Source organism: Aeromonas sp. S13(2024) (assembly GCF_041402405.1).
GTDB lineage: Bacteria > Pseudomonadota > Gammaproteobacteria > Enterobacterales > Aeromonadaceae > Aeromonas > Aeromonas veronii.
Genome location: NZ_JBGLRA010000001.1, coordinates 691,530 through 749,200, shown reverse-complemented (window position 1 = coordinate 749,200; position 57,671 = coordinate 691,530). Strand labels below are relative to the sequence as shown.

The following is a 57,671-nucleotide window of genomic DNA, read 5'->3' as shown; positions in this document are numbered from 1 at the left end:
GAATGCCTCTGATAACAACGCTATAGAGCCTTGTTTCTGGCTGGCCCTACGGACACTTGCCAATAACGGTAATCGAACAAAAAAACGAGAAAAATCAAGATAGATAGCCAATTAAAATGACATAATTGACTATAGTTCAATCGAACGTTTGAAAAACGTGACCACTTCACATGGGCCCAGCGCAATGACCACTGAACGGGAACCGTTGATCCGCTCACTGTTTGATGAGTACATCGAGCTGTATTCATCACGGGATGATCGGCTCACCACGCGGTTTAGCGACAATTTCAGCGGTTTTGCCGGCAGCAGTGATGTTCTGGTTACCGATAGGGATGAGTGGATACGGATAACCCGCCGCGATTTTGCCCAGATCCCGGACAGGATCCGCCTGGAAACACTCGATGTAACCCTGCAAGATCTGGCCGCGGATGTTGTGGCGGTCACCGCCTTCTTCCATATCCATCTACCGAAATCAGAACCTATCCTCTCCCGCAGAACCGCCAGGCTGGTATTGATTTTTCGACACGAAGCCATGGCGTGGAAAATTGCTCACAGCAGTATCTCCATCCCTTACGGTCTGGCTCGCGAGAACGAAATCTATCCGATGACCAGTCTGGAGGAGCGCCAACATGAGCTGGAGCTCATTATCGAGCTCAGAACCAAAGAGCTGGCGGAAGCGAACCGGAAACTGGAAGCGCTCAGCAATACCGACGGGCTCACCAACATTGGCAACCGTCGTCTGTTCGACAACTCATTGAACCAGGCCTGGGAGCGCTGTATTCAGACAGAGATGCCGATTGCGCTCATCATGCTCGACATCGATCATTTCAAGCAGTTCAACGACCTCTATGGCCACGTTGCCGGTGACGAGTGCCTTCGATTGCTGGCCCATACCCTGGCGCAATCCGGGCGCCGCTCGGGGGAGTTGGTGGCTCGCTACGGCGGAGAGGAATTTGTCATCCTGTTGCCACATGTCGAGCGTCAATCCGCCTATGAAATTGCCCAACATATCCAGCGGCTGATTTTTGCACTCGCGCAGCCACACGCACAAAATGCCACCGGTCTGGTGACCGTTAGCATGGGTGTTGCCTGCCTCAGACCATCGAGTCACTGGCAGCCGTCTGAACTGGTCAAACTGGCTGATACTGCACTCTACACCGCCAAATCATCCGGCCGTAACTGCATCAGAGTGGCGGAGTCACCCAGCCTTCCGCAACCAGTCTGCCCATAAGTCCCTCATACACCCCCATCCTCCCCACGGGGAACCACTGTGCGCTAACCATGCACGGCAAGGCTCAACGCATCCCATCGCAACATACCTTCCCACTGATCCAGTGTGCTTTGGTAGGTATCCGCCGCGTTGTAATGGACCATGGCATGCAGGCGGGCATGATGGCCAAGTCGCTTGACCACGTCGGGCATGGCATTGAGGCTGACCAGCACCCGCGCCAGATCGCCGGGATCGTTTGGCTGATATTTACGGCAATTCACGTCATCCGTAAGGTGTCGGTCCCACCAGGCGCCATCGGCCGGGATCACTACACATAATCCTGCCGCCATGGCCTCCAGAATGGAGAGACCAAAGGGTTCCTGATGACTAGTGGAGACAAAAATGCCGCATTGAGATCGGATCTCGTCAAGATTGGCGGGGTTGGCATACCAGTGCGTGTCTGGCAGCTGTGGCTGAGGCTGGCTGCAGGGTTGCAGCGTGCCCTTGGGCTGCAGATAGCACACCATCAGCTCGGGGCGAACATCAGGGATCATTTGATGGGCGGCCAGCATGGTCTCCAGCCCCTTCCAGCGCAGCAACGAAGCCGCCCACAAAATGCGGGGACCACCCAGGGTCGCTTTGGGCCAATCAATCTCACTCAAGCCGTTGGTAAATGGCTGCCAGTGTGACGGGAACTCGGTCTCGCCAAGCCGGGCCAGCAATGCCGCCAGGGAGCTGCGGGTTGATTCGAGATAAAACACAAAACTCGCCCGTTGCAAAGCTCTAGCAGAGAGCCCCGAGCCCCCCACAGGGCCATGGATCAGCTGAACCACCCGGCACCGCAACCAGCGGGCCGCCCAGTAACAGCAGAGATCCACTCCCGGCCCGGACGCCGCCACCAGGCACTTCACCTCCCCCAAGCGCAACACCAGCCAGAGGATGAGCAGGGTCTGCCACCCCTGTTTGAGCAGATAGCCGATGCCGGACTCACGCCCCTTCAATATGTGGGGCAACCAAAGGGGATGATGCTGACAACGGGGCCAGGAGTCGGGATCCTGGGTCAGCACATGGCATGTGAGCCCGGGCATCCGTTTGGCCAACTCATCGAGCAGCACTTCGGTCGCAACCTTTGAGCCCCCGCGAAACGGGATGGGATCCACAACGATGACCTTTCCGAACACCGGCTCAGTTTGCATGCTCATCTTGCTGCTCCCTTACTCTGGTACCTTGCGGCGGCCAAACCCCAACTGCACTTTTTGCGCCACTCTTGCCATCCCACTCGCCAGCATATTGCGACCTCTGGCAAGGAGGCGTTGCCCCGCCCAATGCATGAGTGGTCGGAAGGGTGTGGGGGCCGTGGCGTGCCAACGACCAGCCAGCGCGGCGTCCCACACCGCCGTGACCCCGTCGACATAGCGCGCCACCGTGAACAACTGTGCGGCACGCAACTGAGCGGCCCGCCCCATTTCACATCGGCGCTGCGGATTGCTCAATTGCCGCCAGTGATCAGCCATCTCGGCCCAATCCCCCGGGGTTGCCAGCAAGCCGGTCACCCCCTCCTCCACTACTTCGGGGATGCCGCCCACCCGATAGGCACTGACCGGGAGCCCCAACATGCCCGCCTCCGCCAACGTCAGACCAAACACCTCCTCACGGGCTCCGGAGACCAGCAGATCCACCCCGCCTCGCAAGATAGCGGCACTGTCCGGCCGCTCGCCGAGAAAGTGGACACGCTCGGCCACCCCGAGCTCGACAGCCAACGCCATCAATGCTTCCCGCTCCGGGCCGCTGCCAATGATCAGCAACTGAGCCTCCTCCCCCGATGCCATCAGGGCAGCCAGCGAGCGGATCAGCAGATCAATCCCCTTGCGTTTGATCAATGAGCCGACGGTTGCGATGATCATATCCCCCGGGCGCAAGCCCAGCATGCCGACGACCGGCCAGTGAGCACCGTCATTCAGGCGAGCAGCATCGACCCCGTTGGGTACCCGGATCAACCGATCGGCCACGCAGCCATCCTGGCGCCAACCGGTCAACACCGGCTCGCTCACCCCGATCAGCACGCTTGCCTGATGAACCCGCAGGCTGAACCTGTCTCTTGGCTGGTAACGGGCATGGAGGTGGCACACCAGCGGTACCTGCAACGCCCGACAGACCCCCGCCAGCCACTGACAAGGGGCCGCGCTGTTGGCGTGCACCAGCCCAATCTGCCGCTCGGTGATGAGCTCTCTGGCTCGCCCGGAGAGGCGCCGATGGGCTGCAAGATCAAAACGGGGCGCCTGCCATCCCAGCAGCAGGCTGAACGGCTCGACCATGGTTTCTACCCCGAGGGTGGCCGCCTCTGCCGCCAGCGTCGGACTATTGCACCAGAGCAGGGGCGTAAACCGGCTGCGATCGAGGTGGGCCAACAGATCCAGCAGGCAGCGTTCGCTGCCGCGGATCCAGTCCTCTCCGTAGTGAACCAGCAAAACAGGGGTTGCGTTCATCCTCTTGCTCCCGTTGGTGGCACTGCCGGCAACCGGGTTGCCTCCTGATGATCCTCAGCGGTGGCCTTTACCTCTGTGGCCGCATGCTGCACGTACTTGATGGCGGCGACGGCCAGCGCCAACTCCAGATAGATGGGCCAGGTAAACCCTTGGGTCAGGAAGGAGCCCGAAATCACAAACCCCACCATGCTGGCCATCACCCCCTGCATCGCCGTGATCACTGCAGGAGGCATGCCAGCAAGCTGGCAACGCCAGCCACTGCGCAGGATCACCGTCACCATGCCGATAAACAGCGCCAGCCCGACAAAACCGGTTTCAGCCAGCACCCCGAACCAGGTGGAGTGCACCGCATGATTGAGCCCGTCCCAATGGGGGCTGTAGAAGAAGTAGTTGTAATAGAAATTGGACAAGCCCACCCCCACCAGCGGATGGCCCAGCGCCATGCCCCAGGCCGCTTGCCAGGCGTAGATCCGCCCCATGGCCGAGGCATCGACCCCGCTCTCGGCGGCGCCGCCAGACGCCCGGTCGCTGATCCCGGCGGCGGCAAACAGCACCAGCAGCGCGACCATCCCCAGCGAGATCAACAGGGTTTTCGACTTCACCCGCTGCCAGGCAAACAGGCCACCAACGGCGCAGATACCCAGCAGACCACCGCGGCTCTGGGTGGCGATAATGGCGGCCGCAGTCAGCGCAAAGCCGAGCCCCCCCAGTAAACGCCCCCCCACCCCATTACCCTGATTGAGCAGCAAGCTCAGTGAAAAGCCGGCAGGAAAGAGCAGCACCAGCGCCAGATCGTTGGGATCCCCCAGCACAGAGCCCAGCTCGCGCCCTATGGTCACCCGGGTGCCCTCCACCAGCCCGATCCCGCTCGCCTTGTTGTAGAGGGCCACCAGCGCCACCAGACAGCCCGCCACAACAAAGGTGCGCACCGCCAGCGCAAAATCCCCCGGGGTGCGCACCAGCCAGGCGGTGGCCAGGGTCATCAGATAGATCTTGCTGTAGCTGCCGGTCCAGGTGGCGATCGCCTCGCCCCGGTTGCTGGCAAACAGCACACCGATGGAGACCATCACAAAGAAGGCCGTCAGCCAGCTCAGTGCTGGACTCCAGTAGGGCTTGATCCGGCCGGTCAGCAAAATGTGCCAGACCAGTGCGCCGATGGCGGCCAGCGAGAAGAGCAGCGGGATCTTGAGGGGATAGAGCTGGGGGAACACCTCATGCAATCGAAAGAAGGAGAAGGTGACAAACCCCAGCACCATCAAGAAGGGCCAGCGCAGGGCAAACCAGATGGCGGGAATGGCAAGGCCGAGCACCGGCAACAGCAAGGGATGGGGAAGCCGCCACCAGAGCAGAGCCAGCACCAGACAGATGGTGCTTGCCCAGATGGCCGGCGTTAGACGAGCCATGATCCTGCCCACCATTGGCCGAGCCAGACCATCGCCAGCGCCCCGAGGGAACTGGCCCAGAGGGTGGAGAGGCGATACGGCAGTGGCAGCAACCGCTGGCTCACCAGATAAAAGGCCAGCGCCCGTACCAGATAGACCAGCAGCAGAGTCCAGATCACCCCGGCGACCCCGAAGGGGGGGATGGCGAGCAGAAAGCCTGCGACCCCAAGGGCGCTGCAGCCCAGATTGATCACCATCTGGGCATTGCTCTTCTCGCCGCTAAAGCAGCCGACATTGAGCAAGTCCGAAACATTGCGCACCGCCATGCCCAGCACCAGCAGCGGAATATAGGCAATCGCCCCGTGATAGCTCTCCGGGGTCAGCCAGCGAATGAGCAAGGGGGCAGTGAGCCCGACAATCCCCGCGGTGACAAACCCCAGTACCGACCCCATCACGCTGTAGTGAGCATTGAGTCGCAGTCCATCCGGTTCGCGCAGCAGCATGAAACGGCGGGGATACCACCAGAGGGCAAAGGGTTGCAGCAGAAGTCCCACAGCCAGCGCCAGCTTGCCCGCCACCGCGTAGTAGGCAAGCAGCGCCTCACCCACCACATCGGCCAGCAGCCAGCGATCCAGTCCGCTCAGGGCAAAGCCTGCCAGCCCGCTCACCACCAGGGGCAATCCATAGCGCAGCAGCGGCCGATAGTGCTGCCAGTCAAAGCGGATCCCGCTATCTCGCCACTGCCAGAGGCTCAGCAGCAACGCCAGTGCAACGCAGGTCAGGGTGCCGGAGGCCAGCACCCCGCTCACGCCCCAGCCGAGCCAGAGCCACCAGCCAGTCAGCAGGGACTGGATCACCGCCTTGCCTGCGGTCGCCACGAAAAAGAGCCGGGCCTGATTGCGCATCCGCAGCCATGCCAGTGGCACGCCGATCACCCCTTCAAACGGCAGGGCGCAGAGCACCCAGCGCACATCCGCAAGGCGGGTTTCAACCGGCAGCCAGGCTTGCACCAGAGGTGCCAGCAGCCAGAGCAGCACCAGACTGGCCAGGGCGATCAGCCAGACCAGCCCAAACATGCGGGCCACCACCTGCTGGCGCTCCTGCTCATCTTTCGCCAGTCCGGCAAAGCGGTAGAGGGCATCCACCAGCCCGAAGCCAAGGATCAGGGAGCCCAGATTGATGAGGGTCAGCAGCACCTCCAGCTGGCCGTATTCACGAGGCAGCAGCTGATGGGTCAGCACCGGCAGCATCAGCAGGGAGATCCCCTTCATCAGGAGCAAGCCGCCGGCGTAATAGAGCATGGCAATCTGGTTCACACCAAGTTTCATAGGGCCTCCCAGCCACCCGAAGCATCCTGCTCCGGGTCAGCTACCGCTAATGCAAAGCCCACGCCACTCACTCCCGCCCTGAAGCGATAGCCCCTCTGTGCGGCTTAACCGGCCTGAACAAGCCCAGAATGAGACTGGCATTTGCGTTTTGCACAACGCTGGCTGCAAATTGCACCGACCGGCGCAATCTGCCCCTCCTCTTAGCCCCATTTGGCCCGATCACGCTGGGGCCGTCCTGTTGGCCCGATCCCTGCTTTCTGCTTAGCGAGCAACGGACTGCACCAAAGGGAGAGGTCGCCATGAACACCATCAACCTGCACCGGATGAAACGCTGGGCCAAACAGGGGGAAACGCCACTGGCTCGCCGGGTATGGCGACTGGCCAAAGGTGCCCGCCACTGGTCATTCCCCGTGATCCCCCCCCTGCATCGGCTGCTTTATCGGCTCTATCTGCTGGGCAGCAACGCGCTGGCGACCCTGACCCGCACCCTTTGGTGGACCCCCTTGTTTCAATCTCGCCTCACGGCCCCCGCCCCGCGCCTCTATCTCTATGGCGGCATCCCCTATATCAGCGGCCCGGTCACCATCGAAATTGGTGCCGACTGCCGCCTCAGCGCCGCCATGACCATCAGCGGCCGGGCATCGAGCCAGACGCCAAAGCTGGTGATTGGCCGCAATGTCGGCATTGGCTGGCAGACCACCCTGGCGGTGGGCAGCAAGATAGTACTGGGGGATAACGTCCGGATTGCAGGGCGCGCCTTTCTGGCGGGCTACCCGGGGCACCCGGTCAACGCCCGCGATCGCGCCCGGGGCCTGCCGGATCGCGATGAACAGGTGGGGGCCATTGTGCTGGAGCAGGATGTCTGGCTTGGCACCGGGGTGATGGTGATGGCCGGTGTCACCATAGGCGCCGGTACCATTGTCGCCGCAGGCAGCGTCGTCACCCGGGATCTGCCTGCAGGTGTGCTGGCAGCGGGTGTACCGGCCACCGTACTGCGAACCTTGCAGCCACAGGATCACAGCGACCCCGCACACGCTTCGGAGACCTTTGCATGAAACCACACTCACTGCCGCAACTGGTGGTGCTGGGCGAGGATTGGGGCCAGCACCCCTCCAGCACCCAGCACCTGATCAAGCGTCTGTTGCCCGATTATCAAGTGCTCTGGGTCAACTCCATCGGCATGCGCTGTCCCCGCTTTACCCTTCATGATCTCACCCGCATCGTCCGCAAACTGGGGGCCGTGCTGCGCGGTGCGCGCCATGCTGGCAGCCAGTCGGTGGCGCCATCAGAGGTCAGCAGCCCTCGGGTACTGCCGCCGCTCGCCTTGCCGCTGCCGGGCAGTCGTCTGGCGGGCAAGATCAATGGCCACTGGCTGGCGGCGCAGATCCGGCGCCAGTTGCCCGAGCTGGATCGCCCCTTGCTCTGGATCTCCCTGCCCAGCGCCGTCGATCTGATTGGCAAGCTCGAAGAGCGGGCGGTGATCTACTACTGCGGCGATGACTTCTCGGCGCTGGCAGGGGTGGATCATCAGGCCATCGCCCACTGCGAGGCCCGACTGGTGGAAAAAGCCGATCTCATTCTGGCCGCCAGCCCCGCGCTGGCCAGCCGCTTCCCCCCCCATAAAACCCGGCTCCTCAGCCACGGCGTGGATCTCGAACTGTTTATGCCCCCCAGAGAGCGGCCAGCGGATCTCCCCTCCGGCCGCCCCATTGCCGGATTTTACGGCAGCCTGAGCGACTGGATTGATATCCCCCTGCTGGCAGAGACGGCTGCCGCCCTGCCTCACTGGGATCTGGTGCTGATTGGCCCGGTCCAGACCGATATCTCCCCCCTCAAGGGGCGCCCCAATATCCATTTGCTGGGGCCCCGTCCCCACCACACGCTGGCGGCCTATGCCCAGCACTGGCAGGTGAGTTTGCTGCCCTTTGTCGACAACGCCCAGATCCGTGCCTGCAATCCATTGAAATTGCGCGAGTATCTGGCCGCTGGGCGCCCCATCGTCAGCACCGATTTTCCGGCTCTCGATGGTTATCGGGATCAGATCCAGCTCCCCCATGATGGGGAGAGCCTGGCCCAGGCCATCAACCGGGCCGCCTTTGATCAACCCAATCCGGGCTGGTTTCAGGAGAGTGGCTGGGAGGGGCTCACCCGCAGCGAAGGGCGCCACACTCGCCAGCAGCAGGTGGCCCTGCAAAGCTGGGATCACAAGGCTGCCGAGCTGAACAACTGGTTGAAGGGGCTGGCCGGATGAGCAGAGGGCTCTGGCTGGTTATCCTGCTCTGCTGCCATGCAGCAATGGCCACCACCCGGCTGGAGGGGCAGACCCCGCTGCCCCTGACGGGCAACCAGACACCCCAACGGCTCGATCTGAGCACCCACAACTGGCCAATAGGCAGCGATGATGAACTGGTGATCGAGGGCCATAACCCCAGCGCCCGCCCGCAAACCCTGATCTTGCGTATCGACGATAACGCCTCGGTCAACTACCGCAGCCGGGTCAATCTGGAGCGGATTGTCGCCCCCGGCCCCTTTACCCAGCGCTTTGCCTTGAGCGAGTGGCGCACCAGCCAACCCAGAGCACTGGCGCTGGACAAACTCACCAAGCTCTATCTCTTTATGGCCGATAACGCCCCCTCGCTGACCATCCATCGCTGGTACTGGGAGCCTGGTTTGACCCTGCCCCCGGGCACCATTGCGCTGGATCTGGGGGCGACGGCCGCCCCCCGCTTTACCGGCTTTGAGGCCCTGAGCCCGGGGGATCCCCGGCTGATTGGCCATCCCACCCCCATCTTGCGTCCCTCCGGCGATGCTCTGGTGCGCGATGGGCTGCGCAATCTCGACGGAGTGCGACTGGACCTGGCCAAGGGGCGCTACCAGCTCACCCTCTGGCTCGATGACCCCGGCGAGTGGGAGTACCTCCCCCACCCCTTCGAGCGCAGCGTGCTGGTCAATGGCGAGCCCATCTGGGCCGAGCAGTGGCAACCGCAGGAGTGGCTAACGCAGCGCTATCTGGCTGGACAATCTCGCGAGGCGCTGCCAAACCCGGATCCCTGGCAGCTGTTCGGGGCGCGTCAAGGCGGCCCCGTTCATGTCACCCTGAACCACCCCGGCGGCCCGCTCACTATCACACTGGTGGGCCACTCACCGGATGCCAAATACTTGGCAGGGCTGCTGCTTGCCCCCTATCCGGCCCCCACCAGCAAAGAGGCTCTCCCGAATAGTGGAAAAGATCTCGCCGTATTGGCCGACGCTACCGCAAGCGTACTGACCAAGCAGCGCCAGCTGTTTTTGGAAAAGTGGACTCTGGCCCCCTATTCCCCAACCCCAGCCCCAGCTGCGCAGCAATTGAGCCTCACGCCGATTACGGATGCCGCCCCAACCCTGCAGATCGCCCCGCTATCTGCGGCCGATGCGTTACAGCAAGCTTCACAACCGGTGCTGGCCGCCCGTGGCAGCCAGCTGTTGCTGGAGTTTGCCATCCACGCCGCCACCGACGATCCGGCCCCCTTGCTGGTGATCCAGCCACCCGAGCAGGCAGGCTCGCCGCTTGCGCTGACCCCCTATTACGGCAAGTGGCATCTGGTTCGCCCGCAGGCGAGCGGCACCCTGCTGGCTCCCTCGGATCAGGAGCTGGTCGAGGGGATCGCCGGGCTCACCCTGCTGGCAGACGTACCTCGGCGTCTGGTGCTGCAGATCACCATCCCCCGCGATGCGCCTGCCGGTCACTATCTGGGCAATATTCAGCTGCTCAGCCAGCAGCAACTGGTGCAGTTGCCACTGACTATCGAGGTGCTGCCGCTGACTCTGCCCGCGGCCAGCAAGCCGATCGGCATCTATGTCGAAGCGCCCCCCTATCTGAATTGGCTGAGCCCCGACCCCGAGGCGTTAAAAGAGCAGCTCGCCGCGGCCAGTCGCTGCGATCTGGCGCGGCTCGCCAAACTCGGGATCACTGGCCTCTCGCCTGCCCTGCCACAGGATGAAGCGGGGATGCGGGAGGTCATGGGAGAGGCGGTGGGGCTCGGCTTTGTGCCGCCCCTGCTGGCCTATACCCCGCTCAAACGCTGGGGGAACGACCCTGCCAGCCAGCTTGATCAGTGGCAAGCGCGGCAACAGGGGCTGACCGCCAGCGGCTTGCCGCCAGTGGCATGGAGCCTGTTTGATGAGCCGGATCTTGCCACCCTGCCCGCCATCACCAGCCTGGCGCGGGAGATGAAACGGCGGGATCCGGCGGTGATCCGCGCGGGCCACTTCAATCATCCGGGTCAGGCTGGTCTGCTGGCAGAGGTGGAGATTGCCCTGATCAACGCAGGCTTTGGCGCCGACAAGGCCGATGTAGCCCGGGTGCGCCAGCACAAGGTCACCCCCTGGTTTTACAATCTGGGCACCCCGAGAGCCGCCGGGTTCTATCTATGGCAGAGCGGCGCCGAGGGCTATTTGCAGTGGCATGGCCGCATGCCCACCGCCCTGCCCTATGACCCCACCGATGGGCGGGAGAGCGACTTTATGCTGCTCGGCCCGCAAGCCTGCGAGGTGCACCGCCTCTCCCACGATCTGTTGCTGTTGCAGCAAGCCATCGAGGATCTGCGCTGGCTCGCCTGGCTGGAGCAGGAGGCCCGCTATCAGGTGGAGGCCGCCCTGCTGCTGGAGCGCCTGCGGGATCAGCTGCCAACCCGCTGGCAGGTGGCGGAGCAACTGCCCTCTGCCGCTTGGATCCAGTGGCGCCGCGAGATTGAACGACTGGCCAAGGGATTGAAAACATTGCAAACTGGTGCCAACTCATCCTCCTGAAGTGACTGCGTATGGCCAACCAGACTACCCGCTCCACAGCCAAAAACAGCGCCCTGCGCCTGTTGCCCCTGATGCTGCCGTTGCTGATCCTCACCGGTTGCGCCCGTCAGGAGCCGGTCAATGAGACCCTGCCGATCCTCAACCAGTTGCGGGAACAGCAGCTGGCCGAACAGCCCCAGCTGCAACTGCAGTACCAGCAAGCGGAGACACAACTGCCAGCGGATCAGGAGCAGCTGCTGCATCAGTTTTTAGGCCGCAAGGATCCGGCCCGGATTGCGCTGGTAAGCGGCCCCGGGCTGCAAACCGACATGCTGGAGAGTGCGCGAATGGCAAGCGTGCGGCTGACCGCACTCACCCGCTTGCTGGGCTCTCGCGCCATTGAGCTGGAGCCCCGCTATGACCCCATGCTGGCCCCTAATACCTTGCTGATCCGCATTCTGCCAAACGGTGAACCGGGGGCGGTCACGCCAGCGGCGGCGCAATAAGGCCGAGGCAGGTGGTCGGCAAGGCCACCCGATAGAGGGGATAAGGGGTCAGCCCCCACAATTTGCGCCAACCCTGGGTCAGACGGTAAGAGAGCAGCGGCGGGCTCTGGTGCAACTCGCCTAAAAACATCACCCCCTGACTCATCCCTTCACCCGCCAGCGTCACTGACATCGCCTCGCTATCCGGCGCCACCAGCATGGCCTGCAGCAGGCCGTCACAACGGGGATGGGCCAGCTGATAGCTGACATAGGTGCCGCCCAATACCGGCGTAGCCACCCGCAAGCGCCATCCCAACTGGACCAGCTCCATCAGCATGGGCTTGGCTCCCTCGTTAACGGCCCGGTTCTGATAACGCCAGCCCATGGCGGCAGCACTGAGCAGCGCCACCAGCAACAGCAACAGATATCCCCTAGATAGATGCATCACGGCCCCCCCATAGAAACAGGATGGTCATCACCAGCAGCATCATATTGACCACCCGGCTCTGATAACGCCACCAACCGCAGATATCCCTTAGACAGACCCATCACGGCGCCCCCTTAGAAAGAGGATGGTCATCACCAGCAACATGATGGCCCACTGGTAGAGCTGGGCCAGCGAGCCGGTATGCAGCCAGCCATACCAGCGCAGATCCAGGCTCATCAGCACCAACCGCAGCTGATTGGCCCCGATATAGAGCAGGCAAACCAGCAGCAACATGGGCCACTGCCGGTAGAGTGGGCGCTCCGGCGCCAGCCAGCAGCAGGAGACCAACCAGGAAAGCACCACCAGATAGAGTTGAGAAAACGAGGAGCACCCCTTGAGCACAATCAGGGCATGGCCCCCCAACCGCTCGATGCGATTGCCATCAAGGCGAGTCTCCCAGCCCAGCAGTTGCAACCACTGGCCCACCCCCCAGGCATCGAGCGCCAGCACAGGGCCGGAGAGCAGGGCAAACACCTGCTGCCCCCACAACACCGCCACGGTAAAGGCGAGCACAATCTGCAACACCGCCCGCTCATCGCCACTCTGATGACGGCGCCATAGCGAGGCCACCAACAGCAGACAGGCCAGCGCCTTGCAACTGGCGCTGGGGATCAGGATCAGCAGGATAAAGAGGGCGAGCGCCAGTGGATGCGGACGCCAGCTCGGTGCAACCCGCGATGCAATTTGCCACCAGATAGCAATCAGCAACACCACCAGCAGGTTGAAGTGGCCCATATTGAGCCACACCATGCCCCACTGATTGGCCAAACCAAGTAGCAGCCAGTTGGATGCCCACTGCCAGGGACGGATCTCCATCGCAACTCCTGCCGGTTATCAGCGCTTTTGACCTCTGTCGCAAGTTCTCGCAAGTTCCATGCCTGCCCGGCCTCACCCGGATCAAGCCAAGTCAGAGGATTAGCCAAGCTGGCACGCTTTATTCATTCCCCCTTCTGGCACTAGCGCCAAGGAGAAGGAGTGGGCAATGAAACTCAAACCGTTGGCAGGGCTGCTGGGGATGTTGTTGGTAACCTCCCCCGCATACGCCTTGACCGAAGTCGATACCGAACTGCAACTGCTGATGGATGTGTCGGGCAGCGTCAGTTCATCGGAATTCAATTTGCAGTTACAGGGCTATGTGGACGCCTTTTACAGTCAGGAGGTACAAAGCGCCATCCTCGACACCAGCGGCGGTAAGCTGGGCTCCATCGCCGTGCAGATGATCATGTGGAGCGGCTCGACCCAGCAGAGCGTGATGACCGACTGGTTCCACCTCTACGACATGACCTCCATCAACAACTTCGCCGCCACCCTGGATGCCCTGGTACGCCCCTATGCGGGGATGACGGCCCCCGGTTCGGCCATGGCCTTTGGTGGCTTGCAATTTGATACCAACGACTTCACCGCCGCCCGCCAGGTGATGGATGTGTCGGGTGACGGGATCCAGAACGCAGGGCTGGATACCGCCACCGTGCGGGATCAACTGCTCGCCTCCGGCATCGATACCATCAACGGCATCACCATAGGTCAGGACTACGCCGATGGGGTGTTGCAAGAGTGGTATGTGGAGAACGTGGCGGGCGGTCAGGATGCATTTGTCATCAATGCCACCACCTTCGCCGACTTTGGCAATGCGCTGGAGCTCAAACTGGCGGCCGAAATTGAGGGGGGCATTATTCCGGAAGGTGCACTGGCCGCCCCCATCGAGGAGATCCCGCTGGCAGCCCAGCTGCTGCTCGGTATGCCGCTACTGCTGGCCTGGCGTTATCAACGCCGTAATCAGGGACACCTGCAGCAAGCCAACTGGCAACAATCGCCAGCCATCGGCTAGTGAATCACCCCGTGTGTTGCGATTAGGGAGCTATGGCTCCCTGATTTTTATCTGTATGTACGTATATCTTGCCTACAACATCAGATTTGATCGTTTAATTGACTTGTATTTCTCCACTGTGTTTTATGCCAGTTAGTGATTCATATTTCCTGATTAATTCATCTCTATATGAAGGGGACCATCCTCCTGAATTATACGCCCTTTCAAAATATTTATCTGGCTGAGCAGTGATTTCCTCTATATAGAGAACTATATCTTGTGGGAGGAAATCTCTAAAGCTATCTAAGCAACCCGTTTGTTGTACCTGAATTGACTTTCTCAGCACCAAATTGAATACTTTGTCTCCACTAGCGAACATACTCTCTTGCTCGGACTCACGTTCAGTCCACATTCTGAAGTAACGATTCAAGTTATATAAGTCCCATGTCATATTAAATGCACTACGTTGTTTTGAACATGGTTCATCTGACACTTTATATTTCATCATTCTCTTCATGGGCGTTTCACTGAAATAAATAGAGGCAAAAGTAATACCCACTAGAGATAACATAAACTCAGTAATCATCCACTCAACCACTTTTTTCAGCTTATCCAATCGGCTAATATTTGGAATGTGAGACACATAGATAATATACAAAACAATTAAATATAGTGAATCCCACTCACGTAGGCGCCTATATTTAGTGAGATTGCTCCTGATAAAAGGTATATCCATAACATAAGAATCTGCAGGAGTAATCGTGTCTATCTCACCCAATGCAAAATCTATTATTGACGAGTTATTTATATTGTTAATACGATGAAACAATTCCAAGTCAGACAAAACTTCATCAAGAACTTCAGCATCATTTCTATAGTTTATTTTTTCATATACTGCATAAGTTGGGTCTAACTCGATCTCTGCAAATTGACAAAAAGCAACAAGTGCAATTGCGTCACGAAACTCTTGCTTAGGTTTATTTTTCTTAAATGCATTCAAAATGAACTGATAGACATTTAAATCAAGATGTATAGTGCAAGTAACAGAATTTATTTGTTTATTATATAGATAGTTAGAGACATTATATACCTCTAAATCATCAACCAAGTTGAAATTATGAACAATCCAGTCTCTATTAATCAATTTCTTGATAATGCTTTCTAAATATTCAGGAAAAGTATATAAAACTTCCATTCCAAACTATCCATTTAGTCAAATAATTCCAAAGGCCACAGGATCGACTGACTAGCGAAGCCGTAATCTAACCTACGAACTTACAACATGGAATAATAGCCCGTCAGGATTCATAGACTGAATCTCACAAGAGAAATCATACTTTTGTTCATAGTCAATTTCTATGCGCCAGCTTTTAATTTTTGCCTTATTAATCTTTACGAAAGATGACATGCCTTTCCGAATGTGTTCATCTATAAAGGAAAAGGATTCTACATTCTTAAAACTTTGCTCCTTACAATGAACAGCATCCAAAATCTGATTTTCACTTGCAGGCTTTAGCTTAGCTCTAAAAATAGCCACCCCCTCTTTAAGTTCTACTTCTGCCGCTTCGGCACCGATCGTATCAGCACCGTATTCATGGTTTAGCTCTAAGTGAAAATATCCCTTCCTGAGACTTTTTCTCATGACTTTCCTTTAATTTTATGCGTAAAAATTAGGGTAATAGCTTCGATTGGCGAAGCTTGAATGAACATTTTCGATATTTGTATAAAACATACATCTAACTAACCATAATTCACCTACTTTGCCCCCGAAATATTTCCTCTAACATGCAACCAAAATAACTAAACAGAGCATAGTTACCACATTAGCTATTGATTTCATTGTGAGTATCCGATTACACCTATCGGCTAATCGAACTTATAATCTCTCACTGCTGAAATAAGTTAACAACTATTAACCAATAGAACTTTCTTTTAGCCTTAAATTTTGAGTCGAAATCATACATTTCCTCCATACCAAAAACTTGTGTTTTACCAGTCATATCCACTGTTTTAATCTTTTTACACCAAGCTTGATGATAGCCGTGCGAAGTTTGGATAGAAAAAAACAGTTTTCTTATGCCCTTTGGTAAATTCTTCCCGGAAATACGAATGTCGGTATGACCATTTACTCCTATTTCAAAATTATCATTGTTCATAAATAAACTATCAGAAAGGGATAATGTCTCCATATATTCTGGCTTCTGATTGTTCTTTTTCTCAACTATGTATAAAGCCTTAACATGACAAAATGTCGACTTTATGATTACAGGGTATGACTTCCTGTTCTTTATAACAAGAATATATATGCTCTCAGCTGTTTTATTGTGGACAACTAATCGTTCAATTGTTAAAGGCTTTTGAGAATTTTTAAACCAACTCCACAAGACAGTAATAATTGCAATTAATGCTGCTGTAGAAGATAATGCATCTACGACATATTTATAATTCTCCATACCTCTCCTTGAAAGCCGACATTAATTAGTTGAAAAACGTAACTAACACTTTAATATCGCCTTCTATATAACTCCGCTCTACCACTCGTCATCACAACCAATTTAATCATTTAAAAACTTCTGAATTACCAACTAACTTATGATTTATCAGTGTATTATCAACTTCTCAAGTCAGCTCCACTTGTACCACTGGATAAAACCACAGTCAACAAACGGAAATAGAAAATGCAGCCTTTCTCCTGCTTTACCGGCTTGCCGTGATTCTTACTCCGCAAAATGCACGATATAAAAAAGGCCTTATCACAAGGCCTTTTCAGAAATATTCAGGTTCCGGCTGGCAGCCCGCTGGTTTCGCCAATCAACCCGGTTCTGGTGATAAGGGCAGCACCTGCCCATCGAGCGTATGATCACTATTGGATGGATAGTCCGGCACCGGCTCGCAGTAGGGAATGCGGCTTAGCACCGGTGCCTTGACCAGGGCGGCCAGCTGATCGGAGCGGCGCAGGCTGGCATCCGCCAGTTCGGCCACCAGCGCCAGACCGCAGCCGAGCCCCAGTCCGCCAACAATGCCCGCCAGCAGAAACAGCCAGAGCGGGTAGTTGCTCGGCTTGCTGGGGGCGAAGGGTTTGTCGATCACCTTGATCCGCTCCCCCTGCTCGAAGTTGCCCAGATCGCCGGTCACCTTGGCCTTCTCATAGCGCAGCAGCAAATCCTGATAGAGGGTGCGTTTGACCGCCAGATCCCGCTCCAGCTCGGCGAGTTGGCGCTCGGTATCCCCCTGGGAGTCGACCACCTTGTCCAGCCCATCGAGCTGGCTCTTCAGGCCGGAGGCGTTTTGCTCCGCCTCCGTCAGCTGCGTCTGGGCCAACTGCCACTCGGGCCCGCGGGCCATATCCGGTTGAGATTTGAGCTGCTCAAACTCCTGCTGCAACTGGTCAATCTGATAGCGCAGGCTCTGAACCTTGCTGTGCTCGTCGCTGTAGCGGGCCCGCAGCAACACCAGCTCGGTACGCATCAGCTGCAGCTTCTCATCCAGTTGGCGGGCCAGCTGGCTCTCTTGCCCCAGCGATAGCTGATCGACCCGTGCCTTGGCCTGCTGCAGGGTGATCAGGCTCTCGGCATAACGCTCCTGCAAGCCATAGAGACGGGCGACGTTGGTACTCTGCTGCTGGGGCAAGGCGCTGGCATGCTCCCGTTTAAAATCGGCGAGCAGCTGCTCGGCCGCTTGCAGTTCGCTGCGGCGGCTGTCGAGCTGGCTTTGCAGGAAACGTTCGGACGATTCCGCCGACTGGCGCCCCTTGCTGAGCAGGTTGAAGAAAAAGCGCCGCGAAATGGCTTCGAGCAAACCGGCGCTGTTGGCCGCCGAATCCGCCTTGACCTTTATCTCGATCACCTCATCGCCAATCAGCCGCAGCGAGACGGCACTCGAGAGCCAGTCCATGATGGCATCGCGCTGAGCTGGCGGGGTCTCGTCATTGACCAGGCCACGATCCCGCGCCACGCCATCCAGCACATAACGGCTGCGCAGCAGGGCTTCGAGCACCGCAAAGCGATCCTTGAGACTCTCCTGAGTGATCAGATCCTTGAGGGTCGGGGTCTGGTTGGCATCTTGCGGCACCATAAAGGTGGTGCGGCTCTCATACTCCTTGGGGGTGAGCAGGCCGACCGTCACGCCCACCAGCGGCATCACCAGTACCGGGATCAGCAGCAGATAGCGACGGCGCCAGGCGGCAAAGAGAATGATGTAGAGGTTGTAATAGAACTGGACAGGCATGGCATCACTCCCTGAGAAAAGCCCTCCCCCCGTACAATGCAAAGGCAGTGCCACCAGAGGAGCTGATCGCCTCTGTGGGCAGATCGCAAGAGTGGTACAAGATTCGCATTCTCCCGCTATCCAGGGTGTTACCCCTTCCCTTGCCGGAGCGCGAACCATGTTGTCATCAACCCCGTCGCACAGACCCCATCCCCGCGGGAGCGCCAGCGCCCAGCCCGTCGTGCAACCTGTTGTTCAACCTGTTCTGCAACCTGTCGTACAAATCGTGCAGCACCTGCAGCCCGGCGGGCTGGAGACCATGGTGCTCAACCTCACTCAGGCGAGCCCCGCCGAGCAGCCGGTGCATATCATCTCCCTCGAAGGGCACAAAGGGGATGTGCTAAGGGCATGGCCCGCTCTGCATCCCTTCGCGGGCAATATTCACTGTCTGGAAAAGCCCGCGGGCTGGTCGTTGGCGACCCTCTGGCGGCTCACCCGATTGCTGCGCCAACTCAAGCCCGCCGCGGTACATACCCACCATCTGGGGCCCATGCTCTATGGCGGCCTCGCCAGTCGGCTGGCCCGGGTGCCCACCCTGGTACATACAGAGCACGATGCCTGGTATCTCGATGATCCCCATCAGCGCACGCTGGCCCTGTGGGGGCTACGCGCCTTCAAACCCATTCTGGTGGCCGATGCCACGCCGGTGGCCAACCAGCTGCTGGCCAAGCTGGGCCAGCTGTCGCCAACCGTGATCCCCAACGGCATCGATGAGCAGCGTTTTGCCCCGGGCGCCGCCGCCCTCGCCCGTCAGGAGATGGGATTGCCACAAGGGGTCAAGTTGATTGGCTGCGCCGCCCGCCTTGAGTCGGTCAAGGGTCACACCTTGCTACTGGAGGCGATCCGCGCCCTGCCGCAGGAGGTGCATCTTGCGTTGGCAGGGGTCGGCAGTTTGCAAAATGCGTTGCAACAACAGTGTCAGCAACTGGGGATCGCCCATCGGGTCCATTTTCTGGGGCTGGTCGAAAACATGCCGCGCTTCTATCAGGGGCTGGATCTCTTCTGCCTCCCCTCGCTGGCAGAGGGGATGCCGCTCTGCGTGCTGGAAGCACAGGCGTGCGGGGTGCCGGTGGTGATGAGCGACGTGGGGGCGGCCAGAGAGATCGTCTGCCAGGCCAGCGGTCATATCCTGTCGGAGCGGGATCCCGGCCGCCTTGCCCAGCTTCTGGCACAAGGGTTGCTGCAGTGCCATAGCCTGCGTGCCGTCACCCGTGAGTTTGTGTGCCAGCAAAGCAGCTTGAGCCGGATGGCTCAGGCCTATCAGCAGCTTTACAGCCGCTGATCAAGCGACCCGATGACCAGAGGAGCATCCCATGGAATGGATCATGATCGTGTTCTGGCTGTGCGCTGTACTGGTGGTCTACCACCATGTCGGCTATCCCCTGCTGCTCAAATTTGGTGGTCGGCAGGCGCGCAAGGTAGCCAATCCACCGCGCCCTCTGGATCGAGGGTTCAAAACAGACGCCACCGATGAGGCGCTGCCGACCATCACCCTGTTGATGCCGGTCTACAACGAGGCGGCGACCATCGCGGCCAAGCTGCAAAACCTCGCCAGCCTCGATTACCCCGCCGACAAGCTGTGGGTGCATGTGCATTTCGATGGTTGCAGCGACAACAGCTACCCCATTGCGCTAAGCCAGCTCGGTGATCCCGCCCTGCAGCAGTTGCAGATCAGGCTGTTTGATCACCCCCGCAATCGCGGCAAGGTCGCCGTGCTCAACGAGGCCATGACCCGGGTACACAGCGATCTGGTGGCCCTCACCGATGTCTCGGCCCTGCTGCCCATCGACAGCCTGCTGCTGGCGGTCGCCCATTTTGCCGATCCCAAGGTAGGGGTGGTCGGGGAAGCGTACCGCTTCTGGCAACCGGGCTCACAGGGCGAGGAGAGTTACTGGCACTATCAAAGCCAGATCAAGCTCTGCGAATCGGCCCTTGGCGGTATGCTGGGGGCCCACGGGGCCTTTTACATGATGCGCCGGGAGTGCCTCACCCCGCTGGCCGCCGATACCATCAACGACGATTTCATCTTGCCGATGCAGGCCATCGCCAAGGGGTATCGGGCGGTCTATGACAATCGCTGCGCCGCACTGGAGCTGGAAGTTTCCAATGCCGCGCTGGAGGCGACACGGCGCAAACGGATCGGGGCTGGCAACACCCAGCAGCTGTTGCGGTTGCTCCCCCTGCTGCACCCCAAGTTCGGCTGGGTTGCCTTCAACTTTGCCAGTGGCAAGGGGCTGCGGGTGTTGATGCCGCTCTGCCTGACCCTGCTGTGGCTCTGCGCCATCCCGCTTGCCACCCAATCCCTGCTGTTTCAGCTGTTGCTGGGGCTGCAACTGCTGGGGTATCTGCTGGTCATCTTGATCCAGCTGACCCCTGTGCACCCCTGGCCCAATCTGTTTCGCAAGATCCACTATCTGGTACTCGGACACTGGTACAACGGCATGGGCACCCTGCGCTACTGCCTGCGCGCCCCCATACGTTTCATGTCACAGGAGAAAGCCGTATGACACACCCCATTCCAAGATTGACCCTGGTGGTCAAACGCAGCATGGATCTGCTCGGTGCCACTCTTGGCCTGCTGCTGACGCTGCCACTGTGGCCGCTGATCATGCTGGCCATCCGGCTCGATAGCCCGGGTCCGGTGTTCTTTCGTCAGCTGCGGATCGGGCGCAGCCACGCCACCCATACCGAGCTCTTTTTCATGATCAAGTTTCGCACCATGCGCGCCGACGCCGAGGCGGCTACCGGGCCGGTCTGGTGTGGCAAGGGGGACAGCCGGATCACCCGCAGCGGCGACTTTCTGCGCAAAACCCGGCTCGATGAGCTGCCGCAGTTTATCAATGTACTCAAGGGGGAGATGTCGCTGATCGGCCCCCGTCCGGAGCGACCCGGGATCGCCAACCGGCTGGAAGATGCGGTGCCGTACTTTATCGAACGCACCTATGAAGTGGCCCCCGGCATTACCGGTCTGGCACAGGTCAATCAGGGTTACGACGAGTCGCTGGATGATGTGCGCAGCAAGCTGGCGTTCGATCTGGCCTACTCGGTCGCCCTGCTCCACCCCTGGCGCTGGCTGGTGCAGGATGTGCATATCATCGGCAAGACGATCGCCATCATGGTCGGCAAGAAGGGGCGCTAATTCCGCCGAGCCAAGCTCTGCAACTCCACCAGGCCGCAAGGGAAAATAGCATCGCTAAAGTAGATGAAGCCCTCTTCTTCGAATCGTTCTAGAACAACTTGGATGAGCGCAACCGAATAGGATCGTAGTGACGAAGGGCGAACCAAGTGCCTGGCCGGATTACATAACGGTGATGGCGGTTAAAGAATAGGAAGATCCAAGATACGGCGTTTTAGTTGGCAAAGAAGAATACCGAGACGGTGAGAGCTGTCTTGAAGATTCTAGTTTCACCAGATGCGGTACTGTGTGCTGGTGTGTATGCCAGTTTCAACACAGTGCAAGGTATGACTCATCCAGGAGTGCGCAATCATCAGGGTAAGTAAGTGGCCGGTGCGTATCACATTCAGCATGTAAACGACTATCAGCATAAGTTGAAAGAACGGATGGCGCACGGCCATGGCGTGGCGGCTCACTACCTAAGGAATTATCTGGGTTGACGCAGGAGGCAGTACATCACATGAGGGTGTTGAATATAAATGCATGGCTGCATGAGACTCTAGGGCTCACATGAACAGTTCATGGAGACATAGCCAATAAAAAACGGCTCCATCAAGGAGCCGTTTTCAATGGATTGCACAGTGCCGATTACTCGACGTTCGCTTCCACACTGGTGAAGTACTCGATCTTGGCCGCTTTGCGCAACTCGTCGATCAGAGACTTGTAATCCACCTGGGCTTTGCCCTGACCCAGCTGAGCTTGCAGCATGGCAGCCATACCGGATGCGGCGGCAGGGACGTTGACCTTGTCCAGCGCAACCACAACGCGGTCACCATTGGTCTCGGCAACCAGAGCCACGCTCGGCTTGCCGTCGATCGGATGGGGCAGCGTGAACGCCTGGGCAATCAGGTTCTGATCCAGCTCGCGATCGAAGCGGGCAACCCCTTTGTGGGTCTCCACTTTCAGACCCAGTGCAGTCAGATCGGCGGTGATGCTCTCACCGACTTTCAGCTTGTCCAGCAGGCCCTGGGCCTTACCACGGGCCACTTCGCTAGCCTTGTCATGCTTGATGGCGGCAATCACCTGCTCTTTCACCTCGGCCAGCGGCTTGACCGCTTTGGGCTTGTGACCAGTGATGTGCAGCACCAGCGCCTTGCCGTCAGCCAGCTCGATCACGTCGGAGTTGGTGTTGTCATCGCGCAGCTGTTCGGAGAACGCAACAGAGAGCACCTTGGGATCGTTCAGCGGAGCCGGAGCAGTCGCCTGGGTGAAGAAATCGGAAGATTGAACCTTCATCCCCATGGCATCAGCGGTCAGATCCAGCGAGTCCGGATTTTCGAAGCTGTTGTCAGCCATCTTCTGCTGCTCGGCGAAGAACTTCTCCTTGGCCTTGTCAGCTTGCAGACGAGTGATGGTCTCTTCTTTCACATCGGCAAACGGCTTGGTCTGGGCTGCTTCAACCCCCAGCAGCTTGATGATGTGGAAACCGAACGGGCTCTTCACCACGCCGGAAAGATCGCCGGCCTTGTTCAGGGCGAACGCGGCTTTCTCGAAAGCCGGATCCATCACCCCTTTCTCGAACCAGTCCAGCTCGCCGCCTTTTTTGGCAGAGAAGGTATCGGAAGAGTCAGTCTTGGCCAGCGCAGCGAAATCATCGCCAGCCTTGGCTTTGGCCAGCACGGCTTCTGCTTTCTGCTCGGCCGCTTTCTCATCCTTGCCAAACGGGATCAGGATATGAGCCACATGGCGACGCTCGGCACGCTGGAACAGATCCTGGTGCTGATCGTAGTAATCCTGGGCATCCTGCTCGGTGACCTTGATATCTTTGGCGAGGTTGGCAGCGTCCAGCAGCAGATAGTCAACCTTGACCTGCTCGTCGTTCATGAAACGGGCGCCATTGGTCTTGTAGTACTGCTCCAGCTCATTGTCGGAGACCTGAACGTCAGCCATGTAGTTGGCAGCAGCCAGACGCACCAGACGCAGATCGCGAGTCTGGTTGTAGAGCTTGTCGAGCTGCTCCGCTTCCCCCTTGAGGGAGAATTCGGTGCCCAGCAGGGCACTCATCAACTGTTGACGCACCATGTCCTGACGCAGGGAGTCACGGAACATTTCGGGAGTCATGCCGGCACGACGGATCAGTTGTAGATAGCGGTCATTGTTGAACTTGCCGTTCTCGGCAAACTCCGGCATGGCCACGATGGCTTGCTTGATCTGTTCGTCACTGATGCGCAGACCCAGTTCACGGGCCTTGCTGTCCAGCAGCGCCTGATCGATCAGCCGATCCAGCACACCGCGACGGAACTGTTTCATGTAATCAGGGTTCGCGGCCAGCTGGCTGAATGCCTCTCCCATCTGGGATTCCATGCGGGCGCGCTCGTTACGGTAGGCATTTTCCAGTGCCGCAGCACTGATCTCGGTGCCATTGACGGTGGCGGGGGCGGTACGGGCCGGGCCGTTCAGGTAACTACCTACACCAGCCAAGGCAAAGGAGAGGATGATCAGGCCCAAGATAACCTTGGCTACCTTGCCCTGCGCCCCTTCGCGTAGTTTATCCAACATCATGTTTGTACTTATGCTCCCGAACTCGATGGGCGTAAACAATAAAAAGGCGCACCGATTGCGATGCGCCTTGGTCAATCAGTATGAGAGAAGACTCTCTAACTTGTCTGGTCTGCGACCAAGGACGGTAGCCGACGGATATCAGCGACCGACTTAGTTAACAGCGTCTTTCAGGGCCTTACCGGCTTTGAAGGCAGGAACTTTACCAGCAGCGATTTCGATGGTCGCGCCAGTCTGCGGGTTACGGCCTGAACGGGCAGCACGCTCGCGTACAGCGAAAGTACCGAAACCAACCAGAGCAACCTGGTCACCCTCTTTCAGCGCTTCACCAACAGCATCAATGAAGGCATCCAACGCACGGCCAGCGGCAGCTTTGGAGATATCGGCACCGTCTGCAATCTTGTCAATCAGTTGAGATTTATTCACTCTTATATTCCCCTTTTATCAAACACCGCTGCGGCGCTGATTTCCCTGGCCACAACAAGTGGAGGTTTTATAGCAAGCCTCCTGATCAGTTGCAAGTGACAATCTGGCGCAAACCCGCGCCACACAACGCATTGCGACTCATCACGAGTACCCGATCGGTGGTCAAGGCTACTTCCGTTATCGGGCGCATGCAAGCCTTAACCACCCGCCGAATGCGCCAAATTTGCGGCGCATCAACATTTACACGACAGAAACGCGCTCAAACCCCTGTGGATTGTCCTGCAACGCCAATTCCAGCACCTCGTCAATCCAGCGAACCGGATAAATTTCAAGGTCTTGTTTGACGTTTGCCGGGATCTCCTCAAGGTCACGCTCGTTCTCTTTCGGAATAAGCACTCGCTTGATGCCGCCACGATGGGCTGCCAGCAACTTCTCCTTGAGACCACCGATGGGCAGCACTTCGCCGCGCAAGGTGATCTCCCCTGTCATCGCCACATCAGCACGAACCGGATTACCGGTCAAGCTGGAGACCAGGGCGGTGCACATGGCGATACCGGCGCTCGGACCATCTTTCGGGGTTGCCCCTTCCGGTACGTGCACGTGGATATCGCGCTTCTCGTAGAAGTCGGCGTTGATGCGCAGCTTCTCGGCACGGGCCCGCACGACCGTCATGGCCGCCTGGATGGACTCCTGCATCACGTCACCGAGAGAACCGGTATAAGTGAGCTTGCCCTTGCCAGGCATGTTGGTGGTCTCGATGGTGAGCAGATCGCCCCCCACTTCGGTCCACGCCAGACCACACACCTGACCTACCTGGTTCTGGTCGGTGGCCTTGCCGTAATCGAAACGCTGCACCCCGAGGAACTCCTTGAGGTTCTCCTGATTGACCTGAACATGTTTGATGCTCTTGTCCAGCAGGATGCGCTTGACCGCCTTGCGACAAATCTTGGAGATCTCGCGCTCCAGACTCCGCACCCCCGCCTCGCGGGTGTAGTAGCGGATCACTCCAACCAGGGCAGAATCTTCGATGGTGATCTCGGACTCTTTCAGGCCGTTGCGCTGGATCTGCTTGGCAACCAGATGCTGCTTGGCAATGTTGAGCTTCTCATCTTCGGTGTAACCGGAGAGGCGGATCACTTCCATCCGGTCCAGCAAGGGACCCGGGATGTTCATGGAGTTGGAGGTGGCCACGAACATGACGTCCGACAGGTCATAATCCACTTCCAGGTAGTGATCGTTGAAGCTGTTGTTCTGTTCCGGATCCAGCACTTCCAGCAAGGCAGAGGCAGGATCGCCACGCATGTCCGAGCTCATCTTGTCGATCTCATCGAGCAGGAACAGCGGGTTCTTCACACCGACTTTCGCCATCTTCTGGATGAGTTTGCCAGGCATGGAACCGATATAGGTACGGCGGTGGCCACGGATCTCCGCTTCGTCACGCACCCCACCCAGAGCCATCCGCACATATTTGCGGCCTGTCGCCTTGGCAATGGATTGGCCCAGCGAGGTCTTGCCCACACCGGGAGGCCCAACCAGACAGAGGATGGGGCCCTTGAGCTTGTTCACCCGCGCCTGTACCGCCAGATATTCGAGGATGCGATCCTTGACCTTCTCGAGGCCATAGTGATCGGCATCCAGCACCTCTTGCGCCTTGCCAAGGTCTTTCTTGACCTTAGATCGCGCCTTCCACGGCACCTGTACCATCCAGTCCACATAGCTGCGAACCACGGTAGCCTCGGCGGACATGGGAGACATCATCTTCAGCTTGGCAAGCTCGCCCTGGGCCTTTTCACGGGCATCTTCCGGCATGCCAGCCTCTTCGATCTTGCGATTGAGGGCTTCAAACTCATCCGGGCTATCTTCCAGCTCACCCAGCTCTTTCTGGATGGCCTTCATCTGCTCGTTGAGGTAATACTCGCGCTGGCTCTTTTCCATCTGCTTCTTGACGCGAGTACGGATGCGCTTCTCGACCTGCAGCAGGTCAATTTCCGACTCCATCATCGCCATCAGGAATTCGATGCGCTCGGAGACCGAGACGATCTCCAGCACCTTCTGCTTGTCTTCCAGCTTGAGCGGCATGTGGGCCGCCATAGTGTCAGCCAGACGCGCAGCATCGTCGATCGCCGAGATCGAGGTCAGTACCTCGGGCGGGATCTTCTTGTTGAGCTTGATATAGCCTTCAAACTGGCCGATGGCGGAGCGAACCAGCACTTCCTGATCCTTCTCCTCAATGGCTTGGGAGGGGATGTACTGGGCCTCGCAGACAAAGAAATCCTTGTCGTCGATCATCCGCTCCAGGCGGGCACGCTGTCCCCCCTCTACCAGCACCTTGACGGTGCCGTCCGGCAGCTTGAGCATCTGCAGAATATTGGCCACTGTCCCGACGGTGAAGATCTCCTCCACCGTTGGCTCATCGGTTGACGCATCCTTCTGGGCCACCAGCAGAACTTTCTTGTCCTGCTCCATGGCCGCTTCCAGACAGCGAATGGATTTTTCCCGCCCCACAAAGAGTGGAATGACCATGTGGGGATAAACCACCACGTCACGAAGAGGCAGGACGGGAATCTCGATGCGTTCTGAACGCTCTAGGTTCATATATGTCCTCTCGGCTTGTTATACCGTTGGCAAAGCGCTTGGCTGAGTATATGGGGGCGCTGAGATGAGATTCAATCGCCGAAACCGTAAAAAGCATGAAAGGGGCAAAAAGCCCCTTCCATTTGATTAAAAATCAGACATTTACTCTGATGCAGCAGCCTGGGTTTCGGGATTTTCGTAGATCATCAAGGGCGCAGAGTCCCCTTTGATCACGGTCTCGTCGATCACCACCTTGCTGACCCCTTCCAGAGAAGGCAGGTCATACATGGTATCCAGCAGTACGGCTTCCACAATGGAACGCAGACCACGAGCACCGGTTTTACGCTCCATCGCCTTGCGGGCAATGGCGTTGAGCGCGTCGTCACGGAACTCCAGTTCAACCCCTTCCAGATCGAACAACGCAGCGTACTGTTTGGTCAGCGCGTTTTTCGGCTCTTTCAGGATCTGGATAAGGGCAGACTCGTCCAGCTCGGTCAGAGTCGCGACCACCGGCAGACGGCCGATGAACTCGGGGATCAGACCATATTTGATCAGATCTTCCGGCTCCACCTTGGCGAAGGTTTCGCTCAGGGTGGCCTTGGCATCCTTGGATTTCACCTCGGCGCCAAAACCGATACCGGTTCCCTTCACGGAACGCTGCTCGATCACCTTGTCCAGACCGGCAAAAGCACCGCCACAGATAAAGAGGATCTTGGAGGTATCAACCTGCAAGAACTCCTGCTGCGGATGCTTGCGACCACCTTGCGGCGGCACGGAAGCGATGGTCCCTTCGATCAGCTTGAGCAGTGCCTGCTGTACCCCTTCCCCGGAGACATCGCGGGTAATGGAGGGGTTGTCCGACTTGCGGGAGATCTTGTCGATCTCGTCGATGTAGACGATGCCACGCTGGGCCTTCTCTACGTCGTAGTCGCACTTTTGCAGCAGCTTCTGGATGATGTTTTCCACGTCCTCGCCCACATAACCGGCTTCGGTCAGGGTGGTCGCATCGGCCATGGTGAACGGCACATCCAGCAGGCGAGCCAGAGTCTCGGCCAGCAGGGTTTTACCGCTACCGGTCGGGCCAATCAGCAGAATGTTGGATTTGCCGAGCTCAACACCACTGTTTTCGCCGCTGTTGCGCAGACGCTTGTAGTGGTTGTAGACGGCTACAGCCAACACCTTCTTGGCGTACTCTTGCCCGATCACATAGTCATCGAGATGAGCGCGGATCTGATGAGGGGTCGGCAGCTCGTTACCATCGCGCTTGGGCGAGATCTCGCGGATCTCTTCGCGGATGATGTCGTTGCACAGCTCGACGCACTCATCACATATGTAGACGGAAGGGCCAGCGATCAGCTTGCGCACTTCATGCTGGCTTTTGCCGCAAAAAGAGCAGTAGAGCAGCTTATCACCCTCACCCTTGCGTTTCTCTGTCATTCAGCAACCTCGTTTTATCAATAGAGGATGGATCGGCCTGTTGAGTTTACAACAGACCGGGACACCCTGCTCAGCTACGCTGGCTCAGGACACCGTCTACCAGACCATAGGCCACGGCCTGCTCGGCGGACATGAAGTTGTCACGATCGGTGTCACGCTCGATGGTAGCCATGTCCTGACCGGTGTGGAACGCCAGGCGCTCGTTCAGGGTATTTTTGATCTTCAGGATCTCCTGGGCGTGGATCTGGATATCAGATGCCTGACCCTGGAAACCACCCAGCGGCTGGTGGATCATCACGCGGGCGTTAGGCAGGCAGAAACGCTTGCCCTTGGCGCCGCCAGCCAGCAGGAAGGCACCCATGGAGCAGGCCTGCCCCATGCAGACGGTGCTGACATCCGGCTTGATGAACTGCATGGTGTCATAGATGGACATGCCCGCAGTCACCGAACCACCCGGCGAGTTGATGTAGATATAGATGTCCTTGTCCGGATTCTCGGATTCGAGGAACAGCAACTGGGCAACCACCAGATTGGCCATGTGATCTTCAACCTGACCAGTCAGGAAGATCACCCGCTCTTTCAGCAGACGGGAGTAAATATCGTAGGAACGTTCACCCTTGGCAGTCTGTTCGACCACGATGGGGACCAGCGCATTGCTGGGAGAATCGGTCATATCGTTATAGTTCTTGTACATAAGGCATTGTCCCTAAAATAAAATGGCCCGAGTGGAGATCACACGAGCCATTATACTTAACAGTCTTGACCTTAAGTCAAATGTTCTTAGGCAGCGGCGCCAGACTTGTTGATCACTTCGTCAAAGGCAACTTCTTTTTCGGTCACTTGCGCTTTGGACAGGATCAGGTCGATAGCTTGATCTTCTACTGCCAGGTTACGAACGCCGTTCAGCATCTGTTCGTTCTTCTGGTAGTACTCGATCACTTCTTTCGGATCTTCGTAGGCAGTCGCCATGGACTCGATGATGCTGTTTACACGGGCATCGTCAGCCTTGATCTCGTTGGTACGGATCACGTCACCCAGCAGCAGGCCTACGCGTACACGACGCTCGGCTTGAGCCTGGAACAGTTCAGCCGGCAGCTCGGGAGCGTTGCCGCCCTGGAAGCCACCGAAACGCTGCAGAGCCTGCTGACGCAGTGCGTCGATCTCTTGAGCAACAGCAGCTTTCGGCAGGTCGATTTGGTTGGCTTCAACCAGACCGTTCAGAACCTGCTCTTTCACGCTGTTTTTCAGGGCTTGAGCCAGTTCGCGCTCCATGTTCTTGCGCACTTCGGCTTTCAGCTCTTCAACAGAACCGCTCTCGATACCAAAACGCTTCACGAACTCTTCGGTCAGCTCAGGCAGGATCTGCTCTTCAACCTTGATCAGCTTGGAAGCGAACTTGGCCTCTTTGCCTTTCAGGTTTTCAGCGTGGTAGTCAGCCGGGAAGGTCACTTCGATAGTGAACTCGTCGCCCGCTTTCTTGCCCAGGATGGCGTCTTCGAAGCCCGGGATCATGCGGCCAGCGCCCAGCACCAGGTTGAAGCCTTCAGCTTTGCCGCCGTCGAACTCTTCACCGTCGATGGAACCGACGAAGTCCATGGTCACACGCATGCCATTGGCAGCGGCAACATCGGCATCAGCCCAGGTAGCGTGCTGCTTGCGCAGGGTGTCGATCATGTTGGCCAGATCTTCATCCTTCACGGTCGCAACCGGCTTCTCGACCTTGATGGTCTCGAGACCTGCAACTTCGAACTCCGGATACACTTCGAAAGTGGCGGTGAATTCGAAATCCTGACCTTCTTTGATCTCTTTCGGATCCATGGTCGGGGCACCGGCCGGGCTCAGTTTGTTTTCGATGATGGCTTTGATGAAGTTGCTCTGCATCATTTCATCAGCAACGCGGGCGTGAGCCATGGCGCCGAACATCTTCTTGATGATGGCAACCGGAGCCTTGCCAGGACGGAAACCGTCGATGCGACGAGTTTTGGCCAGGCCATTCAATTCTTTACGCACAGCGGCGTCTACGGTAGCTGCCGGTACAGTGATGGTAAGACGGCGTTCCAGACCCTGGGTTGTCTCTACAGAAACTTGCATTCTTCTACCTCGTTCAACTCAGCACTGTGTGCTGACCCTTTATTGCCCCTGGGCAAAGCCCGGAGTCTTCCTGTTTATAAAGACAACGATATGTCTTTGTGATGAGAAAATATGACGCGGCATTATAGCGGCGCACTTTGGTCGAGTCGAGCCACACATCCCCCACATTGAGCGGCGTGCAAGCACAATTCGTGCAAAACTGCCCTTTATATGGGGAGAGAGGTGCCCGACTTCAACTATCCGATGGCAATAATTTTGCGTTTGTTCACCTTTTTTCATCCGAACGCCGCTTTATTGCCCATCTTTCACCGAAACACAGCCCACCGTTGCGGGCGGCGACTCAATTTGTCCAGCCAAATGGCGATTGGGCCAATCAACCATTGCGTCCCTACCCCTCCCTCGTTATGGTGGCAACCAAATTGATGATCTGGAGTCACTCACATGGCCTTTTTCCGCTTCTTGTTCAATCTGCTCTGGTTTGTACTGGGAGGTGTCTTTATGGGCCTGGCCTGGTGGCTGGCCGGTCTTGTCTGCTTTATCTCGCTGGTCGGCATCCCCTGGGGACGTGCCTGCTTCGTGATCGGCACCTTTACCTTCTTCCCGTTTGGCAAGCAGGCGGTCAATCGCAAGACCATGACCGGCCAGAGTGATATAGGCACCGGCACTCTGGGGCTGATTTGCAACATCCTCTGGTTCGTGCTGATCGGTGTCTGGCTGGCCATCGGCCACATCGCTTCCGCACTGGCCTGCTTTGTGACCATTATCGGTATCCCGTTCGGTATCCAGCACCTCAAGCTGGCGCTGATCAGCCTGGCGCCCATTGGCCAGATGATTGTGACCAATCAGGAGGCGGAATCGGGCCGCTATATCCGCTAACGGCGGGAAATACGCGGGCAGACGCTGCCCTGCAACGAAAAAAAGGGCAGACTAGGGTCTGCCCTTTTTTATTGTCTTTTGTTGAGGCCGTCATGTTACCCAGCCACTTTTTCGCCAATCTCGCCCGCATGAAGCTGATCTACCGCTGGCCCCTGATGCGCAACATCCAGCCCGAAAACATTGCCGAGCACAGCCTGCAGGTGGCCATGGTGGCCCATGCCCTCGGCATCATCAAAAACCGGCTGTTTGGCGGTAGCGTGAATGCCGATCGCGCCGCGGTGATGGCGCTCTATCATGACAGCAGCGAGGTACTGACCGGCGATCTGCCCACCCCGGTCAAATACTTCAACCCCGAAATCGCCCGCGAGTACAAGAAGATAGAGCTGGCCGCCGAGCAGCGTCTGCTCGCCATGCTGCCACCTGAGCTGGTCGAGGACTTTCGCCCCCTGCTCGACTCGGCTATGCAGGATGAGGAGCTGGCAAGGCTGGTGAAAGATGCTGACACCCTTTGTGCCTATACCAAGTGTCTGGAGGAGATCAACGCGGGCAACCGGGAGTTTGAACCGGCTCGCAAGCGCCTCGAGGCGATGCTGGCGGCGCGGATGAGCGAGGAGATGCGCTACTTTATCGACACCTTCGTGGCCAGCTTCTCCCTACCACTCGATGAGCTGAACGCTCACTAAGCCAGCCCACACTACCTGAAAGCAGAAGGGCCCGCCGGTTTGCACCGGCGGGCCCTTCGTTATTTATGGCGCATTAGATGCGTCGGATCAATGACCCAGCTCGCGGGACGGCACCAGACCGCTCGCCCGCCAGGCGGGATAGAGGGTCGCTACCAGACTCATCAGGATGGCAGCGCCAGTCACGATCAACAGATCCTGCATATGCAACTCGGTCGGCAAGAAGTCGATGAAGTAGATATCCGGGTTGAGGAAGCGGTGGCCAATGAGCTTTTCGACAACGCTCAGGATCTGGGTCAACTTGCTGGAGAGCAGCCCACCCAGCAGGGCACCAAGCAACGCGCCGGCCACCCCGTTGACCATCCCCTGAATGACGAAGGTGAGCCGGATCTGGCCGGGGCTCGCCCCCATGGTCTTGAGGATGGCAATCTCGCTGCGCTTCTCGTTCACCGCCATCACCAGGGTGGAGACGATATTGAAGCAGGCGACGGCCACCACCATCAGCATCACCACATACATGACGGTACGCACCATCTGGATGTCCTGATAGAGGTAGCCCTGGCTGTTCATCCAGCTACGGATGTAAACATGATGGGGGAACTGCTGCGCGGCGGCTACCGTGATGGATTGCGCCTTGAGCACATCGCTCACCCGCAGGCTGAAGCCCTCCACATCGCTGCCCATGCCGGTGATCGCTTGCGCATCGGCCAGATGCATAAAGCCGAGCAGACCGTCGAGCTGACCGCCGATCTCCAGCAGCCCCACCACGGTCAGGGCTTCGCGCCGAGGATTCTTGATCCCCGCCTGATCACCCCCTTGCGGCAGCAGCAGGGCGACCGAGTCCCCCACCTTGACCCCCAACTTGTCGGCGATGGTCTTGCCAAGGATCACCCCACGTTCACCCGGTTGCAGCTCACGCAGACCGCGGCCCGTCATGTATTTGCCTGCATCCGACAGATTGGCTTCCAGAGCGGGCAGCACGGCGCGCAGTTGGACCCCCTTGAGGGCAGAGCCATGCTCCAGCAGGCCATTAAGGCGAATGACCGGCGCTGCCGCCTCAACGCCCGGCTGAGCCAGCAGGTAGTCGCGCAGACGTGGCCAATCCGGCAGCGGCCGCTCGACGGCGTCCAGCTCACCTTGCGGCACGACCGAGAGCACCCGATCTTTGAGCTCCCGCTCGAAACCGTTCATGGCAGAGAGGCCCAGGATCAGCGCCATCACCCCGAGGGCAATACCGATCAGGGAAGAGGCAGAAATAAAGGCGATAAACCCGTTGCGACGGCGGGAGCGGCTGTAACGCAGGCCCAGAAAGAGGGGCAGCGGTTTGAACATCAGGCAACCTCCGCCATCACGCCGCTCACCAGGGTCACCCGGCGATGGAGCTTGGCCGCGAGGCTCAAGTCGTGAGTCACCACCACAAACGCAGTGCCCAGTTCACGATTCAGTTCACACAGCAGTTCGTACACCGCGGTGGCACTGGCGTGATCCAGATTGCCGGTGGGTTCATCCGCCAGCACCAGACTCGGTTCGTTGACCAGCGCCCGGGCAATCGCCACTCGTTGACGTTCACCACCGGAGAGCTCGGAGGGGCGGTGATTCAAGCGATGGGAGAGCCCTACCCTACCCAACATTTTGGTCGCCTTTTCGGTTGCCGTAGCGACCGACTCACCTGCGATCAGCAGCGGCATGGCTGCATTTTCCAGCGCACTGAACTCGGAGAGCAGGTGGTGGAACTGATAGACAAAGCCCAGCTCGCGGTTGCGAAAACGGGCTTGGGTGCGGCTGTCCCAATGGTGGATATCCTCCCCCTTGAACAGCACGGCGCCACTGGAGGGGTTGTCCAGCGCCCCCATCAGATGCAGCAGAGTGGTCTTGCCGGAGCCGGAGCTCCCCACCACCGCCAGCATTTCGCCGGGCGCGACGCAGAGATCGATCCCCTTGAGCACCTGAGTCTCCAGCTCCCCCTCTTTATAGACATGGTTGAGCGCCTGACAGCGCAGCAGAGGTTCACGGGATACGGCTTCATTCATAACAGGGGCTCCACTTGCCTCGGTAACAACGCTGGCACCCGCAACTACGGGGGCACCAGTCACAACAGAAGATGCATTATTCACGGCATTACTCATAACGCAGAGCCTCGGCCGGTTTCACCCGCGCAGCGCGGGCCGCCGGATAGAGGGTGGCACTGAAACTCAGCAGCACGGCGCCCAGCAAAATGGTGATGACCTGAGCCGGCTCGACAATCACCGGCAAGCCACTGCCGCCCGCCGCCATATAGAGGTTGAGCCCCACAGCATTGAGCAGAGGGTTGAGACCCAAGGAGAGCGCAAGGCCCGCCAGTCCGCCAAACAGGGCACCAATCACCCCGCTGGAGGCGCCGAGCACCATGAAAATTTTAACGATCCCTGATTCGCTCATACCCATGGTGCGCAGGATGGCCACTTCGCCCTCCTTGTCCGTCACCACCATCACCAGCGCGGAGAGGATGTTGAAGGTAGCGACGGCGATGATCAGCACCAGCATCAGCCCCATCATCCGTTTTTCCATGGCGACCGCCTGGAACAGCTCGCCCCGCTCGCGGCGCCAATCCTGCCACAGCAGCCCATCCGGCAACGGTGTCTTGATCACCTCGTCAGCGGCAAAGGGATCATCGAGCCAGAGGCGAATGCCACCGACGGTTTCTGGCGGCAGGCGCAGCAGCCGCTGAGCATCCCCCAGCGCGATCAGCGCAATCTGGTTATCCACATCGGCGCCGACCCCGAAGATGCCGGAGACGGTAAAGAGGCGCTGGGCCGGTACCCGGCCAAACGGGGTGAAGCGGGTCCCTTCGGTCAGGATCAGGCGAACCTGATCGCCGATGGAGACATTGAGGCGACGAGCCACCCCCTGCCCCAGCACGATGCGGTAGTGGCCTGCCTGCAGGGTATCGAGTCGCCCCCCCAGCATCTGGCTGTGGAGGATGTCATCCTTGGGCCACTTTGCAGGGTCGATCCCCTGCACGCTCACCCCGGTCAGCTGGCCGGGGCTTTGCAGCATCCCTTCGCTGTCGAGCATGGGGGCAGAGGCAACTACATGGGGTAATTTGGCCAGATCCGGCAAGCCTTGCGGGTCTGCATCAATGCGGCCAGCCTGATTGGTCACCACCACATGGGGGATCACCCCGAGGATGCGCCCTTTGAGCTGCCCTTCGAAACCGTTCATTACCGAAATGACCACCATCAGGGCGGCGACCCCGATGGCGATGCCAAAGGTAGAGAACAGGGAGATAAATGAGACGAAGCGATTGCTGCGCTTCGAGCCTGCATAACGCAGGCCGATGGCCAGCGAAAGGGGCTGAAAAAGTCCGGTCTTCAAGGATATGTACGTTGCCAACAAAATAAGATACCGGATAATAAAGGGAAACCGTCCATGACAACAAGGGATAGCCTCCATGCAGGAACAGTTCTTCAGCGTCACTCATGCCACGCCGGTCAATGTGATCCCCATGCCGGCCGACTTCCACCTCCCCTCGTTGGAGGAGCTGGACGCTGAGCTGCCGGAGCCCTTTCGGATCTCTTCGGCCATTACCTCCATCGATCTGGTGACCACTCGCCTGCTGCGCAACCAGAACGAGTCGATGCACGATTTGATCGAGATCGTCAATCAGCAGTCCCGCAAGATCGACATGATCATGGGCTATGTGCTCTCCCTGCAGGACCATCCGGAGCAGCGCTTTCACACCCTGCGCTTCGGGGCTGGCCAGCTCACCTACCTGCACCCCTATCATGATCACGGGGCTGCGCCGCACCTGCACCAGATAGTGCGCCTCAAGATCTTCCTGCGGGAAGAGGCGGCCGCCATCTACTGCTATGGCCAGGTCAAACAGCTCGACGGCGGTGAACATGGCACCCATGTGCAGCTCGACTATGTGCGGATCCGCGAAGATGACCGTGAACTGCTGGTTCGTGCCAGCCTCCACGTGCAATCGAAGCAGCTCAAGCTGCGCGCCCAAGAACGTCAGCGCTAACCAGAGCGAACGTCGCGATAGATAACGTCAACGTTAAAAGAATCGAACCATGCCAATGACACTCCCCGCCTTGCCCGCCAAAGCGGGCCAAAAGATCACGCTCGGCCAGCTGGTCGGCAGCAGCCTCTCGCTGATTGCAGCCCGTCTCACCAGTGAAGCCAAGGGGCCGGTACTGCTTATCACCGCCGATACCCCGAGCGCCCTGCGCCTGGAGCAGGAGCTACAGTATTTGCTGGCAGACAAGCAGCTAGCCGATCAGTCCGCCCCCGTATTGCTGTTCCCCGATTGGGAGACCCTGCCCTACGACACCTTCTCTCCCCATCAGGACATCATCTCCCAGCGACTCGAGACTCTCTACAAGCTGCCGCAGATGAGCAAAGGGGTATTGATTGTCCCCATCTCCACCCTGATGTTGCGCTGCGCCCCCCGGGTCTATCTCGACAAATACAGCCTGATGGTGAAGGCCGGTCAGCGCCTCAACCTGCAACAGCTGCGCGGGCGGCTGGCCGAGGCGGGTTACGTGGCGGTGGATCAGGTGCTGGAACATGGCGAATTTGCCGCCCGCGGCTCCCTGCTCGATCTCTTCCCCATGGGCAGTAGCAGCCCCTATCGCATCGACTTCTTCGACGATGAAGTGGACTCCATCCGCCCATTCGATCCCGAAACCCAGCGCTCCAGCGAACCGGTCAAGACAGTCAGCCTGCTGCCCGCCCGGGAATACCCTACCGACGAGGCGGCCATCGAGCTGTTTCGCGGCCAGTTCCGCGAGCAGTTCGAGCTGTCGCGGGCCGAGGGCTCCGTCTATCAGGAGGTGAGCAAGGGGCGCTGGCCTGCCGGCATCGAGTATTATCTGCCGCTCTTCTTCAACCAGACCGCCAGCCTGTTTGACTACCTGCCGGAAGAGACCCTGCTGCTCACTGTGGGGGACATCTACCCCGCCGCCCAGCGTTTCTGGAACGATATCGGCCAGCGCTATGAAGACAGACGCTGGGACAATACTCGCCCCCTGCTACCCCCGGCCCAGCTCTATCTGCCGGTGGAGCAGCTCTTTGCCTCTCTGGGCCAATATGGCGCGGTGCGGCTGCAAGAGGCCGCCACTGCGGGCGATGCTGGTCAGCACGATCTGCCTATCTCGGCCCTGCCGGATCTGCAACTCGATCACAGCAAGGAGCAACCCTTGCTGGCGCTCAACCAGTTCCTGCAAGGCTTTGCCGGGCGCACCCTGTTTGCGGTGGAATCCGAAGGGCGACGGGAGGTGCTCGGCGATCTGCTGGCGCGTATCTCGCTGCAACCCAAGGAATTCCCCTCTCTCGACGCCTTTATGGCGAGCCCGGATCGACACGGCCTGCTGGTGGCCCCCCTTGAGCGTGGCTTTCTGTGGCAAGAAGCCGGAGCTGATGCCAGTAATCAGCCACTGGCCCTGATCACCGAGACCGAGCTGCTGGGCGGCAAGGTGCGCAGCAAACGGGCTCGGGAGAAGAGCAAAAACTTAAGCTCCGATGCGGTGATCAGAAACCTGGGCGAGCTGACCCAGGGTCAGCCAGTGGTCCATCTGGATCACGGGGTCGGCCGCTATCTGGGACTGGAAACCATCGACGCCGGTGGCCTGCCCACCGAGTTTTTGACCCTTGAATATGCCGGCGGCGACAAGCTGTTCGTGCCGGTCACCAGTTTGCACCTTATCAGCCGCTACACCGGGTCGGATAACCCGCCCAGCCACAAGCTCGGCGGCGAGGCCTGGAGCAAGGCGCGGCGCAAGGCGGCGGAGAAGGTGCGCGACGTGGCAGCCGAATTGCTGGATGTCTACGCTCATCGCGCCGCCCGCGCCGGTTTTGCCTTCAAGCACGACAAAGAGGCCTATCGCCAGTTTGCCGCAAGCTTCCCATTCGAGGAGACCGACGATCAGCTCAACGCCATCAATGCGGTGCTGGGGGACATGTGTCAGGCCAAGAGCATGGACCGACTGGTGTGCGGCGATGTCGGTTTCGGTAAGACCGAAGTGGCGATGCGGGCGGCATTTGTGGCGGTGCACGGCGGCAAGCAGGTTGCCGTGCTGGTGCCCACCACCCTGCTGGCGCAACAGCACTACGACAACTTCCGCGACCGCTTCGCCAACTGGCCGGTGCGGGTCGAGGTGCTGAGCCGCTTCCGCTCCGCCAAAGAGCAGAGCGCTGTGATGAAGGAATTGGCCGAAGGCAAGGTGGATATCATCATCGGCACCCACAAGCTACTCGGCTCCGAGCTCACTTTCAAGGATCTGGGACTGCTCATCGTCGATGAGGAGCACAGATTCGGGGTGCGCCAGAAGGAAAAGATCAAGGCACTGCGGGCCGATGTGGATATCCTCACCCTCACCGCCACCCCTATTCCGCGCACACTCAATATGGCGATGTCCGGCATGCGGGATCTCTCCATCATCGCCACCCCGCCCGCCAAGCGACTCGCCATCAAGACCTTCGTGCGCCAGCACGAACCGGCGGTGGTGCGCGAGGCGGTGCTGCGGGAATTGAAGCGTGGTGGTCAGGTTTACTACCTGCACAACGATGTCGAGAGCATCGAGAAGTGCGCCGCCGATCTTGCCGAATTGGTGCCGGAGGCGCGCATCGGCATCGCCCACGGCCAGATGCGCGAGCGCGATCTAGAACGGATCATGTCCGACTTCTACCACCAGCGCTTCAACCTGCTGGTCTGCACCACCATTATCGAGACCGGTATCGACGTACCGAGCGCCAACACCATCATCATGGATCGGGCGGATCATCTCGGTCTGGCCCAGTTGCACCAGCTGCGGGGCCGGGTTGGCCGCTCCCACCATCAGGCCTACGCCTACCTGCTCACCCCCCATCCCAAGCTGATGACCAAGGATGCGGCCAAGCGGCTGGAGGCGATCGCCTCGCTCGAAGATCTCGGCGCCGGATTTGCGCTGGCGACCCACGATCTGGAGATCCGTGGCGCAGGCGAACTGCTCGGCGACGATCAGAGCGGCCAGATCGAATCGGTCGGCTTCACCCTCTATATGGAGATGCTGGAGCAGGCGGTCGAGGCACTGAAAAATGGCAAGGAGCCCTCGCTGGAGCAGCTGATGAGCCAGCACACCGAGGTGGAACTGCGCCTGCCTGCACTGCTGCCGGATGACTATATTCCGGACGTCAACATGCGCCTCTCCATGTACAAGCGGATCGCCAGTGCGGCGGACGAGCAGGAGCTGCGCGAGCTGAAAGTGGAGCTGATCGACCGCTTTGGCCTCTTGCCGGAGGCGACCAAAACCCTGCTGGAGCTGGCCGCCTTCCGCCAGAGTGCCACCGCCCTTGGCATTCGCCGGGTGGAGATGAGCGAGCGCGGCGGCTATCTCGACTTCACCCAGGAGACCAAGGTCAATCCGGCCTATCTGGTCAAGCTGCTCTCCAGCCAGCCACGGGTCTACAAGATGGACGGGCCGACCCGGCTGCGCTTCCAGGTGCCGACTCAGGACAGAGCCATGCGCCTGAAACTGGTAGATGGCTTGCTGGCTGATCTGGCCAACAACAGCCTGTGAATATCTGTAACGCTGGCGGCGAGCCAGAGAGATAACGCCAACTAAAACGGGAGCCAAATCGGCTCCCGTTTTTTATTTGCTATCTGACTACGCGTACGTTCAGCCCTAGTTGGCTGGATCCTCATGGGCGGAGAACTCGCGCATAAAGGCTTCGGCCCGCTCCACCATCTTGGTCGAGCCAACAAAGTAAGGGGTGCGCTGGTGCAGCGCGGTGGGCTGGATATCCATGATGCGGCCAAAGCCGTCGGAGGCCTTGCCACCAGCCTGCTCCACCAGAAACGCCATCGGGTTGCACTCATAGAGCAGACGCAACTTGCCATTCGGCGAGTTAGTGCCGGACGGATAGATGTAGATGCCGCCCTTGAGCAGGTTGCGATGGAAATCAGAGACCAGGGAGCCGATATAGCGGGAGGTGTAGGGTCTGTGGGTCGCTTCGTCGCGCTCCTGACAATATTTCAGGTACTTCTTCACCCCGTCCGGGAACTTGATGTAGTTGCCCTCGTTGATGGAGTAGATCTTGCCCTCTTCCGGAATGCGGATGTTCTCGTGGGAGAGGCAGAAGCAGCCAATGGAGGGGTCGTAGGTAAAGCCGTTAACGCCAAAGCCGGTGGTGTAGACCAGCATGGTAGAGGAGCCGTAGACCACATAACCAGCGGCGACCTGACGGTTGCCCGGCTGCAGGAAGTCCTCCAGCGTCACCGGCGAACCCTGCGGGCTCAAACGGCGGTAGATGGAGAAGATGGTCCCGACCGAGACGTTGACGTCGATATTGGAAGAGCCATCGAGCGGGTCGATCAGCACCACATACTTGGAGTTTTTGGAGAGCGGTGAGTCAAAGGCGACGAAGTCCTCTTCCTCTTCAGAGGCCATGCCGCACACCTCGCCGCGCGCTTCCAGCGCCGCCTTGAAGCGTTCGTTGGCATAAACATCCAGCTTCTGCTGCACCTCGCCCTGTACGTTTTCAGCGCCCATGGAACCGATGATATCCGCCAGTCCCGCCTTGTTGATCTCCCGGTTCACCACCTTGGCAGCAAGGCGGATCGAGCTGAGCAACGAGGTCAGCTCGCCGGTCGCGGTAGGATAATCCGCCTGCTTTTTGACGATGAACTCACCCATGGTGATCATGTTTCGCATTTTTGTTCCTTTAGATCGCATCCGTTGGCATTGAAAACGTTTGCAGGCGTCAGCAAAAAAAATGCCGATCACCGGCGGCCTTGATTTGTAACCTAATGTAACGTCTGTTTTTTGTTTTTGCAGCGAATTAAGCGGCCTATTAAATAGACTATTTCGCCTCACGTTATGGTAAAAGGCGCGTTTTATTCGGTTTCAATCGATAACTTTCAGCCCCTTAATTCGTGGCAATAACCTGTGGCAAGCCATGAGCTGACTGGCCTTGGGCCATTAAAAATGGAGTCTGATGGGCCTGCTGCTCCCTTAGCCATTGCCTCTTGAGATCCGATCGCCAATCCAGCACACTGATTTCGCTTTGGAAGCAAATAAAACTCAAGGATTATCAATGAACAAGACTCTCATTGCCGGCATGGTAGCCGGACTGTTTGCCCTTCCCGCCTGGGCTGCCCAGGTGCCTGCCGGTACCAAGCTGCTGCCGGATGCCCAACAAATCTACGTGACCAATATCGGCACTGAACCCACCACCATCGACCCCCAGCTGGTAGAAGAGACCGCCGGTAGTGCCATCGTCAACGATCTGTTTGAAGGGCTCTATGAGCTGGATAATACCGGCAAGATCAAACCAGCAGGCGCCGTCAGCTACGAGGTCGACAAGACAGGTACCGTCTACACCTTCAAGCTGAGGCCCGAGGCCAAGTGGTCAAACGGTGAACCGGTCACCGCCGCCGATTATGTCTACGGCTGGCAACGGGCGGCCGATCCCAAGACGGCCTCCAACTACGCCTGGTTTATCGAGTTGACCGGAGTGGTCAATGCAAGCGAGGTGACACAGGGCAAGAAGAGCCCGTCAGAGCTCGGGATCAAGGCGCTCGATGACCACACCCTGCAAGTCACCCTGAAAAATCCGGTCCCCTTCTTCCTGAAGACGCTGGCCCACTACACCACGTTCCCGGCCCCCAAGGCCACCATTGAAAAATACGGTAAGGATTGGGTCAAACCAGGCAATATCGTCTCCAACGGTGCCTTTGTACTCAAGGAGTGGACCCCCAACGAGCGGCTGAGTGCCGAGCGCAATACCCACTACTGGAACAACCAGCACACCGTCCTGAACAAGGTGATCTATCTGGAGATCGTCTCGGAAACCGCCGCCTACAACCGCTATCGCACCGGTGAACTGCACTACACCACTTATCCGCTGGAGCAGTACAAACAGCTCAAGAGCAAGAGCCCGGAAGAACTGGTCAGCGTCCCCACGCTGGCCAGCTATTACTATGTCTTCAATACCCAGCGCAAACCGTTCGATGACCCGAAAGTACGCAAGGCGCTCTCGCTCGCCATCGACCGGGAGACCATCACCGACAAGATTCTGGGACAGGGACAAATTGCCGCATATAGCTTCACGCCCCCCATTGTGGACGGCTTTGAATTGAAAAAACCGGCCAGCCAGCTGCAGAGCAAAGAGGAGCGGATCAAGCAAGCCAAAGCCCTGTTGGCCGAAGCGGGATATGGCCCGGACAAGCCACTCACAGTGGACATTCTCTACAACACCAACGAGAGCCACAAAAAGATTGCGCTGGCCGTCTCCTCCATGTGGAAACACAACCTGGGGGTCACTGCCACCCTCAACAACATGGAGTGGAAGACCATGGTCTCGGCACTCAACGAGGGGGATTTCGGGGTTAGCCGCTATGGCTGGAACGGGGATTATAACGATGCCTCCACCTTCCTCGACATCATGACCTCCAGCAGCAGTGCCAACAGCGGCAAGTGGTTCAACAAGGAGTACGACGCCCTGCTGGCCAAGGCCCACGACTCGCTGGATCCCGCTGAACGCAATGCCCTGTATCAACAGGCAGAGGCACTCATTGATGCGGATGCCCCCATCGCCCCCATCTATTTCTCGGTCAAATCCAGGTTGCTCAAGCCTTTCGTGAAAGGCTATCCCCACCTTAACCCGCAGGATGTGGTCTACAGCAAGGAGCTCTATCTGGTTGCCCAGTAACCGGCTAGGAAGATGTAACCAGAAAAAGCGCCTGCATTGCTGCAGGCGCTTTTCATTGAAGGCCAAGCGGGCCATTGGCCCCTCTACGCTTTCACGCAAGATTACTCTTCGGGGCAAGGAGCCAGCACTACCCGGCGGCGACCCATCACCACCGGACGCACCAGCAGCTGTGCTAGCAAGACACCCAGCAGGGTCAGACCGCCCCCGATCAGGTGATAGCTGGTCAACCGCTCTCCCAGCAGGGTGATGGCAAGGCCAGCAGTCATCACCGGCAGCAGGTTCATAAAGATGGCGGTACGGTTGGCGCCGAGCAGGGCGATACCCTGCATCCAGAGCCAGGGCGAGAGCGCCGAAGTGGGGATACCGGCATAGAGGATCAGCCACAGGGCCCGGCCATCCGGCCACTGGCCATCCATCAGCAAAAAGAAGGGGGTCAGGATCACCACACTGCAGATCACCTGACCGTAGAGCAACGACCAGTTGTCGAGCCCCAGATCCCACTTCTTGAGCAGCACGCTGTAAAGGGCGTAAGTGCCCGCCGAAATCAGCATATAGACAGAGCCGATATGAATGCCTTGGGTAAACAGCCGGGTCGGATCCCCCTGCCCCAGCAAGATAGACAAGCCGAGGAGGGAAAGCAGCGCCCCCAGCACAGCGCCCCAGGTGGGCCGCTCGCGCAGCAGCCAGATACTGAACAGCACGGTCAGCAGCGGCGTCAGTCCCATCATCAACCCCATCTCGGTAGCCCCCAGCGTTTGCGCCGCGTAGTAACCAAAAGTCTGGTTGAGCACCATGCCCAGCGAGGCCAGCATGGCGATCTGCCAAAGGCCAGCGCGCAGACGGGCACGCGCACGCCACACCCGACGGGCCAGAAACGGGCTTAATACCAGCGCAGCCACCACCCAGCGCGACCAGGCCAAGGCTGCCGGGGATAACACACCAACCGCCAGTTTGCTGACGATGCCATTGCCAGCCCAGATGGCAATGCAGGAGAAGGGAAACAGAAAGGCAAGGGGCATGAGAGGATCCAGACCGAAGAGACAACAGCGGGTCAGTATAGGGGGCGATGGGAGATAAACAAAGGTGTGGGCCTGAACAGCCACGCGGTGAACGCCAGTAGCCAGAAACAAATATGCCCGCAAAAGTGCGGGCATATCAGTGCAGAAACAGGTTCAGAAGCGCATCACGCGGCATCCATGTGCAGTCTTGAGATCAGCTCGTTGACCTCGGTGACTGTCTGGCGGTGGGGAATATCCGCCGGATTCGGCATCAGCAACAAACCGGATTGGAAATCAAACCGCCCCCGACCATGGATGTAAATCCGACCTTTAAAGAAGGTTTTGACATGCTTTGCCACCATCAGTGGCAGGTACTTCTTGAACACTCTCATCGTTTGCAACCTCTTGCAGTTGTATCCGTATGACAGCAGCTTCTGCGAATTAATTCCGTAAAGTATTTATAAAAATCCGGAAAACTCGCCCATCTCTTCCCAAAAAATTCAATCTATAACTTTTTATTAACTTTTAGCCTATTGTATGCGGCCCTTCGAGCCAGAGCAAGGCTCCTTTGCCATCGTGCCACTCGATACAGGCGATCCCCGAGGTGGCAAACATGGGTGCTCCTGCGGCCGGGCAGAGGCTTTGCACCAGATAACCCACCAGCGGCAGATGGCTGACCATCAGGATCTGGTCATGTTGTTCAGCCAAAGTGGTAAGGTAGCTGGCCACGAAAGCGGGATCACCGTAAGGGGTAATGTCGCCACTCTCTTCAACGGCTGCTGCGTCAGGTAATTCACTGCATATGGCTTGCCAGGTCTGGCGTGCCCGCAGATAGTTGCTGTGGATCACCCGATCCAGCGGGCCAATCAGCTGAGGCGCCAGCCAGCGGGCCATCTGGATAGACTCTTCAATACCCTGCTCGGTCAATGGACGCTGTTCATCTGTTTTCGCATTCATGCCAGCCTGGCCATGACGCATGATATAGATCTTCATTACAACCTCGCCCAACGGGCCTGTTTTGATAGCCGGGGGATCTTACCCCGCCACGGGTGTGGAAACAATTGCGCTACCTCTCAGAAAAGGGTTTGCCTGACGGGATAGCGGGGTCGATAATCATGTTTAAATTCAAATAAATCCAACGTGAGTCACACGCCAATGAGCCCATATGCCAGTCCCAATGACCATCGGCAATACCATTTTCTGGAGCTGGCCAACCGGCTCAGGGTCTTGTTGATTTGTGATCCCGACACAGACAAATCCGCCGCCTCACTGGCGGTCAATACCGGCCATTTTGACGATCCCGCCGACCGGCAGGGAATGGCCCATTTTCTGGAGCACATGCTGTTTCTCGGCACCTGCACCTACCCCAAGCCTGGTGAGTACCAGCAATTTATGAGCCGTCATGGCGGCAGCAACAACGCCTGGACCGGTACCGAGTTCACCAACTTCTTCTTCGAGATCGACAACGGCTTCTTCGAAGCGGGGCTGGATCGCTTCTCCCAGTTCTTTATCTGCCCCACGTTTGATCCGGAGTGGGTTGACAAGGAGCGCAACGCGGTCGACTCCGAGTATCGCCTCAAGCTGCAGGATGATATGCGCCGCAGCTATCAGGTGCATAAAGAGACGGTCAACCCGGCGCACCCCTTCTCCAAGTTCTCGGTGGGCAACCTCGATACCCTGGCCGATCTGCCGGGACGGGATCTGCGCTCCGACCTTATCCGTTTTTACGAAAGCCACTACAGCGCGGATCGCATGGCGCTGGTGATGATCTCGCCGGAATCCATCGATACCCAGTTGCAGTGGTGCTGTCGCTACTTTGCTCCCATTTTGAATCGCAATTTGGGAACCCCGCCCCTCACCATGCCACTCTACCGGCTCGATGATCTGGGCGTGCGCATCCACATCAATCCGGTCAAGGAGACCCGCAAGCTGTCGCTCAGCTTCCCCTTGCCCAATGTGGACGAGTTTTACGACAAAAAGCCCCTCACCTTCCTGAGCCATCTGATCGGTTATGAGGGGGATGGCAGCCTGCTCTCCCTGCTCAAGGCAAAAGGCTGGGTCAACCAGCTCTCGGCAGGTGGTGGCATCAGCGGCGCCAACTTCAAGGATTTTGGCGTCAACTTCGGCCTCACCCCGCTCGGCCTTGAACATGTGGACGACATCCTCGCCGCCCTGTTTGGCTATCTGAAACTGATTGGCCGCGAAGGGCTGCAGAGCTGGCGCTATGACGAAAAACGGACCGTGCTCGAATCGGCGTTCCGCTTCCAAGAGCGCGGCCGCCCCCTCGATACGGTGTCGGGGCTGGTGCTCAACCTCTTTAGCTACAAACCTGAGGATCTGCTCTACGGCGACTACATGATGCGCGAATATGACGAGCCGCTGATCCGCCGCTTCCTCGCCAAGCTCACCCCGCACAATTTGCGTATCACCATCACTGCGCCGGAAGTGGCGACCGATCGGCTGGCCCGCTGGTATCAGACCCCCTACAGCGTGGCGACCATTACCGAGGCCGAGAAAATTCGCTGGCAGCAGAGCGAGCCGGATCCGGCGCTGGCGCTGCCCAAGCCCAACCCCTTTATCAGCAGCCGGCTCGATCCACGTACGCCCGAGCTTGCCGCCGACATGCCCGCCTGCCTTATCGATCGCCCCGGTTTTCGCCTCTGGCACCTTCATGAGCACCTGTTCAGCGTGCCCAAGGGCAATCTCTATATCTCCATCGACAGCGAACATGCGGTCAAAAATCCGCGCAATATCGCCATGGCGCGCCTCGCCGTGGAGCTGTTGGCCGACCACCTCAACGCCCTCACCTATCCGGCGGAGCTGGCGGGGCTGGGTTACCAGATCTATGCCCATCAGGGGGGCTTTACCATCAACCTGAGCGGCTTTGCCGACAAGCAGCCGCTGTTGCTCGACATGATCCTCGGCAACCGCACCCTGGGGTATCCGGATCCGGGTCGCTTCGCCGAGATCAAGGAGCAGCTCATCCGCAACTGGGACAACCAGTCCAAGGCGCGCCCCATCTCCCAGCTCTTCAACCAGCTCACCAGTTTGCTGCAACCCAACAACCCGCCGTTCGAGCAGTTGCTGCGCCACCTGCGCACCGTCGAGCTGGAGGAGATGCCCGGCTTCGTGGCCCAGCTGTTTGGCGAGGTGCATGTCGAGGCACTGGTACACGGCGACTGGACTGCCGCCGAGGCGCTGGAGCTGGCCGCCCTGATGGAGCGTCACCTGAGCGATATCAATGGCACCAGCAGCAAGCCGAGCGGCGAGACCCGCCGCCCGCTCATCTCCATTCAGGACAGGGGCACCCTTATTCGCGAACAGGGTTGTGATCACGAAGACTCGGCACTGCTGGTCTACTACCAGTCCCGCACCACCCGGGCGCGGGATCTCGCCTGCTTCACTCTGGCGAACCACATCATGTCCTCTACCTTCTTTCACGAGCTGCGCACCCGCCAGCAACTGGGTTATGTGGTGGGCGCCGGTAACCTGCCCCTCAATCGCCATCCGGGCCTGATCTTCTATATCCAGTCGCCGGTGGCAGGGCCGCAGATCCTGCTCGATGCGGTGGAGGAGTTTATCGACCTCTTCCCGCTCGCCATGCTCGAATTTACCGAGCAGCAGTGGCAGGAGAGCAAGGCAGGGCTGCAAGCCCAGCTGAGCGAGCGGGATGCCAATCTGCGCAGTCGCGGCCAGCGGTTGTGGGTCAGTATTGGCAACAAGGACCTGGGGTTCGATCAGCGGGAACGGGTCTGCGATGAGGTGGGCAAGTTGAGCCGCGCCGATCTGGTGCGCTTTATCACCCAACTGCGCTCGCGCACCTCCGATCGACTGATCCTCTGCAGCTATGGTCAGGGGCACGAACATGACGAGCGGATCACCGGCCAGTTTATCGACAATCCACGGGCATTTCGGCTCAATGCCGCCACCTTCGAGGCCTGATCAGGCCTCGCACTCCCCCGTTTTTCCTGCCCACGGCATATCGCAGGCAATAAAAAGCCGACCCATCTGGGTCGGCTGGAAAAACCATAACAATTGCGACCAAAGCCGCCAAAAGTGAACATGAGCGTGAAAATCAGACACTGAGTTGCTGATCAGCAAGCGGGAAAGACCCGATACTCGCTTTGCAATGCCAACAGTGATTGAGAAACAGCCTCATATTAGGCACTCCCCCCGCCAGTCACGTTGATCTACGTCAAAGGAGGTAGCGAAGAGCGCACAGCCCGACGATTTGTCGGCGCAGATCACCCTTTGGCCGCCCGTTAGCTGTCCGTTAGCCACGGCGAACCAGCCGGTAGGCCACCTCATCGAAGTAGGAGAGCTGGCCCGACAACACCCGCGGGTGATCCACCTCGGCGGCGCGCCCCAGCACCTCGATGCGAAAATCCCGTTCAAACAGCGCCCGCACCTCCATCTCCCCCACCGAGAAGGGGGGCTGACTCTGCTGCTCCGGCTGATATTCAAGGGTCACCAGCAGGATCTGGCCACCGGTCTCGACCAGCGAGCTGATCAGGGCCGCATACTGGCGGCGCATCGCGGTCGGCAGGGCGATCAGCGCCGCGCGGTCATAGACCAGCCGGTAACGGCGACCCAGACTCGGGGCGGCGAAAAAATCCCCCTGAAAAATGCGCATGCTGTCCACCTGATGGCACTGATAAGGGCCCACCTCGCTCACGGTCGCGGCGAGCTGGTTTTCACTGAAGAACTGACTGACGGCAAGGCTCGATAGCTCGAAACCGTCGACCGGATGACCCTGAGCGCTCAGCCAGAGCATGTCACGGGACTTGCCGCACAGGGGAACCAGCACCGGCTCGTCCGCTTGCTGGGCCGACCACCAGGATTGCAGCCAGTGGTTGAAGTCCGCCTGATGAAAGCCAATCCGGTTCTCTTCCCAACGCTGATGCCAAAACGCAGCTTCCATCGTTATTAACCTTCTGTACTAAAGATGCCTCAATATCACAACTTAACCGGCACCGCGCAACCCTCTGCCCTCCCCTTTTTGCCGCGCAGTCTCTGCGTGTTATCGGGCGAATGACGGGACATCCCCTTGCCGTGCGCCTCGCTGTCGCAATGATCGCTATTAGGTACGTTTATGACGGGCAGAGGCACACCACCCCCTGCAAAAACGTCATGGGTGTATGGCGATGAAGGAATAAAAGGAGTGGCGTTGGCAGGCCAAACCGTGCCTGCCAACGCCAGAAAGATCACGACAGCGTGGCGCGAGCGGCCACCAGCTGGCGCTCGATATAAGCAAAATCGGGACGATCGGCGGGGAGTTCCGAGAGGCAGGCCGCTTTGAGCTGATGCAACTCATCAAGCGGTGAGTCTTGCGTATCGCAATGGGCCAACAGCTCTTCCAGCAGGCAACCAAAGGCGCGCACTTCCAACCGCTCAAGTCCTACGGCCCGCTCGCGGTCGCAGCGGTCATATAAGGAAGCGGCGCCAAAATCCCCCAGCAGAGCGCGAGCCGGGACGTCAGGCCCGCGGGTAAACAGAATATTGTGGCCGTAGAGGTCCCCGTGCATGATGCCCGCGCGGTGCAGATGGCCTGCCACCGAGGCGATGCCGTGGGCCATCGCCAGCGCATCCGGCACACTCAGATGCAGCCCCTCGGGATAGACATCCCGGGTGCAGGAGTCCAGGCTCGGCGGCCCGGCCAGATTGGCAAAGGCCGGATCGATCAGCTCCATCACCAGCGCCGGAATGCCGGAGGGGTGATCCGCCACCTTGCCCATCACCTTGATAAGGTTGGGATGAGTGCCCGCCGCCAACGATGCCGCCATCTCGCAGCGGGGCAGCCCGTCGCTGGTCACCGCCCCCTTGAACAGCTTGACCGCCACCTGACAACCATCACCTCTGTCGCTCGCCTGAGTCACTTCATCAGCAGGATTGCCCACAAGGGTGGCGCGATGGATAACGCCGGATGCTCCCTGCCCCAGCAACTCGCCCAGCGCCAGCGTCTCCCAGGAAAGGGGTTCTACATGGGCATCATCGATGGCCCGTGCCTCCTCCCCTTCACTAAAGGGGTTGCCGGAGTAGGCAAGCCATGAAAGGCGCGGCAGCGAGAGCAGCCACTCGGGGAAGCGTTCGATGCGGTTGGCGGCGATGCGCAGCAGCTCCAGCTTGTGGCAGTTGGCAAGGCTGGCCGGCAACTCGCACAGACGGTTGCCCGCCAGCATCAGCTTTTGCAGAACGTCGCACTGGCCCAGCTCATCAGGCAGCCGCTCAATTGCGTTATCGGTCAGGATCAGCCAGCGCAAACCGGCGGGCAGCGCCTTGGCCGAGACGGTAGCAATCCGGTTGGCCTTAAAACCCACCATGGTGAGCGCCGGACAGCGCCCCAGCACCTCGGGCAGCTCGGTAAAGCGGTTCTCGGAGCAGAAGATGATGCGCAGTTTGCCAAGCCCGGCCAGCTCGTCAGGGAGCGTGCTTAGCTGGTTGCCGGTCAAATCCAGCACCTCCAGCGTCTCTTTCAGGCTCAAAATCTCGGTGGGGAACTCCGTCAGGTTTTCACAAAGCTTCAGATGGCGGGCACCGCACAGTTCACCTGCGCGCAGCTGTTCCAGAGTATGCATAACCGTTTCTCAATCCTGATGATCTGTCTGATGGTGTAGCCAGCCATCAGCGCGCCGAGCCTGGGTCCGGCGATTTTAAAGGGGGGCATTATAAAGAATTCAGGGCGCAGTTCGCCCCTTTTGTTGCCGCAAAGGCCTGTATCGACATGTAGCAAAACGATTCGGGAACAAAGAGAGCAAGATTCGGGTCGTTCCAGCGAGGAGTGGTTGCCATAGTGGGGGCCAAACCCAAGTCGGTTGGAACCTATTGGGGTTCCAACCCACAGCCAACCCTGTGCCCCACTGATTTGGCGCACAACACACCTGCGAGGGAACAGCCATGTCATTACTGTCCAACAAGGTCGCCATCATCACCGGCGCCAGCTCCGGCATCGGCCGCGCCAGCGCCATCCTGTTTGCCCGCGAAGGGGCCAGCGTCGTCGTCGGCGCACGCCGCCAGCCCGAGCTGGAGCTACTGGTGGAGGAGATCCACCATGAGGGGGGCCTGGCGGTGAGTCTGGCGGGGGATGTGAAAAGCGAGACTTACGCCCGCGACCTTGTTGATCTCGCGCTAACCCGTTTCGGCGGGCTCGATATCGCCTTCAACAACGCAGGTACCACAGGCATGCCGGGCAGCGTAGAGCAGCTTGAGCTGACGCAGTGGCAGGAAATTCTGGATACCAACCTCACCAGCGCCTTTGTGGGAGCCAAGTACCAGATCCCCGCCATGCAGGCTCGCGGCGGTGGCTCGCTTATTTTTACCTCTACCTTCGTCGGCCATACCCTGGGGCTGCCCGGCATGGCGGCCTATGCGGCGAGCAAGGCAGGCCTCATTGGCCTGACCCGGGTGCTGGCTGCCGAGTATGGGGCACAAGGGGTGCGGGTCAACGCCCTGCTGCCGGGGGGCACCGACACCCCCATGGGGCGGGCTTTTGCCAATACGCCAGAGAGCCTCGCCTTTGTGCAGAATATGCATGCCCTCAAACGGCTGGCCCAACCGGAGGAGATCGCCCGCTCGGTCCTCTATCTCGCGTCCGATGCATCCAGCTTTACCACCGGCATTGCCCTGCTGGCCGATGGTGGGGTATCTATTTGTCGCACATGACGTTGTCGCCCCCAAGATCCTGCGACCGAAACCTTATCGTGAGAGCGCCTTATGTCTGATTACGCCCGCATCGCCGATGCCATCCGTTTTATCGCAAGTCAGGTGGAGCGCCAGCCCACTCTGGACGAGATAGCGGCGCACGTTCACTTAAGCCCCTTTCACTTCCAGCGGCTGTTCAGCCGCTGGGCCGGAGTGACGCCCAAACGCTATCTGCAGGTGCTGACCCTGGAGCGGGCCAAGGCACTGCTGCAGGAGTCGCGCCCGCTGCTGGAGGTGGCCGATACTCTGGGCCTTAGCAGCGGCTCGCGGCTCTACGATCACTTCGTGCAGCTCGAAGCGGTAACGCCGGGCGAGTACAAACAGCGCGGGGCCGGGCTGGTTATCGATCACGGGGTACACGACACCCCCTTCGGTCAAGCATTCGTCGCCCTGACACCACGGGGGGTGTGCAACTTCTCGTTTCTCGATGACAAGGCCCCAGAGGCGCCGCTGGCCGCCCTCGCCCAGCACTGGCCTGCGGCAAGGCTGCAAGAAGCGCCATCACGCACCCAGAACGTCATCAACACCATGTTCGATGGCAGCAAGGCGCCGGATCGCCCCATCTCATTGCACGTGAGCGGCACCAATTTTCAGATCAGCGTCTGGCGGGCGCTGCTGCAGATCCCGCCCGCCAAGGTGGTGAGCTACGCCCAGGTGGCGAACGCCGTCGGCAACCCCAAAGCCGCCCGCGCCGTGGGGCTGGCGGTAGGCGCCAACCCCGTCGCCTTGATGATCCCCTGTCACCGGGTCATCCAGCAAAACGGCAAGCTCGGCGGCTATCACTGGGGCGAAACCCGCAAACAGGCGATACACGCCTGGGAAGCGGCGAGGTATGAGTGAAGGTGGGCTTTTTCTGCCCGGCCTGATAAGGGTGACGAAACAGGAGTGTTGGTAGTGAGTCAGCAGACAATCAGGCAGCGCCAGACAAGCGGGCGGCGATATAAAACGGGGACATAAAAAGATTCGGGGCGCAAATCGCCCCTTTTATTGCTTTGGCGAGGCTCCGCGCTCAGCCGCCCCACCCCAGCAAATTAACGAAACACGTAGGGTGCAATAAGCGCAGCGCATTGCACCGTTTGCCGAGCGGCTTTTGTGCAAGGTATGAGGAACAAAAGTAGAGGTGCAATTTCATTGCACCCTACGGCACTTGAACCAACTGTTATGTTTTTACGATAACTTCTTTTGTAGAGTAAACAATAAAGCTAAGCAGTGAAAAACATTTCAGAGAGTTTATCTCTGTACCATAATCTAAATGTTTTCGATGGCCATGCAATATTCCATTTCGGTTTGGAGCTTTGCTTTTGGCTTGCACGCTGCTTTTAGATATTCCTGCGTTGTGGTGATTTTTAAGTTTAAACGGCTCAAGAAATATGTCGGTAAGCATATTTGCCTCAATCTCATCTGATTCTATTAATTCTTTAATTCTTTCCTCTGTATTGTTACCCGTAAAAAGGAAGCTTTTAAGCGACTCGCAGCAAATCCCATCTGCTTGGGCAAAGAAAAGAGGTATAGCGGCAATATAGTTCCCTGACTTGTGCAGGCTAAAGGCGGTTTGTAGAATATGCGCTCGATTGGGACAAAGCTCTATTATTTTTTGTGTGATTTCTTCCCAGTCGGCGTTGAGGTGCATGATCATCAACTCGTCAACAGATTGCGGCTCTGATTCTGGGGTGTAGAAAAAGGTAAACCAATTTGGATACCAGCCACTTTCAGCCATTACCGCGACATCTGCCTTTCTTGCTTTTTGCCAGCGCTGAGCGGCCTCTGCAACCTTGGCCATTGTAGTCGCAACCTGTGCAAGAAAAGGCTGACTTGCGTTTAATGCTCTAGATACTGGCGCTAGGATTTCATTAATTCTCTGAATATATGGTGGCAACACCCTATTTAGGCGTTCAGTTATTTCCTGCACAGGAGCAGTGACTCGATCTATTTTTATAAGGATTTTATTGTGATCATTCATTTGGCAATTTACATAACTTTTAATTAAGGGGCTGGCTTTAGCCAGCTCCACTTTAATGATGGGGTATGCATGACAGACTTAACCAACTGATGCATTGGATGAAATGTCAGTTTCACCTGACAAGTTAATAATCTTACCAGACACCATACCTGTGACTGTGAGCTTACCGCCATTATTCGTTATGTTACCTGAAACCATACCTGGAATTTCTACAACAGCGCCTTGCTCAATAGTCAGGTTTTTTGTAATCAAACCGTACAGTATGAGATAGCCACCAGATTTAACCGTTACATTGCCCGCAAACATACCGTGCATTTTAAAGTCCGTGGAAATCTCAACATCACCTTCAACTTTGCCATTTTCAATCTGCATAAAATCTCCTTAATGCATAATGCCCACTTAAAAGGTAAACAGCACTACAGAATAATATAGTAACCACATAAACCAACGCATAGTAAAAATTCCACGCATTGCGAATCACTCTTCAATGCTTTGTTAGGCAAGAATTACAACGTGGATAAGATGTTTCTAATCACCCAAGTAAAGTTTTGGAAGAACACTATTATGATAAGAAGGAAACCTATTGCATATGATGCAAAACATGCCGAAAATGATTTTCGGCGCTCTTTATCTGCCGCCCAATGAAGATTCCAAAATACACTTTGGACATACTCTTTGCCTTCGTACTTGTAACCTTCATGTTCAATCATTGATGACTCAAGGTCACTTTTGAACTCTTCATAATCAATATTAATATCTTCGGCATAGCGTCTCATGTGCCATTCCGGCTTACCTTCACTATCAAATGCTGCAAATGTTGGATAATCTTTTATCAATTTAGGGCAGCGGGCTTGATAAATGATTGTTGCCAAAGAAAAAAGTAGTGCTGAAAAATAGAACAAGCGCCAAGAAAAAGGCAATCCAATATTTACTTCAAACGTATAGTTGAACACAGTAACTGTTGCTATATCGCTTGCTAGAGATAAAACCTTTGCCAGAATTGGCACTATAAAAATCCAAATATACATGGATGAAATAATTTTCACATCTTTAACCTGATTTAATTGAGACCAATTAAACTCGATTTTTTTAACTCGTTCTAGATATTTTTCAACATATTCTGACACGAATACCCCTCTTATTTTGTGCCTAGTTTTCCTAATAGGAATTCGATGGAAGGCAGTACTAATTTGATAGCAAAGCCTTCCGTAATAAAGCTGTTCGATACAAGGTGACGGTTTTCAAACGACAATCATAACAAGCAAGAGAGGCGGGAAAAAGAGGGAGATAATAGTTTCCTGAGCAAGATCAACAAATTAATCAATAAGTACAAATACCGACCACACATCAGACGTAACTGGTAGTGGAAATAAGAAAGACGCCCTAAGGCGTCTTTCTTATTTTCAGGGTTTGAAGCAAACCGGTTAGGAGATTTCCCCCTCCCCACCTTGCCCCACCACCCAATCAAATCGGGGTAATGGAGGTGATATGGGCATCCCCGTCCAGTGATTTGAAGATCTGCACCACGGCTTCGCCATGGATCGGTTTGGCAAGCGGCACAGTGCTCTTGCACTTGAAGCGGTAGTTGGTGCCAGCCACCACCTGGGTGGAGACTTCAAAGGGTACGTACTGCACCCCGACAAATCCTTTAAGCGCCTGATCAAATACCGCCTGATCCTCGGCGGTCAGCTTGTGATATGCGGTCCATCCACCCACCAACACTGCTTGTTCTGACATATCAAACTCTCCGTGCTCTATGATCCCGACTCGTTTGGCCGTTCGGGCTGCGCCCCGTTGATTCAAGTGGTTTCCGGTCTCCACCGGGGTGTCATCACTGCCGGTTGGCGCGATGACGATGGGCCCGTTTGCGCAGCTATCTGCAACTGGATCAGCCCTCCCCCTTGCCACGAGCCACTGTTGACATCGGGCTCAATTGGCATGAGAGAGCCTAGTTCGGGATGGCAAAAATGCCCCTGTCACATATGACAGGGGCAAGGTGGCGAAAAAGCTGCTCGAAAAAAGAAGATGTGTTGCGCAAACGATTGAGAAAAGAAAAGACGCCTCAAGGGCGTCTTTTTTCATTTTTATGCTCGAAGGGCAGAACGGCGCGAGCCGCTTATTCCCATTCGATGGTTGCGGGCGGCTTGCCGGATACGTCGTACACCACGCGGGAGATACCATTGATCTCGTTGATGATGCGGTTCGATACGTGACCGAGGAAGTCGTACGGCAGGTGAGCCCAGTGGGCAGTCATAAAGTCGATGGTTTCGACGGCGCGCAGGGCAATGACCCAGTCATATTTACGACCATCGCCCATCACGCCAACGGAGCGCACCGGCAGGAACACGGCGAACGCCTGGCTGACCTGGTTGTAAAGGTCGGCTTTGCGCAGCTCTTCGATAAAGACCGCATCGGCGCGGCGCAAGATATCGCAGTACTCTTTCTTCACTTCGCCAAGGACGCGCACGCCCAGACCCGGGCCCGGGAACGGGTGACGGTAGAGCATGTCGTAGGGCAGACCCAGCTCGAGGCCAACGCGGCGTACTTCGTCTTTGAACAGCTCGCGCAGCGGCTCGACCAGACCCATCTTCATCTCTTCCGGCAGGCCGCCGACGTTGTGGTGAGACTTGATGACGTGGGCCTTGCCGGTCTTGCTGGCAGCGGATTCGATAACGTCCGGATAGATGGTGCCTTGCGCCAGCCACTTGGCGTTTTTCAGCTTTTTCGCTTCATCATCAAACACTTCAACGAAGACGCGGCCGATGATCTTGCGCTTGGCTTCCGGCTCGTCAACACCGGCCAGGGCAGAGAGGAAGCGCTCTTCCGCTTCAACCTTGATGATGTTCAGACCAAAGTGATCGCCAAACATCTCCATCACCTGCTCGCCTTCGTTCAGACGCAGCAGACCGTTGTCAACGAAGACGCAGGTCAGGCGATCGCCGATGGCGCGGTGCACCAGCATGGCAACCACGGAGGAGTCGACACCGCCGGAGAGACCGAGGATCACTTCATCGTCGCCCACCTGCTCACGGATGCGGGCAACGGCGTCGTCAATGATGGTGGCCGGGGTCCAGAGGCATTCGCAGCCGCAGATGTCTTTGACGAAGTGCTCCAGCATGCGGGCACCCTGACGGGTGTGGGTCACTTCCGGGTGGAACTGCACGCCGTAGAAGCGCTTGGCTTCATTGGCCATGGCCGCGTGCGGGCAGGTCGGGGTCTGGGCGATGGTGGTGAAGTCGGCCGGAATGGTGGTGACCTTGTCACCGTGGCTCATCCAGACATCCAGCAGGGCATTGCCGTTGTCGGCGATGGCATCTTCGATGTTGCGCAAGAGGGCGCTGCTCTTGCCAGCTTCGCCCAGCACTTCCACCTTGGCGTAACCGAATTCACGCTCGGTAGAGGATTGCACCTTGCCACCCAGCTGCTCGGCCATGGTCTGCATGCCGTAGCAGATGCCGAAAACAGGGACACCGGCGTTAAACACATACTCGGGGGCACGGGGGCTGCCCGCTTCGGTGACAGACTCGGGGCCGCCGGAGAGGATGATGCCGTTCGGATTGAATTCGCGGATCTGCTCTTCGGTTACGTCCCAGGCCCACAGTTCGCAGTAGACGCCGATTTCGCGCACACGGCGGGCGATCAGCTGGGTGTACTGGGAACCGAAGTCGAGGATAAGGATACGGTGCTGGTGAATGTCTTTAGTCATTTTATTCCTGCATCAGGCTGATGTTGTCACAAAGGGCACGGGATAAAAAAAGGGTGGAAAAACGGGGCGCAGGGCCCCGTTTTATCAGCCCATCCGATAGTTGGGGGCTTCTTTGGTAATGGTCACATCGTGGACGTGGGACTCTTTCATCCCGGCGCCGGAGATGCGCACGAACTCAGCCTTGGTGCGCATGTCGTCGATGGTGGCGCTGCCGGTCAGGCCCATGGAGGAGCGCAGGCCGCCCATCTGCTGGTGGATGATCTCTTTGAGGCGACCCTTGTACGGCACGCGGCCTTCGATGCCTTCCGGCACCAGCTTGTCGGCGGCGTTGTCGGTCTGGAAGTAGCGGTCGCTGGAGCCTTTGGACATGGCGCCCAGGGAACCCATACCACGGTAGGATTTGAAGGAGCGACCCTGATAGAGCTCGATCTCGCCCGGCGCTTCTTCAGTACCGGCGAACATGGAGCCCACCATGACGCAGCTGGCGCCCGCGGCAATGGCCTTGGCGATGTCGCCGGAGAAGCGGATACCGCCATCGGCAATCACCGGAATACCGGTGCCTTCCAGCGCGTCAACAGCGTCGGAGATGGCAGTGATCTGGGGCACGCCCACGCCGGTCACGATACGGGTAGTACAGATGGAGCCCGGGCCGATACCGA

48 protein-coding genes (1 of these 48 only partly in view) are annotated in these 57,671 nt (G+C 58.0%); 17 read left to right on the top strand and 31 right to left on the bottom strand.

What is annotated here, in order from left to right; translation table 11 throughout:
• The first annotated feature begins 184 nt into the window (after positions 1-184).
• Positions 185-1,231, top strand: a complete 1,047-nt coding sequence (locus tag ACB042_RS03290; protein ID WP_371177771.1) for a diguanylate cyclase domain-containing protein — start codon at positions 185-187, stop codon at positions 1,229-1,231.
• A 44-nt stretch (positions 1,232-1,275) separates the two neighbouring features.
• Here the strand turns inward: ACB042_RS03290 and ACB042_RS03285 are convergent, their stop codons facing one another.
• From ACB042_RS03285 to ACB042_RS03270, 4 genes are read right to left on the bottom strand one after another with little or no spacing between them, the layout of a single operon-like run.
• Complete coding sequence (locus ACB042_RS03285; RefSeq protein WP_323935208.1) at positions 1,276-2,412, bottom strand: glycosyltransferase family 4 protein; 1,137 nt, start codon at positions 2,410-2,412, stop codon at positions 1,276-1,278.
• Positions 2,413-2,424: 12 nt separating this feature from the next.
• The gene (locus tag ACB042_RS03280) at positions 2,425-3,696 is read right to left on the bottom strand and encodes a glycosyltransferase family 4 protein (RefSeq protein WP_150389202.1); all 1,272 of its coding nucleotides are present in this window, start codon (positions 3,694-3,696) and stop codon (positions 2,425-2,427) included.
• Complete coding sequence (locus ACB042_RS03275) at positions 3,693-5,099, bottom strand: O-antigen ligase family protein (RefSeq protein WP_323935207.1); 1,407 nt, start codon at positions 5,097-5,099, stop codon at positions 3,693-3,695. The genes ACB042_RS03280 and ACB042_RS03275 overlap by 4 nt, the downstream gene beginning before the upstream one ends.
• Positions 5,087-6,406 carry a lipopolysaccharide biosynthesis protein gene (locus ACB042_RS03270; RefSeq protein ID WP_042080505.1) on the bottom strand — a complete coding sequence of 440 codons (1,320 nt, stop codon included), beginning with the start codon at positions 6,404-6,406 and terminating at the stop codon, positions 5,087-5,089. The genes ACB042_RS03275 and ACB042_RS03270 overlap by 13 nt, the downstream gene beginning before the upstream one ends.
• A gap of 299 nt (positions 6,407-6,705) precedes the next feature.
• Here ACB042_RS03270 and ACB042_RS03265 point away from each other — a divergent pair, with 299 nt between their 5' ends.
• The 4 genes from ACB042_RS03265 to ACB042_RS03250 are packed head-to-tail and all read left to right on the top strand — an operon-like array spanning position 6,706 to position 11,679.
• On the top strand, positions 6,706-7,461 hold the full coding sequence (locus ACB042_RS03265; protein ID WP_252411976.1) for an acyltransferase: 756 nt from the start codon (positions 6,706-6,708) through the stop codon (positions 7,459-7,461).
• Positions 7,458-8,657, top strand: a complete 1,200-nt coding sequence (locus tag ACB042_RS03260; protein ID WP_371177768.1) for a glycosyltransferase — start codon at positions 7,458-7,460, stop codon at positions 8,655-8,657. The genes ACB042_RS03265 and ACB042_RS03260 overlap by 4 nt, the downstream gene beginning before the upstream one ends.
• A complete protein-coding gene (locus ACB042_RS03255) occupies positions 8,654-11,194 on the top strand; it encodes a hypothetical protein (protein ID WP_371177767.1) in 2,541 nt (846 codons plus the stop codon). Before ACB042_RS03260 ends, ACB042_RS03255 begins: the two co-directional genes overlap by 4 nt.
• Before the next feature lie 11 nt (positions 11,195-11,205).
• Positions 11,206-11,679, top strand: a complete 474-nt coding sequence (locus tag ACB042_RS03250) for a hypothetical protein (protein ID WP_236285744.1) — start codon at positions 11,206-11,208, stop codon at positions 11,677-11,679.
• On the opposite strand, the gene ACB042_RS03245 is transcribed toward ACB042_RS03250, so the two are convergent.
• Positions 11,657-12,103 (bottom strand): hypothetical protein, encoded by a 447-nt coding sequence (locus tag ACB042_RS03245; RefSeq protein WP_236285745.1) that lies wholly within the window; start codon positions 12,101-12,103, stop codon positions 11,657-11,659. The two genes, ACB042_RS03250 and ACB042_RS03245, sit on opposite strands and share 23 nt — an antisense overlap.
• Positions 12,104-12,193: 90 nt before the next feature.
• On the bottom strand, positions 12,194-12,961 hold the full coding sequence (locus ACB042_RS03240; protein WP_236285746.1) for a hypothetical protein: 768 nt from the start codon (positions 12,959-12,961) through the stop codon (positions 12,194-12,196).
• A gap of 166 nt (positions 12,962-13,127) precedes the next feature.
• Between ACB042_RS03240 and ACB042_RS03235 the strand changes: the two genes are divergently transcribed.
• Entirely contained in the window at positions 13,128-13,973 is an 846-nt protein-coding gene (locus tag ACB042_RS03235; protein WP_236285747.1) for a DUF1194 domain-containing protein, read from the top strand.
• A 94-nt stretch (positions 13,974-14,067) separates the two neighbouring features.
• Here ACB042_RS03235 and ACB042_RS03230 read toward each other — a convergent pair whose 3' ends face one another.
• The 4 genes from ACB042_RS03230 to ACB042_RS03215 form a co-directional block, all read right to left on the bottom strand.
• Entirely contained in the window at positions 14,068-15,147 is a 1,080-nt protein-coding gene (locus ACB042_RS03230) for a hypothetical protein (RefSeq protein WP_371177765.1), read from the bottom strand.
• A 72-nt stretch (positions 15,148-15,219) separates the two neighbouring features.
• Positions 15,220-15,594, bottom strand: a complete 375-nt coding sequence (locus ACB042_RS03225; protein ID WP_236285751.1) for a hypothetical protein — start codon at positions 15,592-15,594, stop codon at positions 15,220-15,222.
• Positions 15,595-15,838: 244 nt separating this feature from the next.
• The gene (locus ACB042_RS03220) at positions 15,839-16,405 is read right to left on the bottom strand and encodes a hypothetical protein (RefSeq protein WP_236285752.1); all 567 of its coding nucleotides are present in this window, start codon (positions 16,403-16,405) and stop codon (positions 15,839-15,841) included.
• A 358-nt stretch (positions 16,406-16,763) separates the two neighbouring features.
• Entirely contained in the window at positions 16,764-18,179 is a 1,416-nt protein-coding gene (locus ACB042_RS03215) for a GNVR domain-containing protein (protein ID WP_236285753.1), read from the bottom strand.
• A gap of 157 nt (positions 18,180-18,336) precedes the next feature.
• On the opposite strand from ACB042_RS03215, the gene ACB042_RS03210 reads away from it, so the two are divergent.
• The 3 genes from ACB042_RS03210 to ACB042_RS03200 are packed head-to-tail and all read left to right on the top strand — an operon-like array spanning position 18,337 to position 21,357.
• On the top strand, positions 18,337-19,500 hold the full coding sequence (locus ACB042_RS03210; RefSeq protein ID WP_236285754.1) for a glycosyltransferase: 1,164 nt from the start codon (positions 18,337-18,339) through the stop codon (positions 19,498-19,500).
• A gap of 31 nt (positions 19,501-19,531) precedes the next feature.
• On the top strand, positions 19,532-20,725 hold the full coding sequence (locus ACB042_RS03205; protein WP_069527365.1) for a glycosyltransferase family 2 protein: 1,194 nt from the start codon (positions 19,532-19,534) through the stop codon (positions 20,723-20,725).
• On the top strand, positions 20,722-21,357 hold the full coding sequence (locus ACB042_RS03200; RefSeq protein ID WP_005333398.1) for a sugar transferase: 636 nt from the start codon (positions 20,722-20,724) through the stop codon (positions 21,355-21,357). Before ACB042_RS03205 ends, ACB042_RS03200 begins: the two co-directional genes overlap by 4 nt.
• 624 nt (positions 21,358-21,981) lie before the next feature.
• On the opposite strand, the gene ppiD is transcribed toward ACB042_RS03200, so the two are convergent.
• The 6 genes from ppiD to tig form a co-directional block, all read right to left on the bottom strand.
• Entirely contained in the window at positions 21,982-23,895 is a 1,914-nt protein-coding gene (gene ppiD / locus ACB042_RS03195) for a peptidylprolyl isomerase (protein ID WP_186301824.1), read from the bottom strand.
• 150 nt (positions 23,896-24,045) lie between these two features.
• Positions 24,046-24,318 (bottom strand): nucleoid-associated protein HU-beta, encoded by a 273-nt coding sequence (gene hupB / locus ACB042_RS03190; RefSeq protein WP_005315375.1) that lies wholly within the window; start codon positions 24,316-24,318, stop codon positions 24,046-24,048.
• 240 nt (positions 24,319-24,558) lie between these two features.
• Positions 24,559-26,913 (bottom strand): endopeptidase La, encoded by a 2,355-nt coding sequence (lon, locus tag ACB042_RS03185; protein WP_371177764.1) that lies wholly within the window; start codon positions 26,911-26,913, stop codon positions 24,559-24,561.
• A gap of 141 nt (positions 26,914-27,054) precedes the next feature.
• Positions 27,055-28,329: an ATP-dependent protease ATP-binding subunit ClpX gene (gene clpX / locus ACB042_RS03180; protein ID WP_005336977.1), complete on the bottom strand. Its 1,275-nt coding sequence runs from the start codon at positions 28,327-28,329 to the stop codon at positions 27,055-27,057.
• A gap of 70 nt (positions 28,330-28,399) precedes the next feature.
• A complete protein-coding gene (gene clpP, locus ACB042_RS03175; protein WP_005336979.1) occupies positions 28,400-29,023 on the bottom strand; it encodes an ATP-dependent Clp endopeptidase proteolytic subunit ClpP in 624 nt (207 codons plus the stop codon).
• A gap of 86 nt (positions 29,024-29,109) precedes the next feature.
• Positions 29,110-30,420 carry a trigger factor gene (tig, locus tag ACB042_RS03170; RefSeq protein WP_005345092.1) on the bottom strand — a complete coding sequence of 437 codons (1,311 nt, stop codon included), beginning with the start codon at positions 30,418-30,420 and terminating at the stop codon, positions 29,110-29,112.
• A gap of 441 nt (positions 30,421-30,861) precedes the next feature.
• On the opposite strand from tig, the gene ACB042_RS03165 reads away from it, so the two are divergent.
• Together ACB042_RS03165 and yfbR are read left to right on the top strand one after the other, a co-directional pair.
• Positions 30,862-31,296, top strand: a complete 435-nt coding sequence (locus ACB042_RS03165) for a YccF domain-containing protein (protein ID WP_371177763.1) — start codon at positions 30,862-30,864, stop codon at positions 31,294-31,296.
• A 92-nt stretch (positions 31,297-31,388) separates the two neighbouring features.
• Positions 31,389-31,979, top strand: coding sequence for a 5'-deoxynucleotidase (gene yfbR, locus ACB042_RS03160; protein WP_144712872.1), 591 nt, complete (start codon positions 31,389-31,391; stop codon positions 31,977-31,979).
• An 87-nt stretch (positions 31,980-32,066) separates the two neighbouring features.
• On the opposite strand, the gene lolE is transcribed toward yfbR, so the two are convergent.
• The 3 genes from lolE to ACB042_RS03145 all read right to left on the bottom strand — a co-directional run bounded on the left by lolE (position 32,067) and on the right by ACB042_RS03145 (position 35,330).
• Positions 32,067-33,308, bottom strand: a complete 1,242-nt coding sequence (gene lolE / locus ACB042_RS03155; protein WP_144712870.1) for a lipoprotein-releasing ABC transporter permease subunit LolE — start codon at positions 33,306-33,308, stop codon at positions 32,067-32,069.
• Entirely contained in the window at positions 33,308-34,006 is a 699-nt protein-coding gene (gene lolD / locus ACB042_RS03150) for a lipoprotein-releasing ABC transporter ATP-binding protein LolD (RefSeq protein ID WP_186301823.1), read from the bottom strand. Before lolD ends, lolE begins: the two co-directional genes overlap by 1 nt.
• An 88-nt stretch (positions 34,007-34,094) precedes the next feature.
• Positions 34,095-35,330 carry a lipoprotein-releasing ABC transporter permease subunit gene (locus tag ACB042_RS03145; protein WP_005345085.1) on the bottom strand — a complete coding sequence of 412 codons (1,236 nt, stop codon included), beginning with the start codon at positions 35,328-35,330 and terminating at the stop codon, positions 34,095-34,097.
• A 76-nt stretch (positions 35,331-35,406) separates the two neighbouring features.
• Between ACB042_RS03145 and ACB042_RS03140 the strand changes: the two genes are divergently transcribed.
• Together ACB042_RS03140 and mfd are read left to right on the top strand one after the other, a co-directional pair.
• Positions 35,407-35,982: a hypothetical protein gene (locus tag ACB042_RS03140; RefSeq protein ID WP_005336991.1), complete on the top strand. Its 576-nt coding sequence runs from the start codon at positions 35,407-35,409 to the stop codon at positions 35,980-35,982.
• A gap of 55 nt (positions 35,983-36,037) precedes the next feature.
• Positions 36,038-39,517 carry a transcription-repair coupling factor gene (gene mfd / locus ACB042_RS03135; protein ID WP_371177830.1) on the top strand — a complete coding sequence of 1,160 codons (3,480 nt, stop codon included), beginning with the start codon at positions 36,038-36,040 and terminating at the stop codon, positions 39,515-39,517.
• A gap of 105 nt (positions 39,518-39,622) precedes the next feature.
• Here mfd and fbp read toward each other — a convergent pair whose 3' ends face one another.
• Positions 39,623-40,651 carry a class 1 fructose-bisphosphatase gene (gene fbp / locus ACB042_RS03130; protein ID WP_231720976.1) on the bottom strand — a complete coding sequence of 343 codons (1,029 nt, stop codon included), beginning with the start codon at positions 40,649-40,651 and terminating at the stop codon, positions 39,623-39,625.
• Between the two features lie 382 nt (positions 40,652-41,033).
• On the opposite strand from fbp, the gene ACB042_RS03125 reads away from it, so the two are divergent.
• Positions 41,034-42,650 carry a peptide ABC transporter substrate-binding protein gene (locus ACB042_RS03125; protein WP_139746884.1) on the top strand — a complete coding sequence of 539 codons (1,617 nt, stop codon included), beginning with the start codon at positions 41,034-41,036 and terminating at the stop codon, positions 42,648-42,650.
• Between the two features lie 101 nt (positions 42,651-42,751).
• Here the strand turns inward: ACB042_RS03125 and ACB042_RS03120 are convergent, their stop codons facing one another.
• From ACB042_RS03120 to sixA, 3 genes are all read right to left on the bottom strand, one after another.
• On the bottom strand, positions 42,752-43,669 hold the full coding sequence (locus ACB042_RS03120; RefSeq protein ID WP_252411943.1) for a DMT family transporter: 918 nt from the start codon (positions 43,667-43,669) through the stop codon (positions 42,752-42,754).
• Between the two features lie 164 nt (positions 43,670-43,833).
• The gene (locus tag ACB042_RS03115; protein ID WP_005336998.1) at positions 43,834-44,040 is read right to left on the bottom strand and encodes a DUF1107 domain-containing protein; all 207 of its coding nucleotides are present in this window, start codon (positions 44,038-44,040) and stop codon (positions 43,834-43,836) included.
• Between the two features lie 133 nt (positions 44,041-44,173).
• Positions 44,174-44,641, bottom strand: a complete 468-nt coding sequence (sixA, locus tag ACB042_RS03110; protein ID WP_021230584.1) for a phosphohistidine phosphatase SixA — start codon at positions 44,639-44,641, stop codon at positions 44,174-44,176.
• A gap of 162 nt (positions 44,642-44,803) precedes the next feature.
• Here sixA and ACB042_RS03105 point away from each other — a divergent pair, with 162 nt between their 5' ends.
• Positions 44,804-47,590 (top strand): insulinase family protein, encoded by a 2,787-nt coding sequence (locus ACB042_RS03105; protein ID WP_371177761.1) that lies wholly within the window; start codon positions 44,804-44,806, stop codon positions 47,588-47,590.
• Between the two features lie 331 nt (positions 47,591-47,921).
• On the opposite strand, the gene ACB042_RS03100 is transcribed toward ACB042_RS03105, so the two are convergent.
• Together ACB042_RS03100 and ACB042_RS03095 are read right to left on the bottom strand one after the other, a co-directional pair.
• Positions 47,922-48,569: a thiopurine S-methyltransferase gene (locus tag ACB042_RS03100; protein ID WP_371177760.1), complete on the bottom strand. Its 648-nt coding sequence runs from the start codon at positions 48,567-48,569 to the stop codon at positions 47,922-47,924.
• Positions 48,570-48,852: 283 nt separating this feature from the next.
• Complete coding sequence (locus ACB042_RS03095) at positions 48,853-50,223, bottom strand: leucine-rich repeat-containing protein kinase family protein (protein ID WP_371177759.1); 1,371 nt, start codon at positions 50,221-50,223, stop codon at positions 48,853-48,855.
• Between the two features lie 319 nt (positions 50,224-50,542).
• Between ACB042_RS03095 and ACB042_RS03090 the strand changes: the two genes are divergently transcribed.
• Both ACB042_RS03090 and ACB042_RS03085 read left to right on the top strand, forming a co-directional pair.
• Positions 50,543-51,307: an SDR family oxidoreductase gene (locus ACB042_RS03090; RefSeq protein WP_371177758.1), complete on the top strand. Its 765-nt coding sequence runs from the start codon at positions 50,543-50,545 to the stop codon at positions 51,305-51,307.
• A gap of 51 nt (positions 51,308-51,358) precedes the next feature.
• The gene (locus tag ACB042_RS03085) at positions 51,359-52,186 is read left to right on the top strand and encodes a bifunctional transcriptional activator/DNA repair enzyme AdaA (RefSeq protein WP_302246047.1); all 828 of its coding nucleotides are present in this window, start codon (positions 51,359-51,361) and stop codon (positions 52,184-52,186) included.
• A gap of 319 nt (positions 52,187-52,505) precedes the next feature.
• Here ACB042_RS03085 and ACB042_RS03080 read toward each other — a convergent pair whose 3' ends face one another.
• The 6 genes from ACB042_RS03080 to guaB form a co-directional block, all read right to left on the bottom strand.
• Positions 52,506-53,306 carry a hypothetical protein gene (locus ACB042_RS03080; protein WP_323969816.1) on the bottom strand — a complete coding sequence of 267 codons (801 nt, stop codon included), beginning with the start codon at positions 53,304-53,306 and terminating at the stop codon, positions 52,506-52,508.
• Between the two features lie 78 nt (positions 53,307-53,384).
• Entirely contained in the window at positions 53,385-53,678 is a 294-nt protein-coding gene (locus ACB042_RS03075; protein ID WP_323969817.1) for a hypothetical protein, read from the bottom strand.
• A gap of 134 nt (positions 53,679-53,812) precedes the next feature.
• The gene (locus ACB042_RS03070) at positions 53,813-54,433 is read right to left on the bottom strand and encodes a hypothetical protein (RefSeq protein ID WP_323969818.1); all 621 of its coding nucleotides are present in this window, start codon (positions 54,431-54,433) and stop codon (positions 53,813-53,815) included.
• A 337-nt stretch (positions 54,434-54,770) separates the two neighbouring features.
• Positions 54,771-55,043: a hypothetical protein gene (locus tag ACB042_RS03065; RefSeq protein WP_005337011.1), complete on the bottom strand. Its 273-nt coding sequence runs from the start codon at positions 55,041-55,043 to the stop codon at positions 54,771-54,773.
• Between the two features lie 379 nt (positions 55,044-55,422).
• Entirely contained in the window at positions 55,423-57,012 is a 1,590-nt protein-coding gene (gene guaA / locus ACB042_RS03060) for a glutamine-hydrolyzing GMP synthase (protein WP_371177757.1), read from the bottom strand.
• Between the two features lie 84 nt (positions 57,013-57,096).
• On the bottom strand, positions 57,097-57,671 hold the final stretch of the coding sequence (gene guaB / locus ACB042_RS03055) for an IMP dehydrogenase (RefSeq protein WP_005360033.1). Its footprint extends 889 nt past the window's final position; 575 of the gene's 1,464 nt are visible here — the last part of the coding sequence; its start codon lies beyond the right edge, outside the window — the gene reads right to left on this strand; it ends in the stop codon at positions 57,097-57,099.

Bases quoted from the DNA above. Each gene is read 5' to 3' on its own strand.
- ACB042_RS03290 (WP_371177771.1), top strand. From the start codon at position 185: ATGACCACTGAACGGGAACCGTTGATCCGCTCACTGTTTGATGAGTAC.
- ACB042_RS03285 (WP_323935208.1), bottom strand. From the start codon at position 2,412: ATGAGCATGCAAACTGAGCCGGTGTTCGGAAAGGTCATCGTTGTGGAT.
- ACB042_RS03280 (WP_150389202.1), bottom strand. From the start codon at position 3,696: ATGAACGCAACCCCTGTTTTGCTGGTTCACTACGGAGAGGACTGGATC.
- ACB042_RS03275 (WP_323935207.1), bottom strand. From the start codon at position 5,099: ATGGCTCGTCTAACGCCGGCCATCTGGGCAAGCACCATCTGTCTGGTG.
- ACB042_RS03270 (WP_042080505.1), bottom strand. From the start codon at position 6,406: ATGAAACTTGGTGTGAACCAGATTGCCATGCTCTATTACGCCGGCGGC.
- ACB042_RS03265 (WP_252411976.1), top strand. From the start codon at position 6,706: ATGAACACCATCAACCTGCACCGGATGAAACGCTGGGCCAAACAGGGG.
- ACB042_RS03260 (WP_371177768.1), top strand. From the start codon at position 7,458: ATGAAACCACACTCACTGCCGCAACTGGTGGTGCTGGGCGAGGATTGG.
- ACB042_RS03255 (WP_371177767.1), top strand. From the start codon at position 8,654: ATGAGCAGAGGGCTCTGGCTGGTTATCCTGCTCTGCTGCCATGCAGCA.
- ACB042_RS03250 (WP_236285744.1), top strand. From the start codon at position 11,206: ATGGCCAACCAGACTACCCGCTCCACAGCCAAAAACAGCGCCCTGCGC.
- ACB042_RS03245 (WP_236285745.1), bottom strand. From the start codon at position 12,103: ATGCATCTATCTAGGGGATATCTGTTGCTGTTGCTGGTGGCGCTGCTC.
- ACB042_RS03240 (WP_236285746.1), bottom strand. From the start codon at position 12,961: ATGGAGATCCGTCCCTGGCAGTGGGCATCCAACTGGCTGCTACTTGGT.
- ACB042_RS03235 (WP_236285747.1), top strand. From the start codon at position 13,128: ATGAAACTCAAACCGTTGGCAGGGCTGCTGGGGATGTTGTTGGTAACC.
- ACB042_RS03230 (WP_371177765.1), bottom strand. From the start codon at position 15,147: ATGGAAGTTTTATATACTTTTCCTGAATATTTAGAAAGCATTATCAAG.
- ACB042_RS03225 (WP_236285751.1), bottom strand. From the start codon at position 15,594: ATGAGAAAAAGTCTCAGGAAGGGATATTTTCACTTAGAGCTAAACCAT.
- ACB042_RS03220 (WP_236285752.1), bottom strand. From the start codon at position 16,405: ATGGAGAATTATAAATATGTCGTAGATGCATTATCTTCTACAGCAGCA.
- ACB042_RS03215 (WP_236285753.1), bottom strand. From the start codon at position 18,179: ATGCCTGTCCAGTTCTATTACAACCTCTACATCATTCTCTTTGCCGCC.
- ACB042_RS03210 (WP_236285754.1), top strand. From the start codon at position 18,337: ATGTTGTCATCAACCCCGTCGCACAGACCCCATCCCCGCGGGAGCGCC.
- ACB042_RS03205 (WP_069527365.1), top strand. From the start codon at position 19,532: ATGGAATGGATCATGATCGTGTTCTGGCTGTGCGCTGTACTGGTGGTC.
- ACB042_RS03200 (WP_005333398.1), top strand. From the start codon at position 20,722: ATGACACACCCCATTCCAAGATTGACCCTGGTGGTCAAACGCAGCATG.
- ppiD (WP_186301824.1), bottom strand. From the start codon at position 23,895: ATGATGTTGGATAAACTACGCGAAGGGGCGCAGGGCAAGGTAGCCAAG.
- lon (WP_371177764.1), bottom strand. From the start codon at position 26,913: ATGAACCTAGAGCGTTCAGAACGCATCGAGATTCCCGTCCTGCCTCTT.
- clpX (WP_005336977.1), bottom strand. From the start codon at position 28,329: ATGACAGAGAAACGCAAGGGTGAGGGTGATAAGCTGCTCTACTGCTCT.
- clpP (WP_005336979.1), bottom strand. From the start codon at position 29,023: ATGTACAAGAACTATAACGATATGACCGATTCTCCCAGCAATGCGCTG.
- tig (WP_005345092.1), bottom strand. From the start codon at position 30,420: ATGCAAGTTTCTGTAGAGACAACCCAGGGTCTGGAACGCCGTCTTACC.
- ACB042_RS03165 (WP_371177763.1), top strand. From the start codon at position 30,862: ATGGCCTTTTTCCGCTTCTTGTTCAATCTGCTCTGGTTTGTACTGGGA.
- yfbR (WP_144712872.1), top strand. From the start codon at position 31,389: ATGTTACCCAGCCACTTTTTCGCCAATCTCGCCCGCATGAAGCTGATC.
- lolE (WP_144712870.1), bottom strand. From the start codon at position 33,308: ATGTTCAAACCGCTGCCCCTCTTTCTGGGCCTGCGTTACAGCCGCTCC.
- lolD (WP_186301823.1), bottom strand. From the start codon at position 34,006: ATGAATGAAGCCGTATCCCGTGAACCTCTGCTGCGCTGTCAGGCGCTC.
- ACB042_RS03140 (WP_005336991.1), top strand. From the start codon at position 35,407: ATGCAGGAACAGTTCTTCAGCGTCACTCATGCCACGCCGGTCAATGTG.
- mfd (WP_371177830.1), top strand. From the start codon at position 36,038: ATGACACTCCCCGCCTTGCCCGCCAAAGCGGGCCAAAAGATCACGCTC.
- fbp (WP_231720976.1), bottom strand. From the start codon at position 40,651: ATGCGAAACATGATCACCATGGGTGAGTTCATCGTCAAAAAGCAGGCG.
- ACB042_RS03125 (WP_139746884.1), top strand. From the start codon at position 41,034: ATGAACAAGACTCTCATTGCCGGCATGGTAGCCGGACTGTTTGCCCTT.
- ACB042_RS03120 (WP_252411943.1), bottom strand. From the start codon at position 43,669: ATGCCCCTTGCCTTTCTGTTTCCCTTCTCCTGCATTGCCATCTGGGCT.
- ACB042_RS03115 (WP_005336998.1), bottom strand. From the start codon at position 44,040: ATGAGAGTGTTCAAGAAGTACCTGCCACTGATGGTGGCAAAGCATGTC.
- sixA (WP_021230584.1), bottom strand. From the start codon at position 44,641: ATGAAGATCTATATCATGCGTCATGGCCAGGCTGGCATGAATGCGAAA.
- ACB042_RS03105 (WP_371177761.1), top strand. From the start codon at position 44,804: ATGAGCCCATATGCCAGTCCCAATGACCATCGGCAATACCATTTTCTG.
- ACB042_RS03100 (WP_371177760.1), bottom strand. From the start codon at position 48,569: ATGGAAGCTGCGTTTTGGCATCAGCGTTGGGAAGAGAACCGGATTGGC.
- ACB042_RS03095 (WP_371177759.1), bottom strand. From the start codon at position 50,223: ATGCATACTCTGGAACAGCTGCGCGCAGGTGAACTGTGCGGTGCCCGC.
- ACB042_RS03090 (WP_371177758.1), top strand. From the start codon at position 50,543: ATGTCATTACTGTCCAACAAGGTCGCCATCATCACCGGCGCCAGCTCC.
- ACB042_RS03085 (WP_302246047.1), top strand. From the start codon at position 51,359: ATGTCTGATTACGCCCGCATCGCCGATGCCATCCGTTTTATCGCAAGT.
- ACB042_RS03080 (WP_323969816.1), bottom strand. From the start codon at position 53,306: ATGAATGATCACAATAAAATCCTTATAAAAATAGATCGAGTCACTGCT.
- ACB042_RS03075 (WP_323969817.1), bottom strand. From the start codon at position 53,678: ATGCAGATTGAAAATGGCAAAGTTGAAGGTGATGTTGAGATTTCCACG.
- ACB042_RS03065 (WP_005337011.1), bottom strand. From the start codon at position 55,043: ATGTCAGAACAAGCAGTGTTGGTGGGTGGATGGACCGCATATCACAAG.
- guaA (WP_371177757.1), bottom strand. From the start codon at position 57,012: ATGACTAAAGACATTCACCAGCACCGTATCCTTATCCTCGACTTCGGT.